General features: G+C 47.1%; 49 protein-coding genes, 2 tRNA genes and 1 pseudogene. 21 read left to right on the top strand and 31 right to left on the bottom strand.

Features of this window, described 5'->3' with window-relative positions; translation table 11 throughout:
* Positions 1–109 (bottom strand): annotated as a pseudogene (locus tag ABF86_RS01515) (IS5/IS1182 family transposase); the annotation flags it as partial.
* A 262-nt stretch (positions 110–371) separates the two neighbouring features.
* Between ABF86_RS01515 and ABF86_RS01510 the strand changes: the two are divergent.
* The 11 genes from ABF86_RS01510 to rffA all read left to right on the top strand — a co-directional run bounded on the left by ABF86_RS01510 (position 372) and on the right by rffA (position 8920).
* A complete protein-coding gene (locus ABF86_RS01510) occupies positions 372–1934 on the top strand; it encodes a hypothetical protein (RefSeq protein ID WP_160803435.1) in 1563 nt (520 codons plus the stop codon).
* Positions 1931–2623 carry a WbqC family protein gene (locus tag ABF86_RS01505; protein WP_160803434.1) on the top strand — a complete coding sequence of 231 codons (693 nt, stop codon included), beginning with the start codon at positions 1931–1933 and terminating at the stop codon, positions 2621–2623. The genes ABF86_RS01510 and ABF86_RS01505 overlap by 4 nt, the downstream gene beginning before the upstream one ends.
* A complete protein-coding gene (locus tag ABF86_RS01500) occupies positions 2620–3549 on the top strand; it encodes a glycosyltransferase family 2 protein (RefSeq protein ID WP_160803433.1) in 930 nt (309 codons plus the stop codon). Before ABF86_RS01505 ends, ABF86_RS01500 begins: the two co-directional genes overlap by 4 nt.
* Positions 3530–4168, top strand: coding sequence for a class I SAM-dependent methyltransferase (locus ABF86_RS01495; protein WP_160803432.1), 639 nt, complete (start codon positions 3530–3532; stop codon positions 4166–4168). Before ABF86_RS01500 ends, ABF86_RS01495 begins: the two co-directional genes overlap by 20 nt.
* The gene (locus tag ABF86_RS01490; RefSeq protein ID WP_160803431.1) at positions 4165–4830 is read left to right on the top strand and encodes an acetyltransferase; all 666 of its coding nucleotides are present in this window, start codon (positions 4165–4167) and stop codon (positions 4828–4830) included. Before ABF86_RS01495 ends, ABF86_RS01490 begins: the two co-directional genes overlap by 4 nt.
* Entirely contained in the window at positions 4827–5753 is a 927-nt protein-coding gene (locus ABF86_RS01485; RefSeq protein ID WP_160803430.1) for a hypothetical protein, read from the top strand. The genes ABF86_RS01490 and ABF86_RS01485 overlap by 4 nt, the downstream gene beginning before the upstream one ends.
* On the top strand, positions 5750–6124 hold the full coding sequence (locus tag ABF86_RS01480; protein ID WP_160803429.1) for an EamA family transporter: 375 nt from the start codon (positions 5750–5752) through the stop codon (positions 6122–6124). Before ABF86_RS01485 ends, ABF86_RS01480 begins: the two co-directional genes overlap by 4 nt.
* Positions 6117–6812, top strand: coding sequence for a hypothetical protein (locus ABF86_RS01475; protein WP_160803428.1), 696 nt, complete (start codon positions 6117–6119; stop codon positions 6810–6812). The genes ABF86_RS01480 and ABF86_RS01475 overlap by 8 nt, the downstream gene beginning before the upstream one ends.
* Positions 6813–6913: 101 nt before the next feature.
* Positions 6914–7456 (top strand): hypothetical protein, encoded by a 543-nt coding sequence (locus ABF86_RS01470; RefSeq protein ID WP_160803427.1) that lies wholly within the window; start codon positions 6914–6916, stop codon positions 7454–7456.
* Positions 7453–7737, top strand: a complete 285-nt coding sequence (locus ABF86_RS01465) for a hypothetical protein (RefSeq protein ID WP_160803426.1) — start codon at positions 7453–7455, stop codon at positions 7735–7737. Before ABF86_RS01470 ends, ABF86_RS01465 begins: the two co-directional genes overlap by 4 nt.
* 37 nt (positions 7738–7774) lie before the next feature.
* Complete coding sequence (gene rffA, locus ABF86_RS01460; RefSeq protein ID WP_160803425.1) at positions 7775–8920, top strand: dTDP-4-amino-4,6-dideoxygalactose transaminase; 1146 nt, start codon at positions 7775–7777, stop codon at positions 8918–8920.
* A 28-nt stretch (positions 8921–8948) separates the two neighbouring features.
* Here the strand turns inward: rffA and ABF86_RS01455 are convergent, their stop codons facing one another.
* The 19 genes from ABF86_RS01455 to leuC form a co-directional block, all read right to left on the bottom strand.
* Complete coding sequence (locus tag ABF86_RS01455) at positions 8949–14144, bottom strand: Hpt domain-containing protein (protein WP_160803424.1); 5196 nt, start codon at positions 14142–14144, stop codon at positions 8949–8951.
* A 76-nt stretch (positions 14145–14220) separates the two neighbouring features.
* The gene (locus ABF86_RS01450) at positions 14221–16254 is read right to left on the bottom strand and encodes a methyl-accepting chemotaxis protein (RefSeq protein ID WP_240142182.1); all 2034 of its coding nucleotides are present in this window, start codon (positions 16252–16254) and stop codon (positions 14221–14223) included.
* 362 nt (positions 16255–16616) lie between these two features.
* Complete coding sequence (gene ilvA, locus ABF86_RS01445; RefSeq protein ID WP_011634235.1) at positions 16617–18128, bottom strand: threonine ammonia-lyase, biosynthetic; 1512 nt, start codon at positions 18126–18128, stop codon at positions 16617–16619.
* 119 nt (positions 18129–18247) lie between these two features.
* Positions 18248–19423: an O-succinylhomoserine sulfhydrylase gene (locus ABF86_RS01440; RefSeq protein WP_074684499.1), complete on the bottom strand. Its 1176-nt coding sequence runs from the start codon at positions 19421–19423 to the stop codon at positions 18248–18250.
* A gap of 16 nt (positions 19424–19439) precedes the next feature.
* A complete protein-coding gene (purF, locus tag ABF86_RS01435; protein ID WP_074455603.1) occupies positions 19440–20957 on the bottom strand; it encodes an amidophosphoribosyltransferase in 1518 nt (505 codons plus the stop codon).
* A 106-nt stretch (positions 20958–21063) separates the two neighbouring features.
* A complete protein-coding gene (locus tag ABF86_RS01430; RefSeq protein ID WP_074455604.1) occupies positions 21064–21558 on the bottom strand; it encodes a CvpA family protein in 495 nt (164 codons plus the stop codon).
* Positions 21555–22226: an SPOR domain-containing protein gene (locus ABF86_RS01425; protein WP_074455605.1), complete on the bottom strand. Its 672-nt coding sequence runs from the start codon at positions 22224–22226 to the stop codon at positions 21555–21557. The genes ABF86_RS01430 and ABF86_RS01425 overlap by 4 nt, the downstream gene beginning before the upstream one ends.
* A 19-nt stretch (positions 22227–22245) precedes the next feature.
* A complete protein-coding gene (gene folC / locus ABF86_RS01420; RefSeq protein WP_074455606.1) occupies positions 22246–23532 on the bottom strand; it encodes a bifunctional tetrahydrofolate synthase/dihydrofolate synthase in 1287 nt (428 codons plus the stop codon).
* A 125-nt stretch (positions 23533–23657) separates the two neighbouring features.
* On the bottom strand, positions 23658–24548 hold the full coding sequence (accD, locus tag ABF86_RS01415) for an acetyl-CoA carboxylase, carboxyltransferase subunit beta (RefSeq protein WP_074455607.1): 891 nt from the start codon (positions 24546–24548) through the stop codon (positions 23658–23660).
* 6 nt (positions 24549–24554) lie between these two features.
* Complete coding sequence (gene trpA / locus ABF86_RS01410; RefSeq protein WP_074684498.1) at positions 24555–25379, bottom strand: tryptophan synthase subunit alpha; 825 nt, start codon at positions 25377–25379, stop codon at positions 24555–24557.
* A gap of 52 nt (positions 25380–25431) precedes the next feature.
* A complete protein-coding gene (trpB, locus tag ABF86_RS01405) occupies positions 25432–26631 on the bottom strand; it encodes a tryptophan synthase subunit beta (protein ID WP_218117864.1) in 1200 nt (399 codons plus the stop codon).
* Positions 26618–27244, bottom strand: coding sequence for a phosphoribosylanthranilate isomerase (locus tag ABF86_RS01400; RefSeq protein WP_074684497.1), 627 nt, complete (start codon positions 27242–27244; stop codon positions 26618–26620). The genes trpB and ABF86_RS01400 overlap by 14 nt, the downstream gene beginning before the upstream one ends.
* An 11-nt stretch (positions 27245–27255) precedes the next feature.
* On the bottom strand, positions 27256–28089 hold the full coding sequence (gene truA / locus ABF86_RS01395) for a tRNA pseudouridine(38-40) synthase TruA (protein WP_074455611.1): 834 nt from the start codon (positions 28087–28089) through the stop codon (positions 27256–27258).
* Between the two features lie 111 nt (positions 28090–28200).
* Positions 28201–30582: a FimV/HubP family polar landmark protein gene (locus ABF86_RS01390; RefSeq protein WP_256201516.1), complete on the bottom strand. Its 2382-nt coding sequence runs from the start codon at positions 30580–30582 to the stop codon at positions 28201–28203.
* Between the two features lie 131 nt (positions 30583–30713).
* On the bottom strand, positions 30714–31838 hold the full coding sequence (asd, locus tag ABF86_RS01385; protein WP_074455613.1) for an aspartate-semialdehyde dehydrogenase: 1125 nt from the start codon (positions 31836–31838) through the stop codon (positions 30714–30716).
* A gap of 131 nt (positions 31839–31969) precedes the next feature.
* The gene (gene leuB, locus ABF86_RS01380; protein ID WP_011634222.1) at positions 31970–33040 is read right to left on the bottom strand and encodes a 3-isopropylmalate dehydrogenase; all 1071 of its coding nucleotides are present in this window, start codon (positions 33038–33040) and stop codon (positions 31970–31972) included.
* Positions 33041–33065: 25 nt separating this feature from the next.
* Positions 33066–33704: a 3-isopropylmalate dehydratase small subunit gene (gene leuD / locus ABF86_RS01375; RefSeq protein WP_074455614.1), complete on the bottom strand. Its 639-nt coding sequence runs from the start codon at positions 33702–33704 to the stop codon at positions 33066–33068.
* Positions 33705–33709: 5 nt separating this feature from the next.
* Positions 33710–33838 carry an entericidin A/B family lipoprotein gene (locus ABF86_RS01370; RefSeq protein WP_074455615.1) on the bottom strand — a complete coding sequence of 43 codons (129 nt, stop codon included), beginning with the start codon at positions 33836–33838 and terminating at the stop codon, positions 33710–33712.
* A 32-nt stretch (positions 33839–33870) separates the two neighbouring features.
* The gene (gene leuC, locus ABF86_RS01365) at positions 33871–35283 is read right to left on the bottom strand and encodes a 3-isopropylmalate dehydratase large subunit (RefSeq protein ID WP_074455616.1); all 1413 of its coding nucleotides are present in this window, start codon (positions 35281–35283) and stop codon (positions 33871–33873) included.
* A 295-nt stretch (positions 35284–35578) separates the two neighbouring features.
* Between leuC and ABF86_RS01360 the strand changes: the two genes are divergently transcribed.
* On the top strand, positions 35579–35734 hold the full coding sequence (locus ABF86_RS01360; RefSeq protein ID WP_160803423.1) for a hypothetical protein: 156 nt from the start codon (positions 35579–35581) through the stop codon (positions 35732–35734).
* A 54-nt stretch (positions 35735–35788) separates the two neighbouring features.
* Here ABF86_RS01360 and ychF read toward each other — a convergent pair whose 3' ends face one another.
* The 10 genes from ychF to minC all read right to left on the bottom strand — a co-directional run bounded on the left by ychF (position 35789) and on the right by minC (position 42876).
* Positions 35789–36880, bottom strand: a complete 1092-nt coding sequence (gene ychF, locus ABF86_RS01355) for a redox-regulated ATPase YchF (RefSeq protein ID WP_074455617.1) — start codon at positions 36878–36880, stop codon at positions 35789–35791.
* Between the two features lie 54 nt (positions 36881–36934).
* The gene (gene pth / locus ABF86_RS01350) at positions 36935–37522 is read right to left on the bottom strand and encodes an aminoacyl-tRNA hydrolase (RefSeq protein ID WP_074455618.1); all 588 of its coding nucleotides are present in this window, start codon (positions 37520–37522) and stop codon (positions 36935–36937) included.
* 104 nt (positions 37523–37626) lie between these two features.
* Positions 37627–38235: a 50S ribosomal protein L25/general stress protein Ctc gene (locus ABF86_RS01345; RefSeq protein WP_074455619.1), complete on the bottom strand. Its 609-nt coding sequence runs from the start codon at positions 38233–38235 to the stop codon at positions 37627–37629.
* Between the two features lie 53 nt (positions 38236–38288).
* Entirely contained in the window at positions 38289–39239 is a 951-nt protein-coding gene (locus tag ABF86_RS01340) for a ribose-phosphate pyrophosphokinase (RefSeq protein ID WP_011634215.1), read from the bottom strand.
* 92 nt (positions 39240–39331) lie between these two features.
* A tRNA-Gln gene (locus ABF86_RS01335) sits at positions 39332–39406 on the bottom strand.
* A gap of 9 nt (positions 39407–39415) precedes the next feature.
* Positions 39416–40252, bottom strand: coding sequence for a 4-(cytidine 5'-diphospho)-2-C-methyl-D-erythritol kinase (ispE, locus tag ABF86_RS01330; protein ID WP_011634214.1), 837 nt, complete (start codon positions 40250–40252; stop codon positions 39416–39418).
* Positions 40253–40276: 24 nt separating this feature from the next.
* Entirely contained in the window at positions 40277–40888 is a 612-nt protein-coding gene (gene lolB / locus ABF86_RS01325; RefSeq protein WP_242500224.1) for a lipoprotein insertase outer membrane protein LolB, read from the bottom strand.
* 131 nt (positions 40889–41019) lie between these two features.
* Positions 41020–41316: a cell division topological specificity factor MinE gene (gene minE, locus ABF86_RS01320; protein WP_011634212.1), complete on the bottom strand. Its 297-nt coding sequence runs from the start codon at positions 41314–41316 to the stop codon at positions 41020–41022.
* Positions 41316–42125 (bottom strand): septum site-determining protein MinD, encoded by an 810-nt coding sequence (gene minD, locus ABF86_RS01315; RefSeq protein WP_011634211.1) that lies wholly within the window; start codon positions 42123–42125, stop codon positions 41316–41318. Before minD ends, minE begins: the two co-directional genes overlap by 1 nt.
* 25 nt (positions 42126–42150) lie before the next feature.
* Positions 42151–42876, bottom strand: coding sequence for a septum site-determining protein MinC (minC, locus tag ABF86_RS01310; RefSeq protein ID WP_011634210.1), 726 nt, complete (start codon positions 42874–42876; stop codon positions 42151–42153).
* Between the two features lie 261 nt (positions 42877–43137).
* On the opposite strand from minC, the gene ABF86_RS01305 reads away from it, so the two are divergent.
* The 8 genes from ABF86_RS01305 to ubiD all read left to right on the top strand — a co-directional run bounded on the left by ABF86_RS01305 (position 43138) and on the right by ubiD (position 51960).
* Entirely contained in the window at positions 43138–43695 is a 558-nt protein-coding gene (locus ABF86_RS01305; protein ID WP_041353473.1) for a Slp family lipoprotein, read from the top strand.
* 132 nt (positions 43696–43827) lie between these two features.
* On the top strand, positions 43828–45102 hold the full coding sequence (locus ABF86_RS01300) for a hypothetical protein (RefSeq protein ID WP_074684496.1): 1275 nt from the start codon (positions 43828–43830) through the stop codon (positions 45100–45102).
* Positions 45103–45368: 266 nt separating this feature from the next.
* Positions 45369–46817: a Trk system potassium transporter TrkA gene (gene trkA / locus ABF86_RS01295; RefSeq protein WP_011634207.1), complete on the top strand. Its 1449-nt coding sequence runs from the start codon at positions 45369–45371 to the stop codon at positions 46815–46817.
* Positions 46818–46840: 23 nt separating this feature from the next.
* On the top strand, positions 46841–48298 hold the full coding sequence (locus ABF86_RS01290; protein ID WP_041353472.1) for a potassium transporter TrkG: 1458 nt from the start codon (positions 46841–46843) through the stop codon (positions 48296–48298).
* Between the two features lie 164 nt (positions 48299–48462).
* On the top strand, positions 48463–48861 hold the full coding sequence (locus ABF86_RS01285) for a response regulator (RefSeq protein WP_011634205.1): 399 nt from the start codon (positions 48463–48465) through the stop codon (positions 48859–48861).
* A gap of 67 nt (positions 48862–48928) precedes the next feature.
* Positions 48929–49465 carry a chorismate lyase gene (locus tag ABF86_RS01280; RefSeq protein ID WP_041353471.1) on the top strand — a complete coding sequence of 179 codons (537 nt, stop codon included), beginning with the start codon at positions 48929–48931 and terminating at the stop codon, positions 49463–49465.
* Between the two features lie 78 nt (positions 49466–49543).
* Positions 49544–50404, top strand: coding sequence for a 4-hydroxybenzoate octaprenyltransferase (gene ubiA / locus ABF86_RS01275; protein ID WP_074455622.1), 861 nt, complete (start codon positions 49544–49546; stop codon positions 50402–50404).
* A 92-nt stretch (positions 50405–50496) separates the two neighbouring features.
* On the top strand, positions 50497–51960 hold the full coding sequence (ubiD, locus tag ABF86_RS01270; RefSeq protein ID WP_074455623.1) for a 4-hydroxy-3-polyprenylbenzoate decarboxylase: 1464 nt from the start codon (positions 50497–50499) through the stop codon (positions 51958–51960).
* A 90-nt stretch (positions 51961–52050) separates the two neighbouring features.
* Here the strand turns inward: ubiD and ABF86_RS01265 are convergent, their stop codons facing one another.
* Entirely contained in the window at positions 52051–52536 is a 486-nt protein-coding gene (locus ABF86_RS01265) for a hypothetical protein (protein WP_074455624.1), read from the bottom strand.
* A gap of 161 nt (positions 52537–52697) precedes the next feature.
* Between ABF86_RS01265 and ABF86_RS01260 the strand changes: the two genes are divergently transcribed.
* Positions 52698–52788 (top strand) — tRNA-Ser (locus tag ABF86_RS01260).
* Positions 52789–53012 lie beyond the last annotated feature (224 nt).

Here is a 53012-nt window from a genome sequence, read left to right as displayed (position 1 = left end):
TCTTGCCTGCGTCATAGCCCTTCTGGCTCGCCGTGTCCGTGTTCTTAACGCTCTGCGCGTCCACGATCAAGAATGACGTGCAGGCGTTGCGCTCCCATTTCTCACGGGCCGTGCCAACCTGATTATCAAGGATAGCAGCAAGATCGCAAACAGATTCTAATAGTCCTCCCAGTTCTTTCATAGTGATCTCTCCGGAAAAGGATTTTAATGAAGAAGCCATTATCGCCATCAGATTCATGCAACCCTGGCGTCTACTATCTTCAATATATGAGAGTCTACCTGACAGGAGGCAACGCGCGACAATGCTGGGCAAAAAGATGACCACTTCCTTTCCTTAGATTACAATGGCATTTCGCTCGTAAACAGCCCACATGAACCAAGCCACACAAAAGATTAACTACATTGCTTTCAAAGCACTGGCAATTTCATGCTTGATCGTTTTTATTTTATTCCTTTGGCAAGGTAACAAGGGGTTTAATCTGTGGGACGAAGGGTTTCTTTGGTACGGCGTCCAGCGTGTTTTGTTGGGCGAAATTCCAATCCGTGATTTCATGGCATACGATCCGGGTCGGTATTATTGGTCAGCCGCACTGGTAAGTATTTTCGGTGATAACGGCATCATGAGTCTGCGAGTTGCTGTGGCTGCTTTTCAGGCTTTGGGATTGTTTGTTGGTTTATTTTTGGTGGCGCAATCACAACGAGTTAAAAACAGGACTGACATTGCTTTCCTATTTCTTTCAGTAACTATTCTTGCTGTATGGATGTTTCCCCGCCATAAGCTTTTCGATATTTCTATCTCCATATTTCTTATCGGGATTCTGACTTATCTTGTTTCAAACCCTATTCCCAAACGCTATCTTATTGCTGGTATCTGTGTTGGGCTGATTGCTGTTTTTGGTCGTAATCATGGCGTTTACGGAGCTGTAGGTAGCCTTGGCGTTATAGCCTGGTTCTCCATAAAAAATCATTCGCATCTTGGTTTTATTCGGGCTATTTTCCTTTGGGCTGCGGGGGTGGTGATTGGCTTTTTCCCCGTAATCTTGATGGTGATCCTGATTCCAGGATTTGGAGTCGCTTTCTGGGAAAGTATTCAATTTTTGTTCGAGGTTAAAGCAACCAATCTACCGCTACCCGTGCCTTGGCCCTGGACAGTAAACTTTGTAACAACCTCAGCTGATGATGCTGCGCGAGGTATATTAATAGGCCTGTTCTTTATTGGAACACTTGTCTTCGCAGGGCTATCGCTAGCTTGGGTTGTTTACCAAAAATTTAAAGATAAGCCTGTACCACCAGTATTGGTCGCGTCGGCATTTCTGGCTTTCCCCTATGCACACTATGCTTTCTCGCGCGCTGACGTTGGTCATCTCGCCCAGGGGGTTTTCCCGCTATTGGTGGGATGCTTGGTTTTGTTGGCTTCATCCCCAACCCGGTTCAAGTGGTCGCTCGCACTGGCCCTCAGCACAGCCAGTATCTGGGTAATGTATGTTTTTTACCCGGGTTGGCAATGTCTTACAAGTAAACAATGTGTCTCTGTCGAAATATCCGGTGAACAGCTTAAGGTTGATCCAGGTACTGCGAATGACATTGCTTTGCTTCACCAATTGAGTGATCAGTTCGCTCCGAATGAGCAGACATTTATCACAACGCCTTTCTGGCCAGGCGCCTATGCCTTACTGGGTCGAAAATCACCCATGTGGGAGATTTATGCATTATTTCCTCGTACAGAAGCATTTGAAAATAAAGAGATTGAACGAATCAAGGCTTCTAATCCTGCTTTTGTATTCGTTTTCGATCTACCACTTGATGGGCGTGATGAGCTGCGTTTTAAAAATACACATCCCTTAATTCATCAATACATTTTCAATAATTTTGATCCAGTATCCATCTCGCAAAATCCGGCGTATCAAATCTACAAAGCGCGAGGTGAGGAATGAAAAAAATAGCCATCCTTCAATCCAACTACATCCCATGGAAGGGTTATTTCGACATGATTGCCGCCGTGGATGAGTTCATCCTCTACGATGACATGCAGTACACCCGCCGCGACTGGCGCAACCGAAACCAGATAAAGACCCCAGAGGGTGTTCAGTGGCTCACGGTTTCTGTGCTGGTGAAGGGTAAATACCACCAAAAGATCAGAGAGACCGAAATTGACGGCACTGACTGGGCCGCTGCGCATTGGAAAGCATTGGTCCAGAACTATCGCCGCGCTCCACATTTCCCGGAAATAGCTTCTTGGTTGGAGCCGCTCTACCTTGAACAGACCTTCACTCATATTTCACAACTGAACCGTCATTTTATCGAAGCCATCTGCAATTACCTGGCAATAAAAACCGCTATTACAAGCTCATGGGACTACACGTTGCTTGATGGAAAGACGGAGCGACTCGCTGATCTGTGTGTGCAAGCTGGCGGTAACGAGTACATCTCAGGACCGGCAGCCAAGGACTACATTGATGAAAAGGTCTTTTCGGATTTTGGAATTAAGCTTACATGGTTCGACTATGCCGGATACTCCGCGTACCCGCAGCTTTGGGGCGAATTCATTCATGGCGTCACCATCCTTGATCTTTTGTTTAACTGTGGCAAAGACAGCCCTCAATACATGAGATATGTGGCATGAAGCTTTCAATAGTCGCAACCCTCTACCAGTCTGCTCCTTATATCAACGAATTTCACGAACGTGCAAGCGCCACTGCAAAGCAGCTGGTTGGAGACGATTATAAAATTGTGCTTGTGAATGATGGATCACCAGACAACAGCCTGGATCTGGCTATCAGACTCACCGAGCAGGATTCACACGTTGTTGTGGTTGATTTGTCGCGTAACTTTGGGCATCACAAGGCGATGATGACTGGCTTGGCGCGCGCTAAAGGAGAGCTGGTTTTTCTGATTGATAGCGACCTTGAAGAGGAACCAGAGTGGCTAGAGGCATTTGCGTGTCAGATGAAGCAGGATCGCTGTGATGTGGTTTACGGAGTCCAGGAGTGCAGAAAAGGAAGCTGGTTCGAGCGTTGGAGTGGTCAGTGGTTTTATCGCTGCTTCAATGCCCTGACTGGTCTTGTGCTGCCTGAAAATATCGTCACAGCTCGACTGATGACCCGTCGTTATGTTGATGCTTTACTTCGTCATCAAGAGCGCGAAGTTTTTATGGCGGGCTTATGGCACATCACCGGATTCGACCAGTCTCCGCAGGTTATCAAGAAGCACAATACGAGTGAGACCACATACACATTCCGCAGGAAGATGTCATTGCTGGTCAACTCGGTGACGTCATTCAGTAATGCGCCACTGGTCAGCATTTTTTACATTGGCATATCGATCTCATTGTTTGCTTTGGTTTATATCGCTTATCTGGTTACGTACTGGCTTTTTCTAGCAAAACCTTTAGCCGGATGGACATCCGTAATGGCTTCCATTTGGCTTCTTGGTGGGATGATCATCTCTTTTATTGGTGTAGTGGGTATCTACCTATCCAAGATATTCTCTGAAACCAAGCAGCGCCCCTATACCATCGTGAGGCAGATTTATGGAAAACAACAAGGCTAGTCTGCTCGACGAGGTTGCGACGTATTACGCTGAAAAACTTGCGGAACATGGTGATACGCCTCGCGGGGTCGACTGGAATGGTGAAGAAAGCCAGAAGATCAGGTTTGCGCAATTGTGCAAAATCATTGACCCGAAGACGCCTAACTTTTCCCTGAACGATCTGGGTTGCGGCTACGGCGCCTTGCTCGACTATCTGCGAGACAAGCACGCAAACTGCACATACCTTGGTGTAGATGTTTCCCACGAGATGATCAAGGCTGCAGAGCAACGGCACGCTACCGTCGATCAAGCTCATTTCATCACCTCGGCAGAGCCAGACGAAGTGGCTGACTACGGCGTTGCCAGCGGTATCTTTAATGTGCGCCTGGGGTGCTCGGATGTAGAATGGTTTGATTATCTGCAGGCCACATTGGACATTCTTGACCGCACCAGTAGGCTCGGAGTTTCTTTCAACTGCCTGACCTCATACTCAGACGAGGACAAAAAGCGCGACTATCTCTATTACGCAGACCCGTGTCGATTGTTTGATTTGTGCAAGCGCCGCTATTCCCGTCAGGTCGCATTGCTTCATGACTATGGGCTTTATGAGTTTACGATTCTGGTAAGGAAGATGCCATGAAAAAACCGCTTGTAATTTTTGGCTCTGGCGACATCGCTCAACTCGCACATTACTACTTCAGTACGGACTCCAATTACGAAGCCGTTGCCTTCACGGTAGATGCGAACTACATTAAGGAATCTGAGTTTTGCGGATTGCCAGTTGTCGCGTTTGAGGATGCCGCTAAAAATTATCCGCCCGATTCCTATGATTTTTTTGTTGCACTGAGTTACTCGAAACTGAATGCTCTCCGTAAAGAAAAGTTTCTTGCCGCAAAGGAGATAGGCTACAAACTGGTGAGCTTTATCAGCTCGCGTGCAACCGTGCTCAATGAAGGAAGAATCGGCGAAAACTGTTTCATTTTTGAAGACAACACCATTCAGCCGTTCGTCACGATAGGCAACAACGTGACTTTGTGGAGTGGTAACCACATCGGTCATCATTCAGTGATTCACGATCACACCTTCATTGCATCGCATGTGGTCGTCTCTGGTGGGGTAGAAATTGGCGAACAGTGTTTCGTCGGTGTGAACGCGACGTTACGTGATCACATCAAAATCGGGGATAGATGTGTTGTCGGCGCTGGAGCGCTACTACTCGCAGATGCGGCACCCGAAGGTGTCTATATTGGCACCGCTACCGAACGATCAAAGGTGCCCAGTACAAGGTTGAAAGGCATATGACTAAGTGTTGGAAAAAACTAGGTCAGCTTTATGTCCCTAAGGTAAGTGGTCAGCATCCAAAGCTGATCTCCCACGCCGCCAATCCATTGCCTGTCCATATGGCTGGAGATGTTTATCGCATCTTTTTTAGTGGTCGCGACGGTCAGAATCGGTCCTCTGTGGGGGCAGTAGATGTTGATATCGTTCAGCGCATAGTTATCACTGAACATCACTCTCCATTTTTCGAGCACGGGCCAGTTGGAAGCTTTTATTCAGATGGTGTAAGTATTGGCAATTGCTACAAGGCGAATGGCATTCGATATATGTTATTTATGGGCTGGCAGAATCCTCCTGGTGGGCATTGGAGAGGAGATATCGGCCGACTGATCGTGACCCCGGAACTCTCCCTTCAACTGGAAGACGAGGAGCCCTTTATGGGTATCGATTCAACCGACCCGATCAGCTTATCTTACCCTTGGGTGCAAGCAAGACTATCGGGTGGGTTCGATATGTGGTACGGATCAACACTCACATGGGATGCGGGAAATGGCGAGATGTTGCATGTAATTCAACATGCTTCGTCTGATGACGGTAGTAATTGGGGTCGAACGGGGCTAGCTGTGCCATACCAGCTTGGAATTGCTCAAGCTTTTTCAAGACCAACCATGGTTGTTAATGATGGTGGTGATTTTGAGATGTGGTTTTCTTATCGCAGCGGTGCTGGCGAGAAATACAGTATCGGTTACGCCAGGTCTGAGGATGGAACAAGTTGGAAGTTAGATCTGAACAGTGCTGGAATTGACGTCTCACCGAACGGGTGGGATTCTGAAATGATCGAATACCCTTTCATCTTCGATCACAATGGCACCCGCTACATGCTCTACAACGGCAATGGGTATGGTAAGACCGGATTTGGGCTAGCTGTATTTGAGAAGAATATATGAGTCGCTACTTAGATTATCTCTATATCCTTGCCACCATAGGTTTCACAGTTTATGGGCAGCTAATTCTAAAGTGGCGCATTGCGCAATTTGGTCCGCTACCCGTAGAGTCTGTAGAAAAGCTGAAATTTCTATTCGGACTTTTTTTCGACCCAGCAATATTTACAGGCTTCGCAGCCGGATTCCTTGCATCGCTTGCATGGATGGCAGCCATGACAAAGTTTGATCTTAGTCACGCATACCCCTTTATGAGTCTCAACTTTGTCGTAGTTTTGCTCCTGAGTGGTTGGTTATTAAGTGAGCCTTTGACTTTGCAGAAAGCAATTGGAGTGGGGTTGATCGTGCTTGGTACAGTGGTGGCTGCCCGTGGCTAATTCAACTTGCACAAACCTGATTAATAAAAATTCTCAGCTCGCCTGGGATATTCTTGCTTCTGCTGTATTTGTATTTGCCCTTTGCTTTTTCTTTGAGCCTCGTTGGGAGACTAATGATGACGTTGCGATGTCCATGGTTGCGCATGGCTACGGCATTGCAGCAGTCGGCATGCCGAATCTGATTTTTTCTAATGTTGTTTGGAGCTATTTGGTGCGAGCGATCCCGCAAATAGATGGTGTGTTGGGTTATTCCATAGCAACAATTGGCGCACTTGTTATTGTTGGGGCAGTAGTGCTCCACGCATTCCGAAAATTAGGTTTTGGTCGGCTGGTATCTCTATTCGTACTGATTTTTTTACTGGTGCGACCTGTTCTTTTTCCACAATTCACAATTAATGCCGGTTTGCTCACCGTTGGAGCCGTCTGTTGCTGGCATTTTTATAGGCGTTATGGAAACTGGCGAATACTGCTGACAGGATGTTTTCTTGCGTTTGGTGGTTATCTTGTGCGCAGCCATGAGTTTTTTCTTATCGTGCTAATAGCATTGCCCCTTCTGCCTTGGACGAAATTGGCTAGTGATCGCACTGCGCAAGCCTCTGCACTTGCCCTTTTGCTAGCAATTGGTATTACGCCTTTATCGATTACCAGGCTTGTCAGGGTGAAAATTGGAAAGCATTCAGTTCATTAAATCCTGCTCGTGCACCTATTACTGATTTCGGCGCAAGCACTCATCTGAAGAGCCATCCAGAAATCCTTGCTCGACATGGCTATACCGCAAATGATATCGATTTGATTCATTCCTGGTTCTTTGTTGATTCAAAAATTGCAAATCCGGTTGCTTTGAATGCAATGCTTACGGAACTTGGTCCACTACCCGCCCAAAGTAACGCACTGAACAATGGATGGATAGGGATAAAAACGTTCACTCACCCGGTTTTATTACCAGTTTTTTTCGCTGCGTTATTGTTATCGTTGCTATTCCCAAATCTAAAACTTATTATTACCTGGACTCTTTGTCTTGCAGTCATCTTTGCGCTGGGCGTATTGTGGCCGCCCTGGGATCTTGAGAGTCTATATTTCTATCATGTCTCTACTCTTAGTTGCCCCCCCTTTTGGCATACGGAACAGGGAACAGGGAGAGCTATACGCAAACGCTTCGCGCAAGGCGTGCTGGTGGTGGCTGCATTGTTCAACACTACGGCCGTTTTTTCTGAGTCAAGAGCTGCTCAAATGGTATCCGATCAGAAACGAATGAACTTGCAGGATTTCCCTGAAGAGATTGTTGTAGTTTGGGGGCCACATTTCCTGTCGAGGCTGCTTACCCAGTCTTGAAACAATCAGCTTCTGCTAAGGCCTACAAAATTTATGGCATGGGTGTTTTCACGCTCACTCTATTTTCTACCGCGTATGCTCAGGACATGTCGGGGAATGGAATGTTGAATCGGCTTACCTCTCAAAATGGAATACCGATTCTTGCCGAAAAACACCATTTTGCCTTCCTCGATGTCTATTGTAATGAACGTTTAAGCGGTGTTTTACACACGCTTGGCATCAAACAGTACGGTGCTCTCAATGTTCGCGTGATTCGATGTGAATCGGGGTTAGACCAATGACGAATACTCTCTTCTCAATGAGGCAGATTTGAAAATTATGAACAAGACAAATTGTCACATCCCATTCAACTGGCCTCACATGACAGGCAAGGAGTTGTATTACATCGCTGAAGCGCACTTCAACGGCAGTTTGGCAGGCGATGGGCCTTTCACCAAGCGCTGCCATGGCTGGTTGGAGGAGCGGACTGGATGCAATAAGGGCTTGCTTACCCACTCTTGCACGGCGGCACTCGAGATGGCTGCTTTATTGCTGGATATTCAGCCCGGCGATGAGATCATCATGCCGTCGTATACCTTTGTTTCGACCGCCAATGCCTTTGTACTTCGTGATGGTGTTCCCGTATTTGTCGATATCAGAGAAGACACGCTTAATTTGGACGAACGGCTGATTGAGTCTGCCATTACGCCGCGCACCCGCGCCATAGTTCCCGTGCATTACGCCGGAGTGGCGTGCGAGATGGATACGATCATGGCCATCGCTCGGCAGCATGGATTAAAAGTCATTGAGGATGCGGCGCAGGGGGTGATGTCGACCTATAAAGGACGGGCGCTGGGTAGTATTGGTGACCTGGGAGCTTACAGTTTCCATGAGACCAAGAATGTGATTTCTGGTGAAGGTGGTGCCTTGCTGGTTAATGATCCTGATCTGGTATTACGCGCTGAAATCATTCGGGAAAAAGGTACGGATCGCAGTCGGTTTTTCAGGGGTGAGGTGGATAAATATACCTGGCAAGAGGTGGGGTCGTCATTTCTTCCGGGTGAACTGATTGCTGCTTTTCTGTGGGCACAACTTGAAGAAGCAGATCGAATCACTGAAGAGAGGTTGGCAAGCTGGCAGCGATATCACAGTCTTCTCGAATCGCTTGAAGCTAAGGATTTCCTGCGGAGACCAATTATACCTGCAGGTTGTCAGCATAATGCGCATATGTACTACGTGTTACTGTCACCAAAAATTGACAGGCAGAAGGTGTTGGATAAGTTTAAGCGTAATAATATTGGATCGGTATTTCATTATGTGTCCTTGCATTCCTCGCCTGCTGGTACACGGTATGGACGTACACATGGTGACCTAGATGTTACTGTCCGACAATCTGAGCGATTGATCCGATTGCCATTGTGGGTTGGCTTATCTATGGAACAGCAGGATCGCGTTGTTAAGGTACTATATAATGCCGTTGCCTGATCTTGCCATTGCGCATGTCTAAAGTTATTTAATCACCATACTTCGAGCTAACTTGAAACCCGAGATATCCTTCTTTAATCAGGCGTTCAATATGCTGCAACAACTCATCTTCCTGGTAGGGTTTACCCATAAACTCATTTACGCCAAGTTCCTCTGCTACTTTCCGGTATTTCTCTGCTGTGCGGGAGGAGATGATGATGATCGGGATATTTTGCAACTCCGGGTTGTTACGGACAGCGCGGATCAGTTCAAAGCCGTCCATGTGCGGCATTTCGATATCAACCAGCATGATGGCTGGTATGGTTTCGCGCAGCAGCTGAAGTGCCCCCACGCCATCTTTGGCAATCAGGATTTCATAGCCCTGCCGTTCCAGTAGTCGGCTGGTGACTTTACGTACCATCAGCGAATCATCCACAATCATGACAACCGGTGCGGTGGCGGAAGGATGAATATCTGCAGCATCAACTGGCGTCATTGGTCCTGCAGATAGCAGCTCCCGTACCTGCTCACGCTGTAGCAACTTGATCGGATTAATGATCAATACGATGCTGCCATCTCCTGTGATCGTTGCCCCTTCAATGCCGGGTGCATTAGACAGTTGCGGGCCGATATTCTTGATGACCACTTCACATTGCCCGATCAGTGCATCGGCATGAATGGCCAGCTGCTCATGTTCCGTTTGCAATAACACAATACGGTTACTACGTCTGATTTCAGGAAAGGTATGCGACACCCCCAGCAGGTGCGGCAGATAGCCCAGTGGAAAGCGATTGCCGTTCCATATCAGGTGATGCTCCTGATAAGCCGTCCCGAGTGTTTCTGCATTCATTTCCAATACATGTGCCACAATCGCTATCGGGATGGCATAAGTGCTATCTCCTGCCTTGACCATTAACGCTTGTGTTAAGGCCAATGTCACTGGAAAACGCAGGGTGAATGTGGTTCCCCGGTTTTTCTCGGATGTGACTGCGATGTTCCCGCCCAGTTTGCCCAACTCGTTCCTGACAATATCCAGTCCTACCCCGCGCCCGGCGATATCCGTCACGCCATCCAATGTGGAAAAGCCATGCGTAAAAATCAGCGGATACCACTGCTCATCGTCCTGCTCATTTTCCGGGCTGCCCAACCCAAGCTGCCGCGCTTTTTCACGAATGCGTTCTGCATCCAACCCAATCCCGTCATCTTGCAGCACCATGACAATTTCGTTGCCATCCCGGTGCAGATCGAGTGTGATCTGGCCCGCTTCCGCCTTGCCGATGCTCAGACGTTCTTCCGGAGTTTCTATGCCATGTACCAGCGCATTGCGTAGCAGATGCTCCAGGGAAGAGCTGATTTTATCCAGCACACCCCGATCAAACTCAATGCTATCTCCCTGAATAATCAGGTTAGCCTGCTTGCCGGTATCTTTGGTCACCTGCCTGACGGCGCGATAAAGGCGCTCGGAATAATGGCTGAAAGGAATGGTACGAATACGCAGCAGATCCTGCTGTAACTGTCGATTCAGATGTGCCTGCTGATCCACCGTCATCGTGGCGGCACGTTGTATTTCACGCAAACTTTTATGAATGGTGACTACATCATCCATGCTTTCCGCCATCAGCCGGGTCAACTCCTGAAAGCGAGTAAAGCGATCCAGTTCCAACGGATCAAAATCTGTCTGACCAGTTATGGAAGGTAGCGAGCTGGCTGGCATTTGGGTTTCAGCCAGCAATTCAACTTCACGCAACTGGCCACGCATGCGATCAACACTTTCACCCAGATCCTGCAAATACTGTTCCAGATCATATAGCTGCGCCTCAACCCGGGAACGAATGATACTCGACTCGCCTGATTCATTAATCAGGCGATCTATCAATTCTGCATCGACACGCAGTGTAGTTTTGCGGAAAGGTTGATCAGTATCCGCTGTGGATATAGGAAGGGCAGAAACAGTTTCCACTGCGGGAGGAAGCAATTCCGGATGTGCCTCGGCTTCTTCAGTTACCGGGGCAGGCTGCGATTCAGGTTGTAAAGAGAATCGCAACTGCTCAACCTTATCCGAAATGGTATCGAACTGTGTTTCCAGCTGATCAAGCAATGCTGCGGAGGCCGTCTGATCATATAGAGATTCAATATCACTTTCCATCTGATGCGCCAGATCACTCACTTGCTGCGCATCAGCAATCCGGGCACTGCCCTTCAAGGTATGCAAGGCGCGCAATACTGCCTTGCGTGCATTCATCTGATTAGGTTGTTTACGCCATATCCGCAGATTTGTGCCAATCTCGGATTGCAGTTCTTGTGCTTCTTCAAGAAATACTTCCAGCAATTCCTGATCCAGGTCGGCAAACGCATCTTTCACCTGCTGAAGTGATGAAACCGGCAACGAAATCTCAGTCTCTGACATTGAAGCAGATGAATCTTCCTCCAGCACTTCGTCCACTGCCGATTCGAGTGGCGCCATCTCCTCCATTTCCACCATCTGCTCTGTTTCTGTTGCTTGTATAGCAGGAGCTTCTTCCAGAAGGCGCATCAATTCATGTGTGATTTCTGCGCTGGCCTGCACAGTTTCCGCCGAAGGAAATTGATGTTCCCGAATTGTGGCCAGCATATCATCCAGCAAGTTGACCGCAGTTGTCATGTACGATAATGCTTGCTGTCCGGGCATGTTTGAAGTCGTCAGCAGCCGGTTAAACCAGCGCTCCAGCGCTTGTCCGATCTGTGCGATGAAACCCAATTCCAGTGCACGTGATGTACTGGCAAGCGTATGAGCTGCCAGCATGGATTCATGTGTAACCGATAAAATGGCATCATCCCCGGGCAGATCAAATGCCTGTTTAAATGCCTGTTTGAGAGTAGCAACATGAGTACTGGCTTCATTGATGAAAATTCTGAAGAGATCTGCCGGCACCTCGCTATCGCCAATTCTTATTGCCGTTTCTGCTCCGGTTTTTATGTCAGATAGTGCATCGGTGATTGTTGGTAGTGGTTCAATCTCCGGAGCCTGCTCGAACACCTCGGGTGCAAGTGATGTAGTCGCAATATCCGGCTGCTCGTCCGTGCCATACATCAGCGCTCTGATCTGATCAAGCAGGTATTCAGCCTTGATCTCTACCGCGCCATCCTTTCTCAGGCTGGCGCACCAGTTGCTAAACTGCCTGTGACTTTCTGCCAGCAAATCCAGAAGTATGCTGGTTGCCGGTTTCTGCTCACTCAGCCAGCGGTTCATAAGCTGCTCAATACGCCATGCCACTTCACTCAGCGCTTCCAGCTTTACCATGCGACCACTACCTTTGAGCGTATGGAAATCGCGTCGGATAGTTGTCAGGGCGTCCTGATTCGCGTAATTGGCATAACACGACTCTAAATGATCAGCAATGCTTGCCAGTACATCACTGGATTCATCAAGAAAGACTGCCAATAACTCGGGATCAATCAGCTGCTCCGGATCACTTTCAAATAAACGATCAGCAGCCGCAGCGAAATCAATAGGGATTTCCCGAATATCTGTTGATAAACCTAGCCCGGCAGGCTTCTGGCCAAGCCGTTGCATTATCGTTGCAAGAATTTCCTCAGCATCCGACTGGGAATTCCTGAGTGCTTCAATGTAAAAACCAAGACTGCTCAGCGCATCGGCCAACAACATCTGCTCAGCTTGATCTATCAGGTGATCAGATGCTGTCAGTTTTTCCGTGAGAGCCCGACATGAATCCAGCACTGTACTGGCTTGATCAAGTTCAAGCACATTCAATACACCGCTGATTTGGTTGAACAATTCAGGCAAAAGCGGCAGATCGTTGCGTATTTCCGGTTCAAAAAAGAAACGATCCAGGATATCTTCAACTTGCGCCAGGTTGGCGAGCACTTCCTGCGCCACCTGTTTGAACAATTTTTTCTCCTGGGTGAGATGGCCTGCCTGATCCGGATTGGGCAAATCAGGTAAATCGATATCCTCTCCCTTGCCGGTCGTAACTGCACGTATACGGGTGGCAAGTGCATCGACCTGTGACGGAAATTCCGGCGACAAACGATGAAAATTATCGATGGCATTTTCTGTCAGTAGCAGGGATGAGGCAATATCCAGTGCAATTCCCTCATTCATGCTCTGTGGGCGGATTCGCAAATAGGACAAGACACCATGAATGACGCCTGCCAGTTTCTCCAGCGGAGGACAACTTACCCTGGAAATCAGGACTTTTAACTGTTCAGTTAACGCCAGCAAGGATGAAATATTTTCCTGATCTTCTGCATTGAACTTGCGCCACTGATCATTGATGTCTTCCAGCAGAACACGCATGCTCTGCAGATCCGAAGCAGTTGCCTCTTCATCCATGATGGATTCGTCAAGATGCTCCTGATTATCAATCGTGGACAAGGGAATCTGCCAGTCATAGACACGACTGATTTCCTGGAGGCGTTCACTCACTGGCTGGCTGCGTGCGATCCGGTAAAGCAACTCTCTTGTCAACCGGGCAGCGACAACGTGTGATTCCTTGTTCAGATGCCGGATTTCCTGCTCGATCTTCCCGCACAATCTGCGCACCGACTTGTCAACGACCTGCTCCTGATGAAGCAGGCTATCCAGGAATCCGGAAGAGATCCACCAAAATTTCCGCTGTTCAATAGCAGCCGGTAGTTTCTCGATTGATCGTACCGCTTCAATCATTTTCTGCAGACTCTGCTTGTCATCAGCATTTTTCAGCCAGCTTAGCAATCCCGACTGGAATTGCGCACGCGCCTGTTTGGCTGTCTCTTGCCGGGAAGTATCATCCAGATCCAGCTCTACAGGTTGTAGGGGTAACGATTCACGTATGTCCGGGAAAAACAAATCACTTTCAGAGATTTCTTCCAGCCCCTGCACTTGCATGATCTTGCGGTAGACCGGAAAAAGCTTGACCGGATTGTCCACCTCACCATCTATCAGCGCATCCAGGTAACGGTAAATGGAGCGGATAGCCTGCCGGACAACAACCAAAGTCTGCGCGTCCGGTTCAATCCTCCGTTCCTGTAAAGCTGCTAGCAGCTCTTCCACACTGATCCCGACAAACGCCACCCCACTCAGCTCCAGCATCTCAAGCATGCCATTCAGTTGATGCATGTAATACCGGCATTCTTCAATCTGCCTGGTGTCATCCGTATCCGTGGCATAAGAATCAAAGTGGCGGTGGATCAAGGTAAAAATCTGCTCAATGGCTTCTCTGATCCCCATAACAGATGAGATATTTATCCTAGTATCAGTATTCATGATGCGGCCCTATTAATCCCAAAATTGATAGTGGATGGCTTTGGTTTGCTGCAGATGGCAGCTTTGCACAGAGCTGTCATACCTTGAAATTGGCAACTGATGACTTCAAGTCTGTAACGTGCTCTGCGATCTGCCTGATAGAGTCAGCATTCTGCTGAGTGCCTCGGGTGGTTTGCTGGGTGATGGATAAGATATCTTCCATATTTTTGACCACCTTGTTGGAAACACGGGTTTGTTTGCGCGTAGCTTCGGTAATTCTGATGACCAGTTGCGCCAGGCGTTTAGAGATTGTTTCGATTTCTTCCAGGGCGCTTCCTGTAGTATTGGCACGCCTTGTACCCTCAACCACACTTGCTGTACTGCGCTCCATTGCAATGATAGTGTCTTGCGCATCTCCCCGGATGTTGCGGATGAGCGTACTGATCTGTCGAGTCGCTTCGGCGGAATGCTCGGCCAGACGCTGTATTTCCTGAGCGATAACAGAAAATCCCTTGCCAGCTTCACCTGCCGTTGTTGCCTGAATGGAGGCATTCAATGCCAGGATGTTGGTTTGCTCGGTGATATCCGAAATCAGAGTAACAATTTCACCAATTTCTTGTGAACTCTCTCCTAAACGCTTAATACGTTTGGAAGTTTCCTGGATGTAGACCCGGATTTCATTCATGCCGGCCATGGCGTCCTGTACGGCATTGGCACCATTTTCTGCCGCATGCAGGGTTTGTTTGGCAACATTGGCACATTCTTCCGCTGAATCGGATACTGCTTCCAGTGATTCAGCAACTCCCAGGACAGCAACCGTTGCATCTTCAATTTTATGTGCCTGTTCCTGTGTCGCGGCCAGTAAATCTGATGAAATTTGTTCTGCCTGATGAGAGGCATCAATCACCTGAGCGCTGGCGTGATTTACCTTTTTAACCAGCTCCTGCAACGCCTCAATCGTCAAGTTGATTGAATCGGCAATTGTGCCGGTAATATTTTCGGTGACGGACATGCGGGCAGTCAGATCCCCTCCTGCCGGTATCTCCATTTCATCGAGCAGGTGCAGTATCGCCTTCTGCGTGGTTTCAACATCTTGTTCACCCTGATGGATTCGCTTGCGCAAACTGGTAGAAAACATCTGGATGAATACCAGACCACTTAAAATGGTTAATATTACAGCCAGATAAAACAGCACCGTAATGGATGTACCTTCGCTACTATTGTGCTCGATGATTGCCTGTTCAATCTGACCTACCAGTGTCGATAATCTATCACTGGCTGAAAATGTCTCATGCATTGCATGCCAGGCTCCGGTCGCTTCCGGTGTCAATTTCTGGGCAACACGCAACAAATCTTCCAGTGCATTAAACTGGATACGAATCTCAGACAACGTTTCGGAGGGAAGTTGATTGCCCAGAACGGTTGAATACAACCAGTCCCGGCCTTTTATTAAAGTCTGGATCATCCCGGTGATCTGTTCGGAATCTCCCGGTAATTGATCTGTTGTGCCAGATACCTGAAATCCGCCCTGTATCACAGAGCTGACACTACTGGTAATAAACTGAACAAGAATTTTTACAGTTTCGACCGCGACTGCCTGGCTGGATGCATGCCCTGACTGCGCCAGCTCGGCTGAAAAATCCTGCAGCTTCTTTTGCAAGCTGTTATTGACCAGATCAACCCGTTTTAAAATTTCTGCCAGATTAATTAGTACTTCCCGACTTTCCAGAATTTGGCGAGCCTGATTTTCCTTTGTACGCAATGTGTTCTGAAAGGATTTAAATAAGTCTACAGAAAGCAGTTCTGCTACGGCGGGAATAGTTTCTCGCTGATACTCTCCCCCGTATTGCAACAGGGTTGAATAATGATTCAGCTGATCGAGGTTATTGCGCAGTTGAACAAATGCCTGCTCATTTCCACGCAACGCTTCCCGGGAAATAATGACCAGATGCTGGATGCTGGTATGAATACGCCCGATAACTTCAAGTGAAGCGGTATGGTTGCGCGCTTGCTGAGTATCAACACGCAGCATAATCAAAGCAATCAACAGAAACAGAACGGATAGAGCTCCTGGGAGCCACGATCGGCGAAATATCTGCAGATATCTGGTTATAGGAAGCAGTACAGTCATATCGTTGGGGTTGTTACAACCTGTCATATGCCGGTAATAGACCTTACTCTGGTAAAACTTCTGTCAAAATCGCCCTTATTGGTATTTCAGCACATTCTGAAAAGCCAATATTATGATGACATAATTCCAGTGTAATAGGATAGTCGCTGTCTTCCAGGTACAAAAATCAGAAGAAATTTGTAAAAACCTTCTTTATCAGCGTTTTGAACCAGAATTTTTTAGCGATTAAAGTTGTGAGGTGCTTCAATGATTGCGGACAAGCACCAACACCCGATACGGGGCGGTATTAGTCCAATCACATTTAAAGATACTATTGCCATGAACAGGAAGCTCGTAAACGAGGAGGAGATGCAGGCAGAAAATCAGGCAAGGAAAAACTGATAGGCAGGATTATTGCTTTCATCATCAAATTCATAACCCAGATCATCCAGGAAGTGCATAAATTCATCTTTGTCCTGTGGGAGAACTTGTATTCCGATCAGGACACGGCCGAAATCAGCGCCATGATTACGATAATGAAACAAACTGATATTCCAGCGATCACTCATTTTGTTCAGAAAATTCATGAGTGCTCCCGGACGATCTGGAAATTCAAATCGATACAGAACTTCATGACTGACTTCCCTGGAATGCCCACCCACCATGTGGCGGATATGCAGCTTCGCCATCTCGTTGTCAGTCATATCTTCTGCACGCAAATTATTTGCATGCAGGATCTGGATCAGATTCAATGCTTCTTCGCGATTACGGACTGATATACCCACAAAGACATGTGCCTTTTGAGGATCCGCATAGCGATAGTTAAATTCCGTGATGTTGCGGGCGCCCACCAGATTACAAAACTGTTTAAAGCTACCAGGCTTTTCAGGAATCGTCACTGCAAGGATTGCTTCACGCTGTTCACCCAGTTCAGCCCGTTCAGAAACGTGGCGCAGTCGGTCAAAATTCATGTTTGCTCCTGATGCGATTGCAATCAGGGTTTCGTGCAGCAAGTTATTTTGTTTCGCATACACCTTTAGCCCGGCAACCGAAAGCGCACCGGAAGGTTCTACAATGGAGCGCGTGTCCTCAAATATATCCTTGATTGCAGCACAAATGGCGTCCGAATCTACTAGCAGGATGTCATCCACCAGCTCACGACACAGCCGGAAAGTTTCCTGTCCCACCTGACGAACAGCCACACCATCCGCAAATAAACCCACTTGCGAGAGCTCAACACAATAACCTGCCTGCAGAGAACGATACATGGCATTTGAATCTGTTGGCTCAACTCCGATGATCCGGATATCCGGGCGAAGTCTTTTCACATACGCAGCAATGCCGGAAATCAACCCTCCCCCACCAATCGGGATAAAAATTGCATGGATTTTCCCGGGATGCTGACGCAAAATTTCCATGGCAATCGTACCCTGCCCGGCGATCACATCCGGATCATCGTAAGGATGAATGAATTCAACCCCCTTTTCCCTGGCAAGATTCAGCGCATATTCGTAGGCATCATTATAGGAATCCCCCTGCAGCAGTACTGCAGCACCCATCGCCATTACTGCATTGATCTTGATCTGCGGCGTGGTGGTTGGCATAACGATCGTGGCTGAGCAGCCCAGCTTTTGCGCTGCCAGTGCTACACCTTGCGCATGATTTCCCGCTGAGGCAGCGACCACGCCTTGCTGCAATACACCAGAATGCAATCTAGCCATTTTATTATAGGCACCACGCAGCTTGAAGGAAAAAACCTGCTGCATATCCTCTCTTTTGAGCAGCACACGGTTATGAATACGGGCAGATAATGATGGCGCCGGATCCAGCCGGGTTTCAACCGCAACGTCATAGACATGCGCGGTCAGTATCCTTTCAAGATAATCATTAATCATGATGGCAAGATTTTGGAGGTATCACAGTAGTAGTGAGTGAAAACCGGTAGCAAAATTTATTGCTAGTCGTATCCGGTTTCAAGAAGAATAGTGTGTGCCAGTTGTAATAAATTACGAGTCTACTGCAATCCTCGAGCGAGATCTGCCTTGATGTCTTCCGGTGACTCCAGGCCAACCGCAATACGTAACAGACCATCGCTGACGCCGGCAGCTGCGCGCGCCTCCTGGCTGATACGCCCATGAGTTGTAGTGGCAGGATGAGTCAGTGTACTTTTGGTATCGCCAAGATTGGCAGTAATCGACATGAGCTGAGCAGCATCTACAATACGCCAGGCAGCCTCTTTGCCGCCTTTTGCCTCGAATGACACAATGCTGCCACCGGTTTTCTGCTGGCGCATCGCAAGTGTATGCTGCGGATGAGACGGCAGACCCGGGTAAAACACACGTGCTACATTAGGATGTGCTTCCAGCCAGCGCGCGACTTCCAGTGCATGATCAGAGTGTGCTTTTACCCGTACACTTAATGTTTCAAGTCCTTTCAGAATAATCCAGGCATTGAATGCGCTTAGCGCCGGGCCGGCTGTTCGCAAGAAACCGAATATACCGCTATCCATCAGCAAATCACGTTTACCCAGTATTGCCCCTCCCAGGATTCTGCCCTGCCCGTCCAGATATTTTGTTGCTGAGTGAATAACCAGATCTGCACCCAGCTTCAGCGGCTGTTGCACAACCGGGGTACAAAAGCTGTTGTCAACTGCTAGCCACACCCCAATCCCTTTGGCAATGTCTGCCAATGCAGCGATATCGGAGATTTCCGTGAGTGGATTGGAGGGAGTTTCCATAAAAAACAGTTTGGTGTTTGGTTTGGCTGCTGCCTGCCATTCACTCGGATCGGTTGCAGAAACAAAGGTAGTTTCGATATTGAAACGACTGAGGATATTGTTGAACAAGCCAACAGTGGATCCAAACAGGCTGCGTGAGGCAACGATATGATCACCAGCTGAAAGCAGTCCCATGACGCAGGTCGTAATTGCTGCCATACCAGTAGCTGTTGCGATACAGGCTTCCGCCCCTTCCAGCACAGCTAGGCGTTCCTGCATGGCAGTCACTGTCGGGTTAGTAAAGCGCGAATAGATATTACCAGGTTCTTGCCCTGAGAACCGTGCAGCAGCCTGGGCTGCACTGTCAAACACAAAACTTGAAGTCAGATAGAGTGATTCTGAATGTTCGTTAAATTGACTGCGATGGACGCCGGTATGAATAGCCAGCGTTTGGAGATCTAATTCATTTGTCATGATCGTTTCTATATGGTTAATCCATTGGGAGCAGGGTTAAATCAAGTTGGGTAGTGCGCTCCCCTTGTGATAACCCGAGACTGTTACGCTGTGATTCAATTCTGTAAAGATACTCCTGAGTGACACTGCCTGTTATGTAATGCCCATCAAAACAGGAGGTTTCAAAATTCGTGATGCGCGGATTGACTTGGGCAACCGCTTGCTTAAGTGCATCCAGATTTTGATAGATCAGATAATCCGCACCAATTTCACGACATATTTCCTCATCGGTACGATCTGTTGCAATCAATTCCTGGCGGGTCGGCATATCTATACCGTATACGTTAGGGAAACGTATTGGTGGCGCTGCCGAAGCAAAGTATATTTTAAGTGCTCCCGCTTCTCGTGCCATCTGAACAATCTCTCGGCTGGTGGTGCCACGCACAATAGAATCATCAACCAGCAGTACGTTCTTGCCGCGAAATTCAATTTCGATGGCATTTAATTTCTGCCGAACCGATTTCCGGCGCTGCTGCTGCCCGGGCATAATAAACGTTCTGCCCACATAGCGATTTTTGACAAATCCTTCCCTGAAGCTGATCCCGAGGCGATTGGCAAGCTGCATGGCACTTGGACGACTGGATTCCGGAATCGGTATTACAACATCAATATCCAGGTGCCGCATGGATGTGCTGATTTTATCTGCCAGGTTTACGCCCATATTGAGACGAGTCTCATAAACCGAGATGCTATCCAGCATTGAATCGGGACGGGCCAGATAAACATATTCAAAAATACAGGGATTCAGACTGGCGTGAGCAGCACACTGATGGCTGTAGAAATGCCCTTCCATATCAATAAAAACAGCTTCTCCAGGTGCAACATCCCGGATCAGACGAAAACCCAGTGTATCCAGCGCCACACTTTCAGAAGCAACCATGTATTCAGTACCAGCATTCGTTTCCACTGATCCGAATACCAGCGGCCTGATCCCGTACGGATCGCGAAAAGCCAGCAAACCATAACCGGCAATCATTGCAATCACTGCATAAGCACCCTGACAACGCTCGTGTACACCGGAAACTGCCGAGAAAATTTCAGCCAGATCAAGTTGGTAACCTGTCGCGCGTTCCTGCAATTCATGTGCCAGCACATTCAGCAACACTTCCGAATCAGAATGCGTGTTTACGTGGCGGCGATCTGCAAGAAACAGCTCTTGATTAAGTACATCCGCATTGGTCAGGTTACCGTTATGCGCCAGCACAATACCAAATGGGGAATTTACATAAAAAGGCTGTGCTTCCGCAGGAGAATTTGATGACCCTGTCGTGGGATAGCGAACATGCCCGATTCCCATATACCCTGGCAGAGCACGCATATTCCGGGTGCGGAACACATCCCGTACCATACCCAACCTTTTGTGCATATGAAAACTATTACCTTGCGCGGTAACAATACCTGCAGCATCCTGGCCACGATGTTGCAGCATTAACAGGCCATCATAGAGCAACTGATTGGCGGGGGAACGGGCTACTACACCTAGAATTCCACACATAGCGAGCTCGCTGAAAAAGTGGATTAAAAAACCTGTAAAACTAGCAGTTCATATCTGTATTAGTTACAAGATACGAAATTTCCATATAGTTAAGCTTGAACTCAAATTACTTGGCAAAACCAATAAGATTCCTGAAATCCTGGGGCAACCAGGGGATTACGTCAGCCGCCATTATTTCCAGGGGTTCACTCAATACCGCCTGCTGCCAGAAGGGTTGTTGTGGAAGTGGAGTAAAGCCGGCTGCTGTTATCAGAAACAATATGATCACCAATCCACGCACGATTCCGAACAGCGCGCCCAGCATTCTGTCTATCAGGCCCAGCCCTACTCCCCTCACCAGAACAGATAGCAGCCTGGATGCGAGCATTGTTACCAGAAGAACAACAAAAAACATCACACTGAAAGCTGTCAACAGGCGAATGGATTCATTCACGATCCAGTCTGATAACAAAGGGGCAGCATTTATTGAATAACGACTGGCAACAAAGAAGGCAATTATCCAGGCAAGAAGGGATACGATTTCATGTACCAGTCCGCGCGTGACACTCAATAAAGCTGAGGAAGATATGATTCCGATAACAATGTAGTCGAAAATCGTCATCTGGTTGTCACTACACCACTCAATCCAATTTTTTTCAACCGTTCATGCTCTGCTTCAGCAGCTTCTCGCGTAGGAAAAGGTCCGATCCGTACTCGAGTCATTTCATTACTGCCAACCTTGATTGTTTCGGTATATGCCCTTACCCCGTTTGAGACAAGATTTTGCTGTTGCTGTCTGGCTTTAGAAACATCAGAGAATGCACCCAGCTGAATGACAAATGAACCGTCTTGTATTTTTACATTATCACTTACAGGTACTTTTTCCTGAACAACGGAAGTTTTTCCTTGAATAGCTGGGGCTGATTTTGCCAACACCGGCTTCCTGGCAGGAATCGGTATTCCATTGAAACCACTATCACCCGATCCACTATTTTCAATTTTCTCGGAACGCTCAGGATCACTGAAAGGTAATGGTTTATCCAGTTCCCCAGGAACTTCTGCCTCATCATCGGACGTTGCATTTTCCGGTGTCATCCAAGGGTAAGCTTCAGCAGTCAGCTCTTCGGAAGGTATCTGAATATCAATTTCCTGCTGTTCTTGCTGAGGTTCATCATCAAGAATCATGGGCAAGAATACTACCGACACAATAACGAGCAAGATAGCACCGATCAGGCGCTTTCTGGCACGCTTCCTCAGGGAAATCTCTTCTTCATTGACGCTGCTGGTCATTTTTTATACCTGTCTACCTTTAAGAAACCGTCCCGCCATGATTCTTCAATATCAAGCTGACGGTATGAAACGATCCAAAAACGCATATTCTATCATCACTACTGGCATGTTCACGCGCGTAAACATAGGCACTCTGTACATTCTGAAATACACGTACGCGCTCCTGTTCTTCTATCCCGGCATCTCTAAGTGCCTTTAGTATTTCATTCCCTGTTGCGCCTCTCGCCACATCCAGACCTGCTATCAACCAGTGATCCACATTGTTCTTCAGCACCCGGATCGTGCCAGCCATATCCTTATCTTTCAGCATGCCCACGATTGCATAAGTACATCCTTTTACTGGCATAGCTTCCAGATTAGCCAGTAGTTTGCGAGCGGCTGCCGGATTATGCGCCACGTCCAGAATAATCGCAGGCCTTGCTGAAATTATCTGAAATCTGCCCGCCAGGGTTGCCTCAGCCAGGCCACGTCGTATGGCATTCATTGGAACAGGCAATGTTCCTTCCATAGCCTCCAGTGCTGCCAGAGCAGCACTTGCATTTTGCAGCTGATATTCCCCTTTAAGCGCTGGCAATGACAAGTTATAGCGGCGCACTCCTTCATAGCACCATTGCAGATTATCCTGTGTATAGCCGAAGTTTTTGTTGATGCAACATAGTAAGGCTCCCGTTGCCTGCATTTTTGGAAGAAGACCGGCTGGTATATCCGGTTCAGTACAAACTGCCGGTTTATTTGGCCTGAAGATACCAATTTTTTCCTGGCCAATGGCTTCCCGAGTAGATCCAAGATAATCCATGTGATCCAGGTCGATACTGGTCAGGATGGCGCAATCCGTATCAAATACATTAACTGCATCAAGCCGGCCGCCTAATCCTACTTCCAGAATGGCCACATCCACTTGCGCCCGCACAAATATCAGCATAGCGGCCAAGGTACCAAATTCAAAATAAGTCAGCGTAACCTGGACTGATTCACGTACAGATTCTATTTCAGCAAATACACCACACAAAACCTCGTCAGTAATTGCTCGCTGATCAATCCGTATTCGCTCGCCATAATGCAGTAAATGTGGTGATGTATAACAGCCTATCCGGTAGGATGCACAACCAAGTATCGATTCGAGTATGGTACAAACTGAGCCTTTGCCATTTGTACCAGCAACCGTAATAACAGGAAATTTGGGCATCAATCCCAAAGCATCTCTTACTTTCTTCACCCGCTCCAGACCCATATCAATTGCCTTTGGATGAAGTTTTTCAAGATAGAGCAACCAGTCATCTAAAGTCATTGATCGGACATCCATCATCGATCCGGAAGAAATAAAGTAAAATAGACGCTCACCATGACAGCAAGTAGTAGATTCACATTATCCCTTTTAGTTAATACCGCCGTTATTCAAAAGGTAATAGCAAATTTCAGAAAAAACCAGGTTCAATCAGCTGATATAACAGGTGGTGAAACAGGAACCGGGATACGCATCAGCAATGTACACAGGTTGGCCAATCGATCACGCATTTCACGACGATCAATAATTAGATCAATGGCACCATGTTCCAGCAGAAATTCTGCTCGCTGAAAACCGGCAGGCAATGTTTGACGCACAGTCTGCTCAATAACACGTGGGCCGGCGAAACCAATCAATGCACCTGGTTCAGCAATCACAATATCGCCAATAAATGCGAAACTTGCTGACACCCCTCCCATTGTGGGGTCTGTCAGTATAGAAATGAATGGTAATTTCTCCCGACTTAACTGCTCCAGTACTGCAGTTGTCTTTGCCATCTGCATCAACGAAAACAAACCCTCCTGCATACGTGCCCCTCCACTCGCACTAAAGCAGATGAAAGGAAGATGATGTGTCACACAGGCTTTCACGGCACGTACAAAGCGCTCACCAACTACGGAACCCATCGATCCGCCCATAAAACCAAACTCAAAAACAGCAGCAACAACCGGGATCGACTTAATACTGCCTCGCATGACCACCAGTGAATCAGTTTCACTGGTAACTTCATACGCATCACTCAATCTGTCCGTATATCGCTTGCTGTCACGAAATTTCAGAGGATCTTGTGGAAGGATATCCATGCCAAGTTCGTGGCGATCTTGTGGATCCAGTAAAAACTCAAGACGTTTGCGCGCAGAAATACGATTATGGTAACCACATTTGGGGCAAACATTCAGGTTTTTGGCCAGATCCGTGCAGTAAAGAACAGCTTCGCAACTTGCACATTTGCTCCACAAGCCTTCCGGGACAGCTTTTTTTTCACCGTTTTCCTTACGCTTGATTTTAGGGGGAATGATACTTTCAAACCAGCTCATATATCACTACCCTATGTCAGAAGAGTGATTGGATCTTGCATCAATTGCATGCCGCAACGATTCTACCAGAGCACCTACATTTGACAGCAAATCAGCTGCCTGGGAGTGTTCAATTTCCTCCACAATACGGCTACCTATAACTACAGCATCCGCCCGTTCAGCTATGCTCCTGGCTGTCTGTTCGTCTCGTATGCCAAAACCCACTCCGATCGGAATCCTGATATGCGCACGAAGCTGAGACAATTTACTGCTGACATCCTGCAGATCAAGGTGTGAAGCGCCCGTTACACCTTTTAGAGAAACATAATAAACATATCCTTTTGCAAGTTCTGCAACATGCTTGATACGTGATTCCGGGGTTGTAGGTGATAGTAAAAAAATTGGATCGATGCCCTGATCTTTCAGGTGTCGCACCCATTCAGCGCTTTCCTCTGGTGGATAATCAACTACCAAGACGCCATCTACCCCGGAATGGCTTGCTTCTTCCACAAAACGTTTATACCCCATGGTCTCAATTGGATTGGCATAACCCATCAGGACAACCGGTGTGCTTTGGTTCATTTTTCTGAATTGTGCCACCATAGCAAGTACATCTTTCAGGCTGATACGGTGTTTGAGTGCGCGCTCCGAGGAACGCTGTATGGTAGGCCCATCGGCCATGGGATCAGAAAAAGGGACTCCAAGCTCAATCAAATCAACCCCGGATCGTGTCAGCTGGTGCATCAACGCCACTGTTGTGGCTGAGTCAGGGTCACCTGCCGTGATAAAAGGAATAAGTGCAGCTTTATCTTGTGACTTGAGCCGGGAAAAAACAGATTCAATACGATTCATTTAACAGATAATCCGAAAAATCAAAATATAATGAGATCTATCAGACATTCGGTTAAAGCGAAATACCTGATTGCTGTGCCACCGTTGCCATATCCTTGTCCCCGCGACCTGACAGGTTCACCAGGAGGAGCTGATCTTTTCTCAGTGTTGGCGCAAGTTTGGCTGCATAAGCCAGAGCGTGGCTGGATTCCAAAGCCGGCATAATCCCTTCGAAGCGACATAAAGCATGAAATGCAGCCAAAGCCTCACCATCTGTTATAGCGACATATTCGGCACGACCGCAGTCCTTAAGCCAGGCATGCTCCGGTCCTACTCCCGGGTAATCCAGGCCAGCCGAAATTGAATGTGTTTCGATGATCTGGCCATTTTCATCCTGAATCAGATAGGTACGATTACCATGTAAAACACCCGGCCTGCCCGTTACCAGGGTGGCAGCATGTTTCTGCGTATCGATTCCCTTGCCCGCAGCTTCTACACCAATCATTCGAACGTTTTCTTCCCCAATATAAGGATAAAACAGGCCAATGGCATTTGAACCGCCGCCTACACATGCAATCAGAGCATCTGGTTGTCTACCATATTCTTCCTGCATCTGTTGCTTGGCTTCATTCCCGATTACCGCCTGAAAATCCCTGACCATCATCGGATAAGGATGTGGCCCCGCAACAGTACCAATAATATAGTAGGTGTTACCAACATTGGTCACCCAGTCACGCATGGCTTCATTCAATGCATCTTTAAGTGTGCGCGAACCTGAATCAACTGGTATGACTGTAGCCCCAAGCAACTTCATACGATAAACATTGGTTGCCTGTCGCTTGACATCCTCAGAACCCATGTACACGACACATTCCATACCATAGCGGGCGGCCACAGTGGCACTGGCTACTCCATGCTGACCAGCACCCGTTTCAGCGATGATACGACTTTTCCCCATACGCCTTGCAAGCAACGCCTGGCCAACCGTATTGTTAATTTTATGTGCACCTGTATGGTTAAGATCTTCACGCTTCAGCAGAATCTGTGCACCACCCAGATGATCCGACCAACGTCTGGCATGATAAATGGGGCTGGGGCGGCCAACATAATGTTTAAGCTCACGAAAGAATTCCGTTTGAAATTCGGCATCACCACGATAATACTCATATTGCTTACAAAGCTCATCCAAGGCTGAAATCAGGGTTTCAGCCACGAACGTACCACCGTACGGACCAAAATGGCCACGTTTATCGGGAAGATCATACATTTTCACAAGATCTTACTCCTTTCATGAAAACAGAAATTTTGCCTGCATCTTTTATGCCATTAGCAATTTCAACTCCGCTTGAAACGTCAATTGCCAATGGACGAGTCTGTTCAATCGCATCGACAACATTGTCTGAATGAAGACCCCCTGAGAGTATCCAGGGTAACGACAACCCCGAGGGAATCAGCTTCCAGTCGAATATGTGACCTGTTCCACCGGGTTTTCCCTCAGCATAAGCATCCAGTAGCAGTCCTTTGGATCCTTCATAACACTGCGCGTATTGTAACAAATCCAATCCGTCCCGGACACGAACAGCCTTGATATACGGCAAATGAAACTGACTGCAGAAATCCGGCGATTCATCACCATGAAACTGCAAAAGATCAAGTCCAGCTGCTGCACTGGCCACTTCTACCCAGGATTTATCAGGGTTTACAAATACCCCTACAGCCTGCACAAATGGAGGCAGGTATCTCACAATCTGACCAGCTTCCTCTGGTGAAATATATCGTTCACTCTGAGGCCATAAAATAAAGCCGATAGCATCCACCCCATGGTGTACAGCTGTCACTGCATCTTCTAACCGGGTAATGCCGCATATTTTTACACGAATACGCACCAGACCTCCTTTTAACGCAAGCCAGCCCAATTCTGTGAATATTTAAAGTCTGCAATCATATTTATAACATTCTCTGGCCGGATTACGTTAAAAGTAGGCAAATTCCATCTGGCATCGTATCGAACGCCAGCCAGATACAATCCATCCGGTGCAAATGTTGGCGCAGCAAGTGTGCGGTCACGCTTCCCCAGAAGTACCTGCATCCATTCAGGAGGATGCTTTCCTTGGCCAATATAAATCAATGCCCCAAGAATATTTCGAACCATATGATGCAGGAACGCATTAGCACAAAATTCAAAAACAAAAAATTGTTCACTTTGACTAATATCCAGCCTGATAAGCTTTCGTATCGCATTTTTTGCCTGACATTCTGCTGAGCGAAATGCACTGAAATCATACTCGCCAATCAGAAATCTTGCTGCCGTCTGCATTTTTTCGAGATCAAGCGAATAGTGGGTCCACCCTGTTTTCTCCTGGAAAATTCCAGGACGAGCAGGCCGACTCAACAGATAATACAGATAAGTACGTTCGGTTGCGCTGAATCGGGCATGAAAATCATCATTAACTTCCGAAGCCCACAATACTGAAATATCATCCGGCAGTAGTGCATTAGCTCCTCTTACCCAAGCTGTTAAAGGGCGGATGACATGCGTTTCAAAATGTACGACCTGACACAATGCATGCACACCTGCATCTGTTCGTCCTGCCGCAACAACTTGTATCTGACTGCTTGCTATGCGCGATAAAGCGCTTTCCAGCCGGGATTGAACAGAAATGCGATCAGGTTGCTTTTGCCAGCCACAATAGCCACGGCCATCATATTCCAGAATCAGGACAATCTTCACAGATCTTCATAAAGGAATACTTTATCCTTCATGAACAATTTCCCAATAAATATGGGAATACAAGAAAATACTCAATCAGGATAGCTTCCGGTAGGCTATATCCGTCTGGCTTCAGCTGATTTTGTCTAGCATAAAACGGGCGGCAGATTGTTGTTCGTGATCACCCTCACGCAACACTTCTTCCAGAATATCTCTGGCACCTTCGTTATCATCCATTTCGAGATAGGCCCTGGCCAGATCAAGCTTGGTTGCGACTTCCCGCCATTGCATATCTGTACCAACTTCAGAGCTTTCATTGACGGCTTGCGGCTTCTCACCAGGCTCATCTCCAAGATCAAGATCAATGTTTGCCAGCGTGGAACTTAATTCCGGCAATTCATCCATCATCTGAGAATCTTTGGTGGATTCCTTTTCTTCAGATAATTTCAGATCAAAATCAATTTGATGTTCCGCATCATGAGATGATGCACGCACTTCACTATGATCTTGTGCCTGCGCAAGATCAGATTTTTCTTCCAGGGCATCGTCGTAAGATGTAAAAATCCATTGCTTACTTGTCTCGTCTTCTTTACGTTCAACATCCTCTTCGGCACCAATAAGAGCCCCCTTCTGGCATTCAGCCGGATCAGGTTCTATCGTGCTGGTTTTAATCTCATTATTCAGCTCATTCGATTCATCGAGCGTTGTTTCATTTTCCGCATAAGTCTGACTGACAGAATCCGCAGTGAAGAAAAGAGGCTTGGTTGCTTTTTCTTCCTGTTTACCACCGAAGAACAAATCAAGATCGACATCAGCCTGATTGCCAGCAGTATCAGTCAAATTGAAATCACCCGATTCTGATGTACTGACCGTGCGCTGAATCAATTCTTCGTCCGGTTTTTCTATATGCTCATCAACAGATGTGATCTTGGCCATCCCCGAAGACATCGATTTATCGTCCTTCTCGGCATAATCATATATGTCAGAGGAATCCGGGTCCCCGAATTGCTTTCTTTTACGGAAAATTAAAGATGCGCCCAACGCAATCACCAGCAATACTCCCAATCCTGCGGCAGCCCATTTGCTGTTTTTATCTACATGTTGCAACAATGTATCCATTAAATCTGATTCACCAGATTCAGGACTGACAGGTTGGAGTGGCTTAGATAATGAAGCCGGCTTGACTGATTGAGCCGGAATAGTAATCGGAGGAGTTGAATTTTCTGAAGCTCCTGCAACAGAACCAAGAGTTTCAGCTGAGTCCCCAACGACTGCGATATCAGCCTGTTTGGCAGGAGTTGAAATTGCCTGCAGGTCAGGTATATGCTGCGTATGCTCCAGTTCAATTCCGGCTTTGCTCTCAAGAGTCGAGCCTTTCAATTCAAGTAGACGCTGCAATTTCGCAACATTCTGCTCCAAAATAGCCACTCGCTCATTTGCTTCCTGCAAGGCGCGCTCTTTCGCAATTGCATCCTCTTCCATCATGTACAAATAATTCTGGGCAGTTCTGTCTTCTGCCTTTTTAGCAAGCAGATGGTTATCGCTAAGTAACTCTCCTTTTGAGAGAATCAAAACTTCCTCGGATTTATTGGATCCGATAACAGAAGATTCTCCGGAGACAGTTGTAATTTTCCCTGTTTGAGATTGTTTTAGATCAGATTTTTCTGAAAAATTATCAGCCAGGTCTGCAATTTTCTGTCGATAATCATTCCAGCTTTCTTTCTGTACAGCAATTTCACGAGAAGCTTCTTTTGTGGTAACAGACGAGATCTCGCTTTCATCAGGAATACGCAGAATGACACCCACTTTAAGCAAATTCATGTTTCTTTCGAGGAAAGCATCACGATTGGCACGGTACAACGCAACCAGCACTTGGTTAAGATTAACGCTGTCAGGCGATACTTGTCGCGCAATTCTACTCAGGGTATCTCCTCGAATAACCGGGCCATATATACCACCCGTCTGAGCAGGGGGGAGAGTGGTCTCAACGGATAATAGAGTCTTTCCGGGTACAGTTGTTGCGGCAACACTTCCTGTCTTATCTCTATCGGATTGCACAACCGGCTCAGCGGATGCTGCCTTTTGTGTTTCAGCGGGGTCAAGCAGAACATTATATTCACGTAACAGATGCCCCGATGAAGAGCTAAGCTCAATGAGCAAATTGAGGAACGGCTCGTTGATTGCCTGTGATGAGCTTATACGGATATAGGGGCGCCCATCGGCTCGCTTTTCAACAGATACAGACAACGTTGCATGATAGGGGGCCAGATTGACACCAGTTTTCTGAAAAATCTTGGGCGAAGCAAGTCGGGCTGATAGCGAATCGATCTCTTTATCTGTTACAGATTCCAGAGCTATTTCTGCATTGAGAGGTTGCCCAAAATATGAGCTTACGGTCAACTTACCCAAGCCGGCAGCCTGCACCATCCAGGCAGATGCAAGCATACCAATCAAAAACACTTTGGATAAAACGCCTGGAGAAATACCTTTTGCTCTGAAATCAATTATCTTCACACAAATATCCTTCATTGTTACCCGAACTCTCTGATACAAAATATGGATGGCAATTTATGTCAGAAAGCGAAGGTCATCTTATCTATAGCAAGACGGTTCGAGATTGAGAAAAATATGAAATTCTTAGTATTCTATGCAGCCTTGTCTTCTTCGATCAGAATACGCAACATCCGGCGCAGTGGTTCTGCGGCGCCCCATAATAACTGATCTCCTACAGTAAAAACAGAAAGATATTCATTCCCCATATTCAATTTGCGTATGCGTCCGACATGTATATCCAATTTTCCGGTTACCGCCACTGGGGTAAGTTCTTTGGTAGTAGCCTCCCTTTCATTTGGGATGACTCGCACCCATTCATTGGATCCAGCAATTACTTCCTTAATTCTTTCCAGAGGAATGTCTTTTTTCAGTTTGATCGTTAGCGCCTGACTATGGCAGCGCATGGCTCCAACGCGTACACAAATTCCATCGACTGGCACCGGGTGATCAGCATGCCCGAGAATTTTATTGGTTTCAGCCTGCCCTTTCCATTCTTCCCGACTTTGTCCGTATGCCACCTCGCGATCAATCCAGGGAATAAGACTGCCTGCCAACGGAACACCAAAATTCTGAGCGGGAAATTCTTCATTACGCATTTTTTCAACAACTTTACGATCAATATCCAAAATGCTGGAAGTAGGATCATCCAGTAAATCTTTTGCAACATTGTGGGTTTCTCCCATCTGCTGCAACAGCTCGCGCATATTTTGAGCACCGGCACCCGATGCTGCCTGATAGGTCATAATGCTCGCCCACTCAACCATGTCCTGATCAAACAAGCCACCCACAGCCATTAACATCAGGCTGACCGTACAATTACCACCAATATAGTTTTTAACACCTTTGTTTAGCGCTTCATCGATAACCGAACGATTGACAGGATCAAGAATAATAACGGCATCATCATCCATCCTGAGAGCAGAAGCAGCATCAATCCAGTAACCCCGCCAGCCTGAGTCACGAAGTTTCTTAAAGACATCGTTGGTATAATCCCCCCCTTGACAGGAAATTATAATGTCCATTTCCTGCAGCGCAGCAATATCATAAGCATCTTTGAGTGGTCCTGTATTCCCACCAATATCCGGACCTTCCCCACCTGCCTGGGAGGTTGAAAAAAATACAGGTTCAATTAATGAAAAATCATCTTCCTCGCGCATCCGTTGCATAAGCACGGAACCCACCATACCCCGCCACCCGACAAACCCGACCCGTTTCATGTAATTCACTTAGCCTTTTACAAAAAATAGTTTTAATATTGCGCTGTACTCGACAGCTTGCTATCCGGCGTATTATCCAAAAATCAGAAGAAAAAAGTAAAACAGGCAGATTCATAAACAGAAATGAAAGATCACTGGGATTGCAAATTTGCCAGGACCATATCCCCCATTTCCACGGTACCTGTTCTCCTTAAGCCTGTTTCATAAATGTCCTCGGTGCGATAACCTTGTTTCAGTGTTTTTTGAACAGCGCTTTCAATTCGTGATGCAGCTGTCTCCTCATTAAAAGAATAGCGCAGCATCATCGCTGCGGACAAAATAGTCGCCAGTGGATTGGCAATATTTTTACCGGCTATATCCGGCGCAGATCCATGAATAGGCTCATACAGACCCCTGTTTCGGTCATCCAGAGAGGCTGACGGAAGCATTCCAATTGAACCCGTTAGCATGGATGCTTCGTCTGATAAAATATCGCCAAACATATTGCCCGTAACGATTACATCAAATTGTTTAGGGTTACGTACCAGTTGCATTGCTGCATTATCTACCAGCATATGCGAGAGCGTAACATCCGGATAGGATTGTGCAGTTTCTGTTACCACATCACGCCATAATTGCGTACATTCCAGAACGTTCATTTTATCTACCGAGCATAATCTGCCACTTCGCCTGCGCGCTGCCTGAAATGCAACATGAGCAATACGCCTGATTTCTGATTCAGAATAAATCATTGTATTAAATCCCACTTTCTGCCCATCTCTGTATTCGATACCTCGCGGTTTTCCGAAGTAAATATCACCGGTTAATTCACGTACAATCAAAATATCTAACCCGGTCACAATCTCCGGTTTCAGAGTCGATGCATTTACCAGCTCGGGATAGAGTACTATCGGCCGCAGATTGGCGAACAGGCCAAGTGTCTTACGAATAGCCAGCAGCCCTTGCTCTGGCCGTTTTTCGCGAGGCAGATTGTCGTATTGAATTCCGCCCACTGCCCCAAGCAATATGGCATCGGCTTCAACAGACAGTTTACGTGTTGCCTCCGGAAAAGGCTTTCCTGTTGCATCTACTGCACAACCACCCAGTAAACCGGGCTCCAGCTCGATTTTTAATCCTTCTTGTTTAAAATAAAGCAGCACGCGCTCGGCTTGTGCCACAATTTCAGGGCCAATACCATCCCCTGCCAACAATGCAATTTTCATACACTCAACCTGCCTTCATTTCTTGTTACAAAAATAGCCAAGGCTGCTCATTTCTTCGATTTATCTCAAATTTTCTGATTCTGTCGGCATGCTGCAGAGTTAAACCAATCTCATCCAACCCGTTAAGTAAGCAATGTTTACGGAAATGATCAACCTCAAACCAGTAAGTCTCACCGGATAGAGCCATCACGGTTTGTGCTTCCAGATTAATTTCTAGTTGATAACCATCCACTGTCAGAGCATCCCTGATCAATCTGTCAACAATAGGTGACTCCAGTACAATTGGCAACAGACCAATCTTGAAACAGTTATTGTAAAAAATATCAGCAAAACTTGGCGCAATAATTACAGCGAAGCCGTAATCCTGCAAAGCCCAGGGAGCGTGTTCTCTGCTGGATCCGCAGCCAAAGTTATCGCGTGTAACAAGAATTTTAGCCCCTTGATAGCGTGATTGGTTAAGTATGAAATCCGGATTAAGTTGACGCGATGCAGCATCTTTTCCCGGTTCACCATAATCAAGATAACGCCATTCATCGAACAGGTTCTGGCCAAAACCTGAACGCTTGATTGATTTCAGAAATTGCTTGGGAATGATCGCGTCTGTATCAATATTTGCACGATCCAGCGGTGCAACTATCCCCCGAAGCTGTTCAAATTTTTTCATTCCATTTATTTAGCAGTTCTTTCAATGGCTTCGCCACCACGCTGAACATCCTTACCAAGTCCTTGCATCGTATTACAGGCAGCCAGCTGCGCAGTAATTATCAGCAGCAAAGATAATGCGAACAGTATTTTCATCACCAATCTCCTATATAAATAAAAAACTCTGTTTAATGGGTAAAAGAGCGTACATCAACGAAATGACCAGATATGGCAGCTGCAGCAGCCATAGATGGGCTAACCAGGTGCGTTCGGCCGCCAGGGCCTTGCCGCCCCTCAAAATTTCGATTGGAAGTCGAAGCACAGCGCTCTCCAGGCAATAATTTGTCATCATTCATCGCCAGGCACATTGAACATCCAGGTTCACGCCATTCAAATCCTGCCGCTTGAAAAATTCTATCCAGCCCCTCTGTTTCAGCCATCGACTTGACCAGACCAGAACCAGGAACCACCATAGCCAGCTTAATATTAGGGGCAATCCGTTTTCCTTTGACAATTTCTGCTGCTGCACGCAAATCTTCTATACGGGAATTGGTGCAAGAACCAATAAATATTTTATCCAGCGCTATGTCCTGTATGGGCGTTCCCGGCTTAAGTCCCATATATTCAAGCGCATGTTCAATATTATGACGCTTGATCGGATCACTGATATCCGCAGGGTCTGGCACATATCCATCAATTGTGGTTACCATTTCCGGTGAAGTTCCCCAGGTTACCTGAGGCTTGATGTTCTCTGCCTTTAATTCCACAATATGATCAAAAACAGCATCCTCATCACTTTTCAATGTACGCCAATACGTAACCGCCCGATCCCATAAATCTTTCCGGGGCGCAAAAGGTCTTCCCTTAATATAATTGATCGTAACGTCATCCACCCCAATCATCCCCGCACGTGCGCCTGCCTCGATCGCCATATTGCAAAGTGTCATCCGGCCCTCCATGGATAGGGATCGAATCGCATTACCAGCAAACTCGATAGCATGTCCTGTACCACCCGCTGTTCCTATTTCACCGATAATAGCCAATGCAATATCCTTAGCTGTTACACCCTGACCAAGATTTCCTTCAACTTTGACCAACATTGTTTTGGATTTTCGGGCAACCAGACATTGTGTCGCTAAAACATGCTCAACCTCAGATGTGCCAATGCCGAACGCTAAACACGCAAACGCCCCATGAGTACTGGTATGAGAATCCCCACAGACAACAGTCATGCCGGGTAGTGTTGCGCCCTGTTCCGGCCCGATCACATGTACAATTCCCTGACGTTCATCATCCATCTTGAACTCGGTAATTGCAAATTCCTCACAATTTTGACTTAATGTTTCGACCTGTAAACGAGATATCGGGTCACTGATACCACTACTCCGGTCAGTTGTAGGGACATTGTGATCCGCCACCGCCAGGATAGAATCAGTACGCCACGGCCTGCGTCCCGATAGCTTCAAATTTTCAAAAGCCTGAGGGCTGGTTACCTCGTGTACCAAGTGGCGATCAATGTAGAGTATCACCATGTCATTTGGATCATCCGATTCAGCATGAACTACATGACCATTCCAAAGCTTGTCGTATAACGTTTTCATTTTCAATATGATTACCTGTTTTTACGGGCGTAATTATCCCATAAAGCCTGTCTAATTAACAAATTACCGGGCAAATGAAAAATCTCCCGGCAGTAAACTTTTCCAATATATCTTTCAGAAAGATAAGGAAGTCTTTTAGAATCTATCAAGCGCAATCAGTTCGCTAAATACAGAATCAGGATAGGGGTGGCCGGGCTATTTGGCCATGCTCATACAGTTGCGCAAAGCAACGGCTGATGAAGTAAATCCAATACAACCTACTGTTTCATCAGCTTCATTAGAGCGTCGATAGATAATGCAGAATGGGACAGGAAAAAATTATGGTATCGCCGAATTTATCGGGCACCAACAGGAAATGAAGTTATTCCACATGTTGCGCAAAACACCTCCAACTACCGCTCTACTTGTATCGGGCGAGATTGCCGCTAGCGAGAATAATGCGATTTCCTGACACACAAGGTACAAGCACAAACTAGCGGATGAAGAAATACACCTCACCAGCCCGCTAGACATTAAACAGAAAATGCATCACATCACCATCCTGTACGATGTAATCTTTACCTTCTACACGCATTTTACCTTTTTCCTTCGCGCCAGCTTCGCCGCCACAAGCAATAAAATCGGCATAGGAAACAGTTTGCGCACGTATGAAGCCTTTTTCAAAGTCGGTATGGATGGCTCCTGCTGCCTGCGGAGCGGTATCTCCCCTGTGTATGGTCCAGGCACGCACCTCCTTCACGCCAGCGGTAAAATACGTTTGCAGGCCAAGCAGATCGTAACCAGTACGAATCAAGCGATTGAGGCCGGGCTCTTCCAGCCCTAAATCCGCTAAAAATTCCTTTTTATCTGCTTCGTCGAGATCGGCCAGCTCAGCTTCGATCTTGGCGCACAGCGCTACGACTGGTGCATTTTCTTTTGCTGCGTATTCACGTAATCGATCAAGATGTGGGTTGTTTTCGAAACCATCTTCCAGTACGTTGCCTACATACATGGCCGGCTTGATTGTCAGCAAACATAATGACTGGATGATTTCTCTTTCCTTGTCTGAAAATGGAAAAGTGCGCGCTGGCTGACCCTGGTTAAGGTGTAGCACCAATTTTTCAAGCACTGCAACCAGTTTGCTCGCTTCCTTATCGCCAGATTTCACTTTTTTACTATCACGCACAATGGCTTTTTCCACGGTGGCGAGGTCGGCCAACGCCAGTTCGGTCAGGATAATTTCAATATCGGCCAGCGGATCAACTTTCCCCGTAACATGCACGACGTTCGGATCATCAAAACAGCGCACAACATTAACAATAGCATCTGTTTCACGGATGTTGGCAAGAAACTGGTTGCCCAGTCCTTCTCCCCTGGAAGCGCCTGCAACCAGCCCGGCAATATCAACAAATTCCACGATAGCAGGTTGCACACGCTGCGGATTGACGATTTTACTCAGCTCGGCGAGGCGTGAGTCGGGAACTTCAACTATGCCAACGTTGGGTTCAATAGTGCAAAACGGGTAATTTTCCGCAGCAATGCCCGCTTTGGTCAGTGCATTAAACAAGGTAGATTTGCCGACATTGGGCAAACCGACGATTCCACATTTCAAGCTCATAATCCGGTTTCCATCAATTTCCTGAATGTTGTGTAGAGTACGCTGCTTGTTTTGTCAGTTTTCCTGCCGGGTATGCAATTGCAGCATGGCTGCTGCAAAATTTCCTCGGGCGATTAATGGCCACACTTGTATGCTGTGGTCTATTGCCTCATCAATCAGCGCCGCTTCTTCTCTACGCGGGAGGTGTAGCACATAATCCACTACCTGATTTCTGTCCCCCGGATGCCCCACGCCAATCCGCAAGCGCCAAAAAACCTGAGTGGAAAGATCAGCAACGATACTTTTAAGGCCATTGTGCCCCCCGGTCCCACCACCGGATTTCAGCTTGATAATACCGGGTTGCAAATCCAGCTCATCGTGGACGACCAGTATCTGCTCGGGTGTTATCTTGTAGTAACGGCACATGGCTCCCACCGACATACCGCTGGCATTCATGTAGGTTTGCGGCTTGAGCAACCAGATATCTGTATCGGATTGAACAATGCGTGCACACAATCCCCTGAAACGGATATCCAGCGCAAAAGAAACTCGCTGCGCATCAGCCAAACGATCCAGCCAATCAAAACCGATATTATGGCGGGTTGAGGTATATTTATCGCCAGGATTGCCAAGGCCGACCACCAATCTTATAGGTAGTTCCATAACTCAGTACAGTCCCGACAACAGATGACTCAACAAAAAATGAAGTGAATTTCAGAATAGCAAGAATTACGCCAGAGAAATTCTCTGGCGTACATCAGACAAAATCAGGCAGATTCTTCGCCGGACTCATCTGCAACTTCCCCGCCACGCGGCATAATAAGAGTGGAAACCGGCTGATTGTCACCCCTCAACAGAGCTGGTATTTCAACATTTTCCGGCAACTTCAAATCGCTCGTGTGTAGTATGCTACCGGCTGTCATTTCTGATAGATCCACTGTAATAGACTCAGGTAAATCTTTTGGCAAGCAGGATATTTCAATTTCAGTCGCTACATGGCTGATCATCCCGCCTGACAATTTGACCCCGGGTGCAATGTCAGCATTGATGAAATGCAGCGGTACTTTTACATGTATTTTCTGATCCTGTCTGATCCGCTGAAAATCAATGTGCAGCACTTGCTGCTTGAACGGGTGCATTTGCACATCACGTAAAAGTACCTGTTCCTTTTTTCCATCCACGTTAATCGAAAGTATCGATGCATGAAAAGCATCTGTTTTTAGTTTGTAGTACAGATCTTTGTGATCAAGATCTATCGGTTGCGCGGTACCGCCTCCTCCATAGATGACACCCGGTAATCTGCCCTGGATACGCAGGCGGCGATTGGCACCGGTTCCATGTAAATTACGATTGTTAGCGCTTATCTCAATTGGCATTCTATTCTCCTGAAAACAGCCCATCACATCCGTGAACAGACCTTAAAATTATCTTATTCTATAAACAACGAACTCAGTGAACTTTCATTACTTACCCTAAGCATGGATTCACCCAGCAAACTAGCCACACTTAACTGCTGTATACGGTTACATTTGCTGGCATCTTCTCTTAAAGGGATTGTATCTGTTACCACCAGCTTATCCAGATCAGAATTCTGTACACGCTCTACCGCCTTGCCTGACAAAACTGCATGGGTTGAATAAGCAATCACGCTGGCCGCACCTTCCTGTTTAAGTGCCGAAGCTGCTTCACATAATGTATTTGCTGTATCCACCATATCGTCAATAATTACACAGGTACGCTCTTTGACGTCGCCGATAATGTTCATGACCTTGGATTCATTTGGTTTGGGGCGTCGCTTGTCGATAATAGCCAGATCACATTCCAAACGCCTGGCCATATGACGAGCTCTGACAACGCCACCCACATCAGGAGATACCACGATCAGGTTCTGATAATCATGCTTCCAGATGTCTCCCAACAGTGTAGGAGTGCCATAAATATTATCCACAGGAATATCAAAAAAACCCTGAATCTGATCAGAATGCAAATCCATAGTCAATACTCTATCAACACCAACGCTGGTCAACATATTTGCCACAACTTTAGCTGTAATAGGCACTCGTGCAGAACGAGCTCTCCTGTCCTGTCGCGCATAGCCAAAATAGGGAATCGCTGCAGTAACGCGGCTAGCTGATGCGCGTTTTAGTGCATCAACAATCACCAGAATTTCCATCAAACTGTCGTTGGTTGGTGCACAGGTGGATTGCAATACAAAAACATCGTTACCTCTGACGTTTTCAAGTATCTCCACCATAACTTCGCCATCACTGAAGCGCCCTACGGTCGCACGCCCTAAATTGATATTCAGGTATTTGACCACATCATGCGCCAGCTTAGGATTGGCCGTTCCGGTAAAAACCATCAGGCTATCATAGGACATAGGTAACTTTTACTTCTGGTTTAAAAGATGACACAGACAGATTCGGCCACTTGCGCCACATTTGACATAATAATGGCAGATTCACTGAGATTTGGCTGGGGAGGTAGGGATCGAACCTACGAATGCCGGAATCAAAATCCGGTGCCTTACCACTTGGCGACTCCCCAAAAAATATTCTAAAAATCCGACAAAGGATGTCTTGCAAGCCCTGGTGCGATAAAACCACTCATACTATCAGGCAATTGTCTGAGTACCTCTCGCGCAGCAGATTCGGAAGGAAACTCTGCAAACACACATGATCCGGAACCGCTCATTGCCACTTTTGTTGATCCATGCCGCCCTTTTAACCAATCCAGCCATTCGGCGATAACAGGCTGCAAACGCATCGCGACAAGCTCAAGATCATTATGTCCCTGCGCCATGGAAAAGGCCGCCATTTTGATGGGAATCGTGTTTCGTGTCAACTCCCTGCTGGCAAAAACTGCCGCTGTGGAAATCGGAGCAGGTGGCGTCAGAACGACATACCATGCGGGTGGCAAGTTAATCACCTCCAGTTTTTCACCAACTCCTTCAGCAAATGCGTTCCTGCCATAGATAAATATCGGAACATCAGCGCCCAGTTCCAGCCCCAATGCCATCAAACGTTCTCGCCCCCAGTTAATTCCCCACAATCTGTTCAGAACGATTAATGTTGTAGCAGCGTCAGAACTTCCCCCCCCCAATCCTCCTCCAAGTGGAATATTCTTGCTCAGATGAATTCCGACTCCGAGCATTTCTTTACCGGATCTCTTCTGCAGTAGTTTTGCCGCCCGAACACATAGATCATCCGTATCTGTCAGGCCGGGAACCAGATTCAGGTGTCTGATAACGCCATCATTGGTAACATCAAAGCCCAGTTGATCTGAATAGCCGATAAAACGGAAAACTGTCTGCAGCAAATGGTAACCGTCATCTCGCCGTCCGATTACATGCAAAAACAGGTTAAGTTTAGCCGGTGCTGGAAACGTGTTCATACCCTATATGAGAATTAAAAACTGTTACGGCAGCTTCCTGTCCACTCCAGTAACGCCCTTTGCCTCTTTTTCCCATTGATCAACAATCAGCTTCATCTTTACATCCATTCTACTGAATTCCAATAACCTGGGCAAAGCCGGAACAGTTGGTTGTTCCGGGTAGTAACTCTGGTAGGCAATATTCCATCCATCCTGCCGAATTGCTACAGTGCGATTATTCCTATTCAGATCCTTTTCAGCAATGGTGCCCGGATAATGTTCTCCGCGTACCCAAAATTGCAAACCAGCAAGAGGAAGCTCCCAGCCCAGTACCTGGTTGGTAAGATATTCCGCACTTTGCGCCTGATAAATTGCTGGCTCGGAAGTTGTCAGGCGAACCCCCGTCTGATCCTGGAGAATTTCTGCAACAACTTGTCCAAGAGGAGAAAACAAATAAATCTCATCGCGCTGCCTGGTATGTCGCCAGCGTATCCCGCCTGAAAATTTCTGCTGCTTGGCATTCACTACCAGCCTGCCGGTAAGTACAAAGGGCTTTCCTGAAGTATCAATCTGTTCATGCACAGGCTGAATAACAACCGTTATTACCTCAGCACGGTGAATTTCAGGCCCGGCACATCCGGCTAAAATCAGAATCACACCCAGAATCCACTTCCCACATCCAGCTCTACTGGCATTCAAACCGGGAAAGCAGAAAAGCACAACGCAAATCATCTCAAGAGATCTGGCAGCCAGCCCCCTGCAAAAAATTCCTGACGAATTTCAGTCATCTAAAGCGCATTCCGGATCATATCTTGTTGAGTATTCCGGGGATTTTGTGTATCCGGTAGAGTAATATTCAGCTCCAGCGTTTCCTGATTGTCATCCTGTTCAAATTTTACAGATATAGCATCCTGATCCACCTGTACATATTTCCGGATAACCTGCATCAGTTCTTCCTGCAACTGCGGCAGATAGGATGGCTTATTGCGATAATAACGCTCATGAGCAACAAGGATCTGCAACCTTTCCTTAGCAACCGAAGCCGTTTTAGATTTAGATGATTTAAAATAATCCAGTAAGCTCATTATTTACCTCCAAACAGCTTTCTGAAAAACCCTTTCTTGCTATCGATAAAACGAAGGGGCTTTTTTTCACCAAGATAACGCGCAACCACATCTGCATAAGCCTGGCCGGCATCGCTTTTTTCGTCCAAAATCACAGGGATTCCCGAGTTTGATGCATTCAATACTGACTTGGACTCTGGAATAACACCAAGCAAGTGCAATGACAAAATCTCCTGCACATCTTCCAGACTCAACATTTCGCCCGATTCAACCCTGTCCGAATCATAACGTGACAGCAGCAGGTATTCCTTGATTGGCTCCATGTTCAACTCAGCCCGGCGCGATTTGCTCGCCAGTATTCCCAGCATGCGATCTGAGTCCCTTACGGATGAAACTTCTGGATTGGTCACGACAAACGCATCATCCGCGTAATACATAGCTAGATAGGCACCTTTTTCGATACCTGCAGGTGAATCACAAACAATATATTTAAAATCTTTGGAGAGCTCTTCCAGCACCCTGCCCACCCCTTCCAGATTCAGCGCATCTTTATCACGTGTCTGTGATGCAGGAAGAATATAAAGCTGATTGCAATTTTTGTCCCGGATTAATGCCTGATTAAGATTTGCCTCACCATTAATGACATTGACAAAGTCGTATACTACGCGGCGTTCGCACCCCATAATTAAATCCAGGTTACGCAGACCAACATCAAAATCAATGACAGCAGTTTTATGCCCTCTTTTTGCCAGCCCCATGGCAATAGCAGCACTGGTTGTGGTTTTGCCAACCCCTCCCTTCCCAGATGTTACAACAATAATTCTTGCCAATTGAATCTCCTTCTCAGAAATATTTTTAGCTTAATTCTTGGATGATCAATGCTTGGTCCCGTAAATAAACCTGTACCGGCTTCTTCCTGGAAATCTCCTTCAAATCTTCGATAGTCTTATAAATCCCCGCAATCGATACCAGCTCCGCCTGCAGATCCAGGCAAAAAAGTCTTGCCTCAATATCTCCCTGCACACCAGCTAAAGCACGCCCTCTTAATGTGTTGTAAATATGGATATTGCCTTCGGCCATAATTTCCGCACCGGCGCTGACTTGTGCCAGAATCACCAGATCACTGGCAGCGTAGACACGCTGACCTGAACGTACCGGCTGAGTAATCATCATCGCTGGAGCATGAACTGCATCCCTGATTACAGCCTGAAATTCAGGAACGGCATCGTCCTTTTTTTGTACTTCAGGCAAAACAGGGTTACTACGGCTACGGCCAGAGTCAACCGGAACAGCCAACGCCAATGCCTGCTTTTCCTGCAGCGGATCTCCACCCCTGATCCCGACAGGAAACAGACTCAATTGGCGAAGGCGTGATATAAGCGCTGCGACATCAATTTCCATGTCATTTTCATTCAACTCGCTTAAATCAAACAACACAGGAGAATTTCTGAAAAAGCCGGGAGCGCTCGCAATTTTCTCCTGCAATCGCTTGCTGATCATTTCCATGTCATTGCTGTAGAGAACCAGGATTGGCACAAAAGAAGTGGCGCTCCTGAAATCTAAGATAGAAGACTGATTCATATTAGCAATTCCTCAGCCTCGTACAAAACCGGCTATGATGCAAAGACATGTGAAAAATGGAATTATGCAAGATAACCCGGGGCCGGATATAAAAAGCATTATTATACCTTTCAATCAAACGGAATAAACTGGTTTGATCAGATATCCGACAAATTACTTACAGTCTGAACAAAACAATGTAATGCGGAAAGATAGCCGCACGAATCTTGCTACAGAGGGTTTGTCTAAATCAAAGCTTATTACTCATCAGCCAAGAAAAACATGAAACCCTCAATCCCGTTTCGCCTTCTGCTTTGCAGCCTGCTCTTCCTAGGTGCATGCACCAGCATGCCGACAGATATCAGAAATTTTGCGGCTACAGACATCCCCTATCAACTGATCAATCAAAGCATTGATACCTATAAGAATGCTCCGATCCGCTGGGGAGGCACAGTTATTGAAGTGGAAAATGAAGCCGATTCCAGCCTGATGCAGGTACTTTTTTATCCACTTGATCGTAACGGATACCCACAAACCAACAAACTCGGAGAAGGGCGTTTTGCTGTCGAAACCAGTGAATTCCTGGACCCGGCAATTTTTGTCAAAGGAGCGGAAGTGACTATCACCGGATCAGTAAAGGGGGGTATTGAGCGCACAGTTGGAAACAAAACCATACATATCCCGCTCATTACAGCCAAGGCCATCCATCTCTGGTCGCAGGCTTATCGGGAAGATAATATGTACTGGAACAGCAGATACCGTTACGGACCTTATCCCGGCTATTACGGGTATCCCTCTTTCTACAACGGCTATTACAGACCCTACAGATTATGGTGGTAATACCACGCTATTCTTGCTCCATTCATCTCGGTGAGCATCAATATAAGCCATATCAGACTGGAAGTGACAAAGACCAATCGCCAGATGGTAGCCGGATTGTATTCGATCTGATATAAAACCACATTGATCTGTATGCGGAAATTACTCAATCTGACAGGGATCAGTTTGCTGGTTCTTATTACCATTCTCGCGGGAGCCACTTATCTGGCTGTCGATACCCGACCGAAGATAGCGAGAGAAATCTCTATCACACCAGAACAAATTGCACGTGCGAAAAGTATTCTTGATACCCATCGCTACCAGGTACTTCCCGGCACATCCGCTACAATTAGAATTCTGCCGGATGATATCGATAATGCACTGAACTATTTGGCTTACCATCTCGGACGAGGGTATGCACAAATCACGGTGCATGACAAAACTGCACAGGTTCAATTAAGCCTGCCAATCCCGTCGGAAATAATGGATGGTTATTTAAACCTACGGGCCACGTTGACTGAAACAAACGGCCTTCCTGAATTCAGCTCGATCAAGATTGGAAATCTGTATATCCCGGGCGTATTTGCCAACTTGCTGTTTGAAAAATTTCTGACATGGCTGCAAATCACCAACCCCGACATACGCGCCGGAGTAGATGCCTTCAGAAAACTGCAGTTATCCCGCAACGAGGTAATCATCACCTATTACTGGAAGGGATGGGGTATTAACAATACCAGCCATTCATTAATCAATCTCCCTTTTTTCGATCAACAAGCACTGAACAGATTACTGCGCTATCACCTTTTTCTCAATGAAAAGAACCGCCGACAGGTTTCACAACCGATCCCATTGTCTGAAATACTGGCACTCATCATGCGAGAAACCATCCGCCATGCACCACATGAAAACGTGCTGGAGGAATTTCGGGCTGCAATACTGGTAACAGCATTCCATGTTATACATGTTCCGTTCAAGTTGATTATTCCGGAAGCTGCCAATTGGCCGAATCCGGTCAAAATCAATATCACGCTGGACGGGCGCAGTGATCTTGCCATGCACTTCATGGCTTCTGCTGTCATTACCGCCTATTCGGACACGATACTGTCCAATGCAATTGGTTTATACAAGGAGCTGGAAGACGCACGTTCCGGTAGTGGATTCTCTTTTAACGACCTCATTGCAGATCGCTCTGGTACGCGCTTTGCTGAAAAAGCCATGGCCAGTCAGGATTCTGCACGCAGAATGCGCAATATAATCCTGTCCGGAATTCGTGATGATGATCTCATTCCCCAGTGGTCCGACTTGCCTGAACACATGTCTGAAAGTACTTTTAAAGCCCGCTTTGGAGCCATCAATGATCCCAGATATCACAAAATCATGGATGAAATCGAGCGGCGTGTTGCTTCCCTGAAATGGTTGCATTACTGAATTTCGGCAATCCCTTTTTCAATACAAACAAAAAAACTACACCAGTCAGATCATATATCTGCTGAAAAAGATAAGACACAGCGTCTCTATATTTATACCGTGCATAACCCCGGCTCTTCCCTTTCTTGGATTTGGGGTAGGGATGATATAACATGACGCAGTTTTTACTTACCAACCAACCATGCAATCTTCCGCTCCATGATCCACCATGAGCCGAAATACAGGCAGTATCAAATGTTATCGACTTGTGAAAGCAGGCATCTCTAGTGAAAATCGTTATTCTGGGAGCAGGTCGAGTCGGATCAACCGTAGCTGAAAGTCTGGTCAGCGAATCTAATGATATAACCGTCGTCGATCAGGCAAGAAGCAGTCTCACGCCGCTGCAGGAGCGACTAGATTTACGCACGGTCATCGGCAGCGCCTCTCACCCTAACGTCATGATCCAGGCAGGCATGGAAGACGCCGACATGATGTTGGCACTTACCGGCAGTGATGAAACCAACCTGGTTGCATGCAAGCTGGCCGCCAGCCTGTTTAATACACCCACCCGGATAGCCCGCATCCGGACCACCGATTATCTGGATCACCCGGATATATTCTCGAAGGAAAATTTTTGTGTCGATTTTGCAATTTGTCCGGAACGAATCCTGACCCAATACATAGAGAAGCTGATCGAATTCCCGGGCGCATTACAAGTACTGGATTTTGCCTCTGGCAAAGTCAGCCTGGTCGCGGTAAAGGCTGTTCGCGGAGGGCCGCTGATCGGGCGTCATCTGAAAGAACTACGCCAGCATGTCCCAAATCTGGAAACTCGCGTCGCAGCAATTTTTCGCCACAACCACTCGATTATCCCCGAGGGCAGCACCATCGTCGAAGAAGGAGATGAAGTATTTTTCATCGCCTCTTCTCGTGATATTCGGGCTGTCATGAATGAATTGCGCCGCATGGATAAACCTGTCAGACGAGTGATGATTGCTGGTGGTGGCAGAATCGGCCGACGTCTGGCTGAAGTATTGCAACAGTCCCATCAGGTACGGATTATCGAACGGGATATCAAAGTATGTGAATCACTGACTCAAAGCCTGCATAACGTACTGATTCTGCATGGCGATGTTACCGACGAAGAATTATTGGAAAGTGAAAATATCAGCGAAATGGATATTTTCTGCGCGCTGACCGATAGCGAGGAAAACAATATCATGGCTGCCCTGATGGCCAAACGAAAAGGAGCACGCAAGGTAATTGCACTGATCAACCGCAGTATTTATGTGGATTTGATGCAAGGTAGCGGAATCGATATTGCCATTTCACCCGCACAGGTCACGATCGGTTCACTGCTGGCTTACGTTCGCCAGGGGGATGTAGCGGTGGTGCATAGCCTGCGGCGCGGTGCAGCAGAAGCTCTGGAGCTGGTAGCTCACGGCGATGCTAGTTCTTCTCGGATAGTTGGCCGCAAAATCGAAGAGATCAAATTACCCAGAGGAACCACCATTGGTGCCATCGTACGCGGCCTACCACCTAGGGATGTTTATCACCAAAAATTATCTGAAATAGAAGAAAATAGCGTTTCTGATCAATGGAATCAGGCTACGGTGATCATCACACATCATGATACGGTGATCGAGCAGGACGATCACGTCATTCTATTTGTCGTCAATAAAAAAATGGTGCGACAGGTTGAAAAATTGTTTCAGGTCAATGTTGGTTTTTTGTAATCGCATACTATGAAATATTTCCTGTGAATCACTTCCTTGCGGTAGCCAATATCCTGAGCAGGGTAATACTAATGTTCGGGCTGGTTTTGCTGATTCCCTGTGGCGTTGCCTACTGGATGAAAGATGGATCATTGCCTGTCTTTCTCGAAACTTTATTCATCACACTGGGATGTGGCGTAACAATATGGCTGCTGACATACCAGTTTAAACGTGAGTTGCAGATTCGGGACGGATTTCTGCTGGTTGTACTGGTCTGGCTGTCACTACCTGTGTTCGGAATGCTTCCCTTGTTCTTTTACTTTCCAGAACTCGGCGTTGCCAAGTCATATTTTGAAGCTGCTTCCGGCCTGACTTCAACCGGCGCAACAGTATTGATGGGGCTTGATGAATTTCCATACGCTATTAACCTTTGGCGCTGTCTCATGGCTTGGATAGGCGGGATGGGACTAATCGTACTGGCAGTAGCGATTCTACCCATGCTCGGTGTCGGGGGAAGGAAGCTTTTTAGTGCAGAAATCCCCGGGCCAATCAAGGAATCCCGACTGACACCCAGAATCGCGGAAACAGCCAAGCGCTTATGGCTGATCTACGCTGCTTTGACTGTTGCCTGCACAATTGCCTACTGGCTGGCTGGAATGACCACTCTCGATGCCATTGCTCACGCTCTGAGCACACTAGGCCTAGGGGGATTTTCTACCCATGATGCCAGTTACGGATACTGGGATTCTCCATTGATCGAAGCCATTGCAATACTGTTCATGCTGATTGCCGGCATCAATTTCTCAGCACACTTTGTTGCCTGGCGTGCCAGAAATTTTTCCGCTTACCGCGCTGACCCGGAAGCAAAACTGTATATCTTGATCACGCTAAGCAGCTGCATCGGCATAACCGGTTTTCTCTGGACCAAAGGTATTTACACGGACCCCCTGGTTGCTCTACGTTATGCTGCTTTCAATGTGGTCTCCGTTGCCACAACCACTGGCTACAGCAACACTGATTATGCCCTCTGGCCAATTTTCGCTCCGCTCTGGATGCTATTTCTATCCGGCTTCTGCACATCCTCAGGCTCGACTGGCGGTGGTATCAAAATGATCCGTGCGCGCATCCTGTTTCAGCAGTTCTTTCGTGAAATGATTATCATTATGCATCCACGCGCAGTTTCTCTGGTTAAAATTGGTAAAAACATTGTCGCCAATGAAATTATTTTTGCCATCCTGGCATTTTTATTCGTCTATCTGACCAGCATCGTGCTGATGACACTGGCACTTACACTGAGCGGCCTAGACGAAATTACTGCTTTCTCGGCCGCTGTTGCCTGTCTGAATAATCTAGGAGCAGGGTTAGGGAAAATTGGGCCATCTATGAACTATGCTTCATTGAATGATTTTCAAATCTGGCTGTGCAGTTTTGCCATGTTTCTGGGCAGATTGGAATTTTATACGCTGATGATTGTTTTCACCCCCGCCTTCTGGCGGAAATAAGGCTGACAGAATATTCAGACCGAATTGAAGCAACCGATAATGCGTTATTATAATAAGGAAAAATAAGCCTGTAGTTAAAAGGAAAGTTGGACAAGAACGAGCTCTGGCATACAAAATGAAAACCTTGCGAGAGACCTTGAAAACAGGGAGAAATTGTGACTGAAATGGAAAATGATCTAGCAGGTATCAAAGTGATGGTGGTTGATGACAGCAACACCATTCGTCGGAGCGCTGAAATTTTTCTTGCGCATTCAGGTTGCGAAGTAATCCTGGCTACAGATGGATTTGATGCAATGGCCAAGGTTATTGATTATCAACCAGATATCATCTTTCTGGATATTGTTATGCCACGACTGGATGGTTACCAGGCCTGCATGCTGATCAAGAAAAACCCCAGATATCAATCCGTGCCGGTTATCATGCTATCCAGCAAAAGTGGATTATTCGACAGAGCGCGCGGCAGAATGGTCGGCTCTGACGAATACCTTACCAAGCCGTTTACTAAAGAAGCACTGCTCGACACAGTCCGAAAACATACATCAAAAAATAGAGTACCGGCCTAATCCTGGATTCTAATTTTTATAGACTTATGTTACAACTGGCTTCCCCGTTTTCCATACTCTTGTCGTAATGAAGGCCAACCCGCCTCTGGCGTGGCATCCTGTCCCTGTTTCTGCTCCTGTTAATCTCCGCTGGTGGCTGATGCACCAGGAATCCCTCACTCGCCTGCTTCAGGCACACTGTGAGCATTTCCGTGTTGAACCTGTTTTTCAGACACTGGCAACGGCATGCATTGACGAACTGGAAGTCATGAATCTACGCAGACAAAATCAGGTATTGGTACGGGAAGTTTACCTGCGTTGTAATGAAACACCGGTTGTATTTGCCCATTCGATCGTTAAAAAAGAACATTTACGAGGGGCATGGCGCGGGTTAAGCCGTTTGGGTAATCGATCATTGGGCACTATGTTGTTTACCAACCCGCTAATACAGCGCACTCCTCTTGCCTTCAAGAAACTGAAACCGCACCACCCATTATTCGAGCGTGCCTGCAAACAACTGCAGATGCGCCCAATCAATCTCTGGGCAAGGCGCTCGTTATTTATCCTATTGCGGCAGCCGATACTCGTTACAGAAGTATTTCTGCCTGCAATCCACCAACTATAAATCGATAAAATACTCTATCCCGGCCGGCCCAAACAGGCTGGAATACTTTACTGACCTGGTTTTTATGGCTTTTATAATATGACTTTCAGTGAACGATTTTCTGCATACGCCAGGCTGACCCGGCTAGATAAACCAATTGGCATCCTGCTACTGTTGTGGCCAACATTGTGGGGGCTGTGGCTAGCAGCCGATGGTATGCCGGATCCAATGATTCTGGTAATCTTTGTGCTCGGCACGATCCTGATGCGCTCTGCTGGTTGTGCTATCAATGATTTTGCCGATCGAAAGATCGATCCTCATGTTTCTCGAACCCGTAACCGCCCACTGGCAACTGGCATCATCAGCTCTCGTGAAGCGCTGCTAGTTGCTGCTGGGCTAAGTTTGTGCGCCTTTTTGCTAATTCTACCGCTCAATCTCCTGACAATCCTGCTATCCGTACCCGCCCTGCTCCTTGCCATCTCCTATCCGTTTACCAAACGCTTTTTTGCCATGCCTCAAGCGTACCTCGGCATAGCATTCAGTTTTGGCATTCCCATGGCATTTGCGGCACAAACGGGAACTGTTCCACCGCTTGCGTGGCTACTGGTATTGGCCAATCTGTTCTGGGTTATTGCTTACGACACCGAATATGCACTGGTAGATCTGGCAGACGATCTAAAAATTGGCATCAAAACTTCTGCCATTACGTTTGGACGGTTTGATGTAGTGGGTATCCTGCTGTGCCACATTACCTTCCTGAGTATTCTGACTTATGCGGGAATATTGCTGCAGCGCGGTATCTGGTTTTATGGCGCCTTACTGGTGGCATTGGGCCTGGTTATCGTTCAATACACCATGATCCGCAACCGTGAACCTGCCCGTTGTTTCCAGGCATTTTTGCATAACAACCGGGTTGGAGCAGTCATATTCACGGGCATATTGCTGGATACACTGATTTGAGTTGATCAACCAATCTCACCACGAATCTGGCTCAATGCTGCGCTGCACCAACGTACTCTGTTTAATTCATTCACAAAAACTGGATCTGTTTTATGAAATATAACGATCTACGCGATTTTCTCGCACAGCTTGAGCTTCGTGGAGAATTGAAACGTATTGACATTGAAGTTTCTCCCCATCTGGAAATGACGGAAATCTGTGATCGCCTGCTTAAACAGGCCGGTCCGGCAGTGCTGTTTGAACGACCGGCTGGGCATACAATTCCAGTATTGGGTAACCTGTTTGGCACCCCGGAACGAGTGGCGCTGGGCATGGGACAGACATCCGTTTCTGCCTTGCGTGAAGTGGGAAAACTACTGGCTTACCTCAAGGAACCCGAACCTCCAAAAGGGCTACGCGATGCATGGGACAAATTGCCGATATTAAAGCAGGTGCTCAACATGCCTCCCCGTGAATTGGCCAGCGCTCCCTGCCAGGAAATAGTGTGGGATGGCGCTGATGTCGATCTGAGCAAACTACCCATTCAAACCTGCTGGCCGGGCGATGTGGCACCACTGATCACCTGGGGACTTACAGTCACACGCGGCCCGCATAAATCCAGACAAAATCTGGGAATTTATCGACAACAGGTCATTGCTCCCAACAAGGTAATTATGCGCTGGCTGGCACATCGCGGTGGCGCGCTGGATTACCGTGATTTTTGTCAGACCAATCCCGGGGAACCCTACCCTGTTGCGGTTGCGCTGGGTGCTGATCCGGCAACTATTCTCGGTGCAGTGACCCCCGTTCCCGATAGTTTAAGCGAATACCAGTTTGCCGGCTTGTTGCGTGGCGCAAAAACTGAAATAGTCAAATGTCTGACACATGATCTGCAAGTCCCCGCCAGCGCGGAAATTGTGCTGGAAGGCTATATTTACCCGAATGAAACGGCATTGGAGGGGCCCTACGGCGACCACACCGGCTATTACAACGAGCAGGAAACCTTTCCAGTGTTTACTATTGAACGGATCACCATGCGCCGCGATCCGATTTACCACTCCACCTACACTGGCAAACCACCGGATGAACCAGCCATTCTTGGCGTCGCCCTCAATGAAGTATTCGTACCATTGTTGCAAAAACAGTTTACCGAGATTACCGATTTTTACCTGCCACCAGAAGGCTGTTCTTACCGACTGGCTGTAGTCAGTATGAAAAAACAGTATCCTGGCCACGCCAAGCGTGTCATGTTCGGTATCTGGAGTTTTCTGCGCCAGTTCATGTACACCAAGTTCATCATCGTGACCGATGACGATATCAACATCCGCGACTGGAAAGAAGTCATCTGGGCGATAACCACTCGAGTTGATCCGGTACGCGACACTCTGATTGTGGAGAACACACCGATTGATTATCTCGATTTTGCCAGCCCTGTATCCGGGCTCGGCAGCAAAATGGGACTGGATGCCACTAACAAATGGCCAGGTGAAACATCCCGTGAATGGGGTCGCATCATCGAAATGGATGCGGCCGTCAAAGCCAGAGTCGATCACCTCTGGCAGCAATTGCTATTTTGACCATTCAGCCGTAGAGATGGATACCACAGCTCCCTTCACTCCCCGAAAAAAGTAGTCGGACTTCATAATCAGGTCTGCGCAAACTGTAATCTACCGAGTATGTGAATGTGCCCCATGTTTTCCATGAACATCTTGTGCACCCTGCTCGCCGGATTGCTGGACAGTACCAATTTGATAGATAGCATGACATGCGGTGCACCGTCCCAACGCCTTGCTCAATTGCTGCAACGTATGCTTGGTATCCTTCCCGGATTCTGCATCCTGTGCAATTCTGTCAAAATCCTGATGCATGGTCATACCCATCAGCATAAACTGCTCGGGCAGGATTTTATCCATATGTCCTTCCATTTTATGCGGCATTTCCACCCCAAGCGAACGAGCATGACGCGCGACAGCCGCACTGTCATCCTGCGCAAGCGCCTCTAGAATGGCACCTGTACCGGTTAGTAGCATACGCATTTCACCCAGCAGATGATTGCGCTGCATTTCATTCAAAGGTAAAATCTGGCGCTGGTCAACGCCATCGGCCATGGCAGTCGTCATAATAAAACCCAAAGCAAATATAAAAATCTTCATCAAATTGACCTCCTTATTTTTTACAGTGCTGGCTGAAAACACATCATTTTCGCCATATCACAAACATTAGTAAACACTCCAAAGAAATAAAACACACTGCTTATTGCTCCCTGTATCAATCTGGTTTATCCTTTACGGCCCGCCAAGCAAGAAAATCAAAAGGAGAAGTGACCGAGTGGCTGAAGGTGCACGCCTGGAAAGCGTGTGTACGGTAATACCGTACCGCGGGTTCGAATCCCGCCTTCTCCGCCAAAGATATAGCAATTAATACCCACCGTCAACAAACAAACCCGCACAAACACTTAATCTAGCAGCATATCTAGTCATTCATTGGCAACCTTGGTAAAACCGGGTAACATTTCAAAAAACGGGTAGAAAACCGGATATATTTTTTACCCATTTCATTTCTACCCGGTTTTACCAATGAAACTAACTGATTCAGCCATTCGAGCTGCAAAACCCAAAGAGAAGCAATA

The organism is Nitrosomonas sp. GH22 (assembly GCF_009833115.1).
GTDB lineage: Bacteria > Pseudomonadota > Gammaproteobacteria > Burkholderiales > Nitrosomonadaceae > Nitrosomonas > Nitrosomonas eutropha.
Note: the sequence above shows the minus strand (reverse complement) of the source record. Positions and strands in the feature narration are given on the sequence as shown.

Coding starts and splice junctions, on each gene's coding strand:
- ABF86_RS01510 (WP_160803435.1), top strand. CDS start 372: ATGAACCAAGCCACACAAAAGATTAACTACATTGCTTTCAAAGCACTG.
- ABF86_RS01505 (WP_160803434.1), top strand. CDS start 1,931: ATGAAAAAAATAGCCATCCTTCAATCCAACTACATCCCATGGAAGGGT.
- ABF86_RS01500 (WP_160803433.1), top strand. CDS start 2,620: ATGAAGCTTTCAATAGTCGCAACCCTCTACCAGTCTGCTCCTTATATC.
- ABF86_RS01495 (WP_160803432.1), top strand. CDS start 3,530: ATGGAAAACAACAAGGCTAGTCTGCTCGACGAGGTTGCGACGTATTAC.
- ABF86_RS01490 (WP_160803431.1), top strand. CDS start 4,165: ATGAAAAAACCGCTTGTAATTTTTGGCTCTGGCGACATCGCTCAACTC.
- ABF86_RS01485 (WP_160803430.1), top strand. CDS start 4,827: ATGACTAAGTGTTGGAAAAAACTAGGTCAGCTTTATGTCCCTAAGGTA.
- ABF86_RS01480 (WP_160803429.1), top strand. CDS start 5,750: ATGAGTCGCTACTTAGATTATCTCTATATCCTTGCCACCATAGGTTTC.
- rffA (WP_160803425.1), top strand. CDS start 7,775: ATGAACAAGACAAATTGTCACATCCCATTCAACTGGCCTCACATGACA.
- ABF86_RS01455 (WP_160803424.1), bottom strand. CDS start 14,144: ATGAATACTGATACTAGGATAAATATCTCATCTGTTATGGGGATCAGA.
- ABF86_RS01450 (WP_240142182.1), bottom strand. CDS start 16,254: ATGACTGTACTGCTTCCTATAACCAGATATCTGCAGATATTTCGCCGA.
- ilvA (WP_011634235.1), bottom strand. CDS start 18,128: ATGATTAATGATTATCTTGAAAGGATACTGACCGCGCATGTCTATGAC.
- ABF86_RS01440 (WP_074684499.1), bottom strand. CDS start 19,423: ATGACAAATGAATTAGATCTCCAAACGCTGGCTATTCATACCGGCGTC.
- purF (WP_074455603.1), bottom strand. CDS start 20,957: ATGTGTGGAATTCTAGGTGTAGTAGCCCGTTCCCCCGCCAATCAGTTG.
- ABF86_RS01430 (WP_074455604.1), bottom strand. CDS start 21,558: ATGACGATTTTCGACTACATTGTTATCGGAATCATATCTTCCTCAGCT.
- ABF86_RS01425 (WP_074455605.1), bottom strand. CDS start 22,226: ATGACCAGCAGCGTCAATGAAGAAGAGATTTCCCTGAGGAAGCGTGCC.
- folC (WP_074455606.1), bottom strand. CDS start 23,532: ATGATGGATGTCCGATCAATGACTTTAGATGACTGGTTGCTCTATCTT.
- accD (WP_074455607.1), bottom strand. CDS start 24,548: ATGAGCTGGTTTGAAAGTATCATTCCCCCTAAAATCAAGCGTAAGGAA.
- trpA (WP_074684498.1), bottom strand. CDS start 25,379: ATGAATCGTATTGAATCTGTTTTTTCCCGGCTCAAGTCACAAGATAAA.
- asd (WP_074455613.1), bottom strand. CDS start 31,838: ATGAAACGGGTCGGGTTTGTCGGGTGGCGGGGTATGGTGGGTTCCGTG.
- leuB (WP_011634222.1), bottom strand. CDS start 33,040: ATGAAAATTGCATTGTTGGCAGGGGATGGTATTGGCCCTGAAATTGTG.
- leuD (WP_074455614.1), bottom strand. CDS start 33,704: ATGAAAAAATTTGAACAGCTTCGGGGGATAGTTGCACCGCTGGATCGT.
- ABF86_RS01370 (WP_074455615.1), bottom strand. CDS start 33,838: ATGAAAATACTGTTCGCATTATCTTTGCTGCTGATAATTACTGCGCAG.
- leuC (WP_074455616.1), bottom strand. CDS start 35,283: ATGAAAACGTTATACGACAAGCTTTGGAATGGTCATGTAGTTCATGCT.
- ABF86_RS01360 (WP_160803423.1), top strand. CDS start 35,579: ATGCAGAATGGGACAGGAAAAAATTATGGTATCGCCGAATTTATCGGG.
- ychF (WP_074455617.1), bottom strand. CDS start 36,880: ATGAGCTTGAAATGTGGAATCGTCGGTTTGCCCAATGTCGGCAAATCT.
- pth (WP_074455618.1), bottom strand. CDS start 37,522: ATGGAACTACCTATAAGATTGGTGGTCGGCCTTGGCAATCCTGGCGAT.
- ABF86_RS01345 (WP_074455619.1), bottom strand. CDS start 38,235: ATGCCAATTGAGATAAGCGCTAACAATCGTAATTTACATGGAACCGGT.
- ABF86_RS01340 (WP_011634215.1), bottom strand. CDS start 39,239: ATGTCCTATGATAGCCTGATGGTTTTTACCGGAACGGCCAATCCTAAG.
- ispE (WP_011634214.1), bottom strand. CDS start 40,252: ATGAACACGTTTCCAGCACCGGCTAAACTTAACCTGTTTTTGCATGTA.
- minE (WP_011634212.1), bottom strand. CDS start 41,316: ATGAGCTTACTGGATTATTTTAAATCATCTAAATCTAAAACGGCTTCG.
- minC (WP_011634210.1), bottom strand. CDS start 42,876: ATGAATCAGTCTTCTATCTTAGATTTCAGGAGCGCCACTTCTTTTGTG.
- ABF86_RS01305 (WP_041353473.1), top strand. CDS start 43,138: ATGAAACCCTCAATCCCGTTTCGCCTTCTGCTTTGCAGCCTGCTCTTC.
- ABF86_RS01300 (WP_074684496.1), top strand. CDS start 43,828: ATGCGGAAATTACTCAATCTGACAGGGATCAGTTTGCTGGTTCTTATT.
- ABF86_RS01285 (WP_011634205.1), top strand. CDS start 48,463: ATGGAAAATGATCTAGCAGGTATCAAAGTGATGGTGGTTGATGACAGC.
- ABF86_RS01280 (WP_041353471.1), top strand. CDS start 48,929: ATGAAGGCCAACCCGCCTCTGGCGTGGCATCCTGTCCCTGTTTCTGCT.
- ubiA (WP_074455622.1), top strand. CDS start 49,544: ATGACTTTCAGTGAACGATTTTCTGCATACGCCAGGCTGACCCGGCTA.
- ubiD (WP_074455623.1), top strand. CDS start 50,497: ATGAAATATAACGATCTACGCGATTTTCTCGCACAGCTTGAGCTTCGT.
- ABF86_RS01265 (WP_074455624.1), bottom strand. CDS start 52,536: ATGAAGATTTTTATATTTGCTTTGGGTTTTATTATGACGACTGCCATG.